We start from the raw sequence: 57,671 nt of genomic DNA, 5'->3' as shown, positions 1-57,671 counted from the left end.
CCTACAAATCATTTTTACCGAGATCTAATCATGGCAACAGAAAATACAATCCGTAACAAACTGACCGAATTGGTTTTGAAACATCTGGATCTGGTTTTTTCAATCCTTCGTACGGTCAAGCCAACGGTCGTGATCAAAAAAAATGCGGTGGTGACCCGCTTTGACGATGTCACCGAAGTCCTGGATCGTGATTGGATATTTCAGGTACCATACGCCGAGAAAATGCATAAAGTCACCGGCGGCAGCAATTTTTTTCTGGGCATGCAAAATACTGAACAATATACACGCGATGTATCCAACATGCGTATTGCGGCACGCAGAGAAGATATTGACACAATCGTCAAACCGTTTGTCGACCGAACAAGTCATGAAATTCTAAAAAACACGACAGGTAGAATGGATGTTGTGCAACAATTAACGCGCGTCGTACCGACACGCCTCATAGGTGAATATTTCGGCACGCCCGGTTGGAATGAGTCCGAATTTACCGATGCGGCGACCATTATGTTTCAATATCTGTTTTACCCCGACGACCCGGAAGTTGAAGAAAAAGCGCTGAAGGCTGCCGAGCAAACGCGCAGTTACCTGGATCAGGTCATTGCCGACAGAAAAGCAAATCAAGTTGCAAAAGATGATGTTCTCGGAAGATGCTTGAAACTGCAGGATGCAGGAATGCCCGGCATGCAGGATACGGACATTCGTAACAATCTGATCGGCTTGATTATCGGCGCTATTCCAACGACATCAAAATGTGTCGCCGTTACCCTCAATCATCTGTTTAACAATCCCGAATTAATGGTCCAGGCGCAACAGGCCGCCCGCGTCGACGATGACAAAAAATTGATTCAGTTTGTACAGGAAAGCCTTCGCCTGAATCCGTTTGCAGCGGGTATTCAACGCATCTGTGCGGAAGATTATGTCGTTGCCAGAGGGACACTAAGATCGACAAAAATACCGAAAGGAACGGTAGTTCTGGCCGCAACTCAATCAGCCATGATGGATAAACGCAAGATTCAGAAGCCCAAGGAATTCCGCCTTGACCGCCCTGCCTATAGCTATATGCATTTCGGCTTTGGTTTGCATACCTGCTTCGGCCAATACATCAATCTCACGCAGATTCCCGGAATTATAAAGGCAGTCTTAAAACAGAATACCTTGCGCCGTGTCTCTGATATGAAAGTCGAAGAACCCTTTCCGGTCAGTCTCGAAATTGAATATGATAATTAAGCTATTAAAAAACAAACGATGCCAAACGATAAAAAATCTGTCACAGTACTTTCATTCTCACCCAGCGCCGATGCCGAATTAAATCGCTGGGTTCTTTTCCACTACGGAATTGATTTCAAAGAAAACAGACATACGGCACCCTTCTATTTTCTGCTCAACAAGCTTTACGGTGGAAAAAGTCTTATATTATGCCGGGTTGGTGAAACAAAGCTGACCAGCGTGCGCGCAGTCATCGATCATTTCAACGCCCAGGCGCTTCCTGAATTTAAATTAATTCCGGATACACTTGCCAGCGACATGGAAATCAGCTGGAAGCGCTATAATTCAGACTTGGGCGGTGCTGTTGTCAAGTGGGCCTACACCAATCTTTTACCGTACAAAGACATCATGATTCGACCGCTTACCCTCGGCAGCCCCTGGTTTGAACGGTTCTTTGTCAAACACTGGTATCGTATTCCCGAAAAGTTAATATGGAAATCGCAAAAACTGGATAAGGCAACTGCCGATGAAGCACTGAAAACCATCCAGACAATCTTTCAGGAAGTGGATCATCTGCTTGCAGATGGTCGAAAATACCTCTATGGTGAAAAGCTCACCGCAGCTGATCTTGCTTTTGCCGTAAGCGGTGCGCCTCTGGTACTGCCTGCAAATTATGGCGGTGATCAATTTGAGCAAGGCCCCATCCCATCTTTTGAGGAATTTCCTCAAGAATTGCAGGAAACAATCAGCGCCATGCGTCAAACGCCAGCCGGCAAATTTATTTTGCGGCTCTATGCAGACGAACGGTACCGTAACATTCGGCATACTGAATAAATGACTGTAACTTCGATCGCAGCAGTTGCATATGCATTGAACTTCCTGTCAATGCACCAAACGAAGCTATTCATTTATACTCAGAAAAGTTACATGCTCGTTTCTTTATTATTCAATAACTCTACATGCATAATGAAAGAACGAAAATCTGTCTGATGCATTTATCATTTACTTTAAACAGGGTATCCGGTTTTCATGGGCTGGCTGACTAGAATTGCAGGAAACTGGATAGCGCAGTACCTGACTTCACCACTCAAAAAAACCACCCACATTGCCACGGCTAGTCAGGAGTTACTTAACGCCACTTTACAGCCTGCTGATGTTTTACTCGTCGACGGGAACACGCGTTTAAGCGTCCCCATCAAATATCTAACCCAATCAACCTGGTCGCATGCAGCAATCTATATAGGCGGTGACGTGCTCCCGGCGCGGGAATCCTGGCAAATGCCGCTTGTATTGGTGGAAGCCGATCTGAAAGAGGGCGTTCGTGCAGTGACGCTGGCACATTACGCACATCTAAATACACGTATCTGTCGTCCAGTCGGTTTAAACATAGAGGACCGGAAACGTGTGGTGAACTATGTCATCAACCGTATCGGTCATCATTATGACTTAAAGAATGTTTTTGATCTGGCGCGCTACCTTTTTCCAGTAGCACCCGTACCGACCCGATTGCGCCGACGCCTGCTGACACTAGGTAGCGGAGACCCCACCCGCGCAATTTGTTCCACACTGATTGCACAGGCATTTCAGTCGGTATCGTATCCAGTATTACCAGAAATAAAACGTGAGTGGCTGAATGATCCAGAATCTGCTGAATGCTATGCGGAAATTTATCATATCCGCCACCACAGCCTGATTACACCACGCGATTTTGACATTTCGCCTTTTTTTGACATTGTCAAGCCGACAATCCAGAATGGCTTTGATTACCGCGCTATCTCATGGAAGGAAACACATGATGATTCATAGAACCTGGATATACTCCGCGTGTGCAATAGTTCAAATCTCATTTTAACAACCATCTTTACGCTTCTTCTCTAGGCACGTGAAATTTTACTGATAGCTTTATCAGACTTCACATACTGTCCCAGTTTTTTGTCAAATTGATTGAGTGACAGACAGTACTGCCCACTTATAATTCCTCATTGGCGAATTTCTATTAGCTTCTTACAAACATAACCTAACCTCACCCATTCATACATACGCTCAGAGTCCTCAGGCAAGCCACTCCCAAAATCTCCAAGATAAAAAACATTTTGTGTCGGAATATATTACACTTACTGGAAAACAAAAATAAATGTCGCCTAACTTCCTAATAGTAATGACATAATGCAAACGGCATGAATATTGCTTTCATACTTATTTATAGGCCTTTTTACATCTTAATTTTAATTAGAGTTTAGTTATGAGCCACGCAACAAAAATTCTGGGATTGTCAGCTTACTACCACGACAGTGCTGCAGCTTTGGTAATTGATGGCAATATTATTGCTGCTGCCCAGGAAGAGCGATTCTCAAGAAAGAAACATGATGCACGCTTTCCTGAAAATGCGATTCGCTACTGTCTTGGTGAAGCAGGCATTACAATGGCCGACATTGATGAAGTTGTGTTTTATGATAAGCCTCTAGTCAAATTTGAGCGCTTGATTGAAACTTATCTTTCCTACGCACCCAATGGCATTCGCTCTTTCATTGCAGCCATGCCGATTTGGCTTAAAGAAAAACTTTACCTTAAAAGTACTTTAAAAAGGGAATTAGCCGCACTCGGTAAGGTTAAAATTACAGAACTTCCCAAATTATTGTTTGCGGAGCATCACCAGTCTCATGCAGCTTCTGCTTTTTTTCCAAGCCCATACAATAAAGCAGCTGTTCTATGCCTGGATGGCGTAGGTGAATGGTCAACGACAACAGTCTGGGTAGGTGACGGAAAAACCCTGGAAGCCAAATGGGAAATTGATTTTCCACACTCCCTGGGCCTGCTTTACTCAGCATTTACTTATTACACCGGCTTCAAGGTCAATTCGGGTGAGTACAAGCTAATGGGCTTGGCACCTTATGGCGAACCAAAATACGTCGATCTTATTCTAGATAATCTGCTTGACCTAAAAGACGATGGCACTTTCCGTCTGAACATGGATTATTTCAATTATTGTACAGGTCTCACCATGACCAACAAAAAGTTTGATAATCTTTTTGGTGCTCCACCGCGTAAATCAGAAAGCGAGATTACCCAGAGAGAAATGGATATCGCTGCTTCTATTCAAAAAGTAACTGAAATGGTTGTGCTTCGCCTGGCTAAAACTATAAGAGCAGAAACCGACTGTCAGTATCTTTGTCTTGCGGGCGGTGTTGCGCTCAACTGTGTGGCAAATGGTGAGCTGTTACGCGCCGGTATATTTGACGATATCTGGATTCAACCTGCAGCAGGTGATGCGGGTGGCGCACTGGGAGCAGCCTTGGCTGTCTGGCATGATTTGCATAACGGCGAGCGTAAGTTAAACAGTTCAGATAGTATGCAAGGCTCATACCTTGGCCCGCATTTTGAACGAGAAGAAATTCACGCGCGTCTCGACAAAGTTGGGGCAGTCTACAAGATACTCGAAGATAAAGCGCTGATGCCTCAATTAGCAGAAATACTTGATAATGATAATGTAGTAGGCTGGTTTCAAGGACGAATGGAGTTTGGTCCACGCGCACTGGGTGGCCGTTCAATTATAGGTAATCCACGTTCGACCAAAATGCAATCACAAATGAATCTTAAAATAAAATACCGCGAATCTTTCAGGCCATTTGCACCTTCTGTATTGATCGAAGATGTTAACAAGTATTTTAAGCATGATCGGCCGAGTCCATACATGTTGCTAGTGGCACCTGTTACAGAAGAAATCAGAACACCGATGACTAAAGAACAAGAAAAGTTGTTTGGCATCGAAAAACTCAATATCCCGCGTTCAGAACTTCCAGCGATTACACATGTTGATTACTCGGCCAGAATTCAAACTATTCATCCTGAAACAAACCCACGCTACTATCAACTGGTTTCAGCATTCAAAGCACAGTCAGGCTGCAGTGTTTTGGTCAATACTTCTTTTAATGTACGAGGCGAACCCATTGTATGCACACCCGAAGACGCCTATCGTTGCTTTATGCGCACAGAAATGGATTACCTTGTAATCGAAAATTTTTTAATGGCGAAATCAGATCAACCAAAAATTGAAAAAGATAAATCCTGGATGGACGAATTTGAGTTGGATTAAAAATGAGGGAAGCACAATGTCATTAATAAATCATCAAATAACCCCTGCAGAATTACGCAAATTCGGATTTGTTACTGCTGGTATGTTGGTACTTTTTTTTGGATTGCTTATTCCGTGGATCTGGGGTTTTGCCTGGCCAACATGGCCGTTGATTGCAGCCGCCATTCTCACTACTATGGCCCTGATCGCGCCAGCTTCACTTCGTCCAGTATACAAAATCTGGATGCGATTTGCGGAGATGCTCGGCTGGATAAATACACGCATCATTCTCGGTTTGATTTTCTTTCTACTATTCCTGCCAGTTGGCCTGATTATGCGCATCTTTAATGATCCGATGCGGCGCAAGCTGGATCAAACAGTTGGGACATACCGCGTTCCATCAAAATCACCCAAACATGAAAATATGGAGAAACTTTTCTGATGTTAGATCTAATTAAAGACCTGTGGGCATTCATGAAGGAGCGGAAAAAATTCTGGCTGCTACCAATTTTTGTAATTCTTGTACTGCTTGGTGGGTTATTGGTTCTTGCCCAGGGTTCAGCAGTTGCTCCGTTTATTTATACCCTTTTCTAATCAGCTAGACGATGATACTGAACAATAGAAGCAAGACAGTACTCAGCTTTATTTTAGTGTTAGTTGTCATACTCACACTGATTTTAGCTGCTGAAGGAATAGTCAGGGTCCGTCAGTATATCAAGTACGGTACTTTTCACGGCGTAACGGATCTCCATTTCGACAAGCACAGTGGGTTATATACACCGTTACCGAGTATGAAAACAGCATCCATCAGTATCAACAGCATGGGTTTTCGTGGTCCTGAAATTGAAATGCCCAAACCCGATAATCGGTTACGGATCGGTTTTATTGGCGCTTCGACAACATATTGTGCTGAAGTTAGTAATAATGATATGGTCTGGTCAGATATAACCAGTCACAGACTTAAATCCAGTATACCTGGGTTATCTGTAGACTATATCAATGCTGGGGTGCCGGGTTATACAACGGACACATCGCTGATTAATCTGGAAAAGCGGGTAGTACCGCTACAGCCTGATATAGTAATAATCTATCATGCCACCAATGATTTATCGAGTGAAACACGGGCCTTGGCAGAAGCCGCAGGTATTGAGCGTACTAATTTGGCTGCAGAGGAAAGCTGGCTTGGGCGTTACTCTCTACTCTGGCATCTTGTTCAAAAAAATGTAACCCTATTGATGTTACAGGCACCTTCTGAAACTGAACTATTAAAGGTGGACCCACAATCGATTGGCGATGAATTCCGTCAAAATTTAGAAAAACTAGTGTATGTTGCATATAAGAATGGTGCTAATTTGGTGGCATTGATGACTTTTTCTATCCACCTTCGAGATGGGATGACAATAGAGCAACAAGAAGACGCCATGATATCTGCACGCTATTACATGCCTTATCTGTCTGCGGATGATCTGTTGGCTGGTTTTAAGCAATATAATCAGATTATCCGTGAAGTTGCAGAAAAAACCGGCGCACTGCTCATTGAACGCGAACACGATATTCCGGGTGATCCGATTCATTTTAACGACTCAGTACATTTTACCGATAAGGGCAGCCAGAAACAGGCTGAACGTGTTGTGACCGCTTTAGTGAATTCTAGCAAATTTCAAGAAATTGTATCCGCAAAGAAAAATGAATTATAGTTTGATCACACATAGAGGGCGCCTGATCTCATATAGCTGACCTTACCAGCAACATAACACACTTCGCCACAAGCCAAAGCCAAGATCATTGCTCAAATCCATTCGTAATTGGATGCCGCCAGGTCGTACCAAAATCACATTGCGTAATGCGGATACCGGGCGGCGCCTGACGACGCTTATACTCATTCAGTTTGATAAGCTGGATAATGCGCTGAACATCGGTTTCGTTGAAGCCTTTTTCGATAATTTCCGCAGGCGAGAGATTATTTTCAACATAAGCCTCCATGACCGCATCAAGTACTTCATAAGGCGGCAAACTGTCCTGATCTGTCTGGTTATAACGTAACTCAGCTGAGGGATCACGTTCAATAATTCGTTTCGGGATTATTTCTGTAATTTGATTACGATATTCACAAAGCTGATAAACCATGGTCTTGCTGATATCTTTCAAGACTGCAATACCACCCACCATATCACCGTATAACGTGCAGTAACCGACGGCTAATTCCGATTTATTTCCCGTCGTCAGCACAATTGATCCTGTATGATTGGATAGCGCCATTAGCAAAACACCCCGTATACGGGCCTGCAGATTTTCAGGTACGGTGCTGATATAGGTACTTTCAGGTAGAATCTGGAAGTCATTTTCGAGCGTCAATAAAAAATGGTCCAGTAATGGCTTAATCAGGCTTTGATTATGCTTAACACCAAGTTTTTCAGCCATATTGCCGGCATCTTCCAGACTAATGCCGGATGTATATTGTGTGGGCATCATGACCGTTTGTACTTTATCAGCACCCAACGCATCCACCGCAATGGCTAATGTCAACGCTGAATCGATACCGCCCGACAAACCAATAAGCACCCCCGGAAAATTGTTCTTTTCAATATAGTCCCTGACACCCATGCATAATGCCTGATAAATGCTGGCTTCTCTCGACAAATGCGGTTCAATATAACCGTTTACTGGCGCTTTATCTTCAGTTTCCACCACACCCAGCTCTTCTCTGAATTCTGTAAACTGATGCGTCAATATCCCTTCACTATCCATGACAAAAGATGCACCATCAAAAACCAATTCATCCTGCCCACCCACCAGATTGGCATGAATCACACTGACGCCTGTTTTCTGGATAAACTGCTGGGTTAACTGGTAACGGGAAACCTGTTTGTCTATATGATAAGCAGAAGCGCTCAGTACCAGCAAATGATCAATCTCAGCGTCAATCAATGTCACATCATCAGCCACTGTGCGCGATTGCCAAAAATCCGCACAAATCAGAATACCGAATTTTACGCCGGCTACTTCAAACCGACAGGATGTGGTGCCTTTATCAAAGTAATAATACTCATTAAAGAAAGGTGCTCTATTCAGAATATGCTTATGATAATTTGCAATTATCTGTCCATCTTGAATGACCGAAGCTGAATTATATAATTTGCCATCCTGAAAATCCGGGTGTCCGATAACCAATGTAATTCCGGATATTTTCTGCACCAGGTCACTTAAGGCTTCGGCACAGGCCACATAGAATGTCTCGCGCAGCAACAGATCGGCCGGTGGATAGCCCGACAAGGCCAATTCAGGTGTAACAATCAATTCAGCGCCGGCTTTTATTGCCTGCTCAGTCGCATTGATTATTTTTGCAACATTACCGTCAATATCACCGACGGTAAAATTGCTCTGTGCAATGGCAATTTTCATCAATACTCAAACAATCACAATCTGCTAAAAGGGTAAAACCATGTCCGGTTTTATTCGTTGAATATTGTCACGAAAATCCTGCTGGATTCGCTTGAGCGCGAGTTCATTTTCTGCTTCAAAGCGCAGCACGACGACGGGCGTAGTATTTGATGCCCGTGCCAGACCAAATCCGTCCTCATATTCAACCCGTAGTCCATCAATGGTAATGATCTGCTGCGCATCATCAAAACTGGCATTTTGCTGTAGCGCGGCAATTAATACATGGTTTTCGCCTTCTTCGACCTTGATTTGCAATTCAGGCGTATTGATCGAATCTGGAAGATCGTGCAGTATTGCGTCAATATTTTCGGCATGGCTGAGCAACTCGAGCAGACGCGCGCCCGCGTACAAGCCATCATCAAAACCATACCACCGCTCTTTGATAAAGAAGTGCCCACTCATCTCACCCGCCAGTAATGCATTTGTTTCTCTTAATTTTGCTTTAATAAAAGAATGTCCGGTTTTCCACATGATGGGCACACCGTTATGCTGCTTGATCCAAGGTGCCAGATTACGCGTGCATTTCACATCAAAAATAATCTGACCACCAGGGTTTCTTGACAACACATCGGCTGCAAATAACATCAACTGACGATCCGGATAAATAATATTTCCCGCTTTGGTAACAATACCAAGTCTGTCACCGTCGCCGTCAAAAGCAAGCCCGATTTCAGCATCTGTCGTAGCCAGTGCATGGATTACATCACGCAGATTATCCGGTACCGATGGATCGGGGTGGTGATTGGGGAATGTACCGTCAACATCACAAAACAATTCAATTACTTCACAACCCAGCATGCGATAAAGTGTGGGAGCAAATGCGCCGGCGACCCCGTTTCCGCAATCAACCACAATGTTCATTGGGCGATCAAGTTTGACATCATCAACGATACGCTTAAGATAAGTTTCCTGGATGTCATGTCTGGAATAATGACCGTCACCCTGCTTCAAATCGTTATTTTCAATGCGCAGCCGCAGCGCCTGTATGGTCTCCGCCGCCAATGTCTCGCCACCCAGCACAATTTTAAAACCGTTGTATTCCGGTGGATTATGACTACCGGTCACCATCACGCCGGAATAACCACACAACTCATGCGCTGCAAAATAAAGCATGGGTGTAGCCACCATACCGACATCGACAACATTGATACCGCTCTTCAGTATACCTTTCGTAAGCGCTTCTGAAAGTGACACTCCAGAAAGTCGGCCATCACGCCCCACGGCAATGGATGTCAATTGTCGTGTGCGCGCTTCAGAACCGATGGCGTGCCCGATTTTTTCAACATGCGCGATTGTCAAAGTCTTATCGACGATGCCACGAATATCGTAGGCTTTGAAAATTTCATGTGGCACAGATTGTATCAGATCATCATTCATATTAATAAGTCCAACTGATCAATGGGTTAACAATGTTGAACTAGTGATGCCCGGCAAGCGCACCGCCCTTGAGGGTATAATGTGTGCCACAATAAGGACACAAGGCCTCACCTGTTTTTTCTATTGGCAGATAAACCCGCGGATGCGTATTCCAGAGTTTCATTGCAGGTGTTGGACAATGCAGTGGCAAATCGTCAGTTGTAATTTCAATTTCTCTTTCTTTACTATCAGTTTGTTGATTCATAACAGTACGCTCCAATACGGCTTATTTTACATAAGTAAGCCAATCACTATGGTTATTATTCTTGCCCTTTACGCAATCGAAGAACAACATTTGCAGCTGGGTGGTAATCGGCCCGCGTTTACCGCTGCCGATCAATCGGTTATCAAGTTCCCGAACGGGTGTGACTTCAGCTGCAGTGCCGGTAAAAAATGCTTCATCCGCACAATAAACTTCATCTCGCGTAATACGCTTTTCAATTACAGGAATACCTAATTCCGTTGCCAGTTCAATGACCGAGGCACGGGTAATGCCTTCCAGGCAGGAGGTCAGGTCTGGCGTAAAAATTTTTCCATTTTTAACAATAAATATATTTTCCCCGGGTCCCTCTGCGACATAGCCCTCCACATCCAGCAGCAGTGCTTCGTTATAGCCATTCTGTGCCACTTCCTGATGGGCGAGTATTGAATTGGCATAGGTGGCTACCGATTTCGCACGGCACATATTAATGTTGACATGATGTCGCGTAAATGAAGATGTTTTGACACGAATACCGTTTTCCAGACTATCAGCGCCCAGATAAGTACCCCATGACCACGCAGCCACTGCGACATGTACAGACAGCGTCGTCGCCGAAAGCCCCATGGCTTCAGAACCAAAAAAAACAATCGGACGAATATAACCGGAAGCCAGATTGTTCTGCTTGACGACTTCACATTGCGCCTGCAATAAAGTTGCTTTGTCGTACGGCATCTTCATCATAAAGACATGCGCCGAATTGAAAAGCCGGTCTGTATGTTCTTGTAGCCGAAAGATCGCCGGTCCTTGCGCAGTCTCGTAGGCACGCACCCCTTCAAATACCCCCATTCCATAATGAAGCGTATGGGTCAGCACATGCGTATTGGCATCCCGCCAGGGAACCATTTCGCCGTCATACCAAATAACGCCATCACGATCAGCCATTGACATCCAGAGACTCCCGAAAAAAAATCAATAAAAAATCGTATTCTAACTGATTTTTTTATTAAACGTTGAACTCCCGATGCTCACAATAACGTATACAGGTCGCCGTAAATTTCATTTACGTAGGAAATTATAAAATCAAAAAAGCACGTTATCACTAACAGAACGTTGAAAAATATTTTCGAGACAGACGATGAGAGACAAAAACAAGTGAGAAAGTGGAGCTTATGCATAATACATGAGCACTTTGAGCCTGTTTTTAACGCCAGAGCGGCCACGCAGATAGTTTTTCAATAACCTGCTAAATATTCCTGCTGTCATAGGCCCAGTTAAGTAAAGCCTGTCTTTGCCTTGAGCGACAATTCAGGTCACCCTTCAGGCAATGCTTCCTGATCTGAGCGGCGTGCCGCTTCATCGCCTTCCACCTCTTAATTTGACGCATATCATCGGAACACCTTCTACCCATGAAGTATCTACAATACCACTGAAACCAGCCCCTTGGATCTTCCGCGAAAATCCAGCCTTTTTCCCGCCAGATTGCTAAAGATTGCGAAGCGTTAACACCAAAAAAATTAAATTCGGGATTATGATATTGATGACAAAGCCGGACATCCGCAAACCAATCCTCTGGGTACTCCCGCTTACAGTCTGTCATATATTTCCCACCGAAAACGCCCATTTTCAGCATTTGTTTGGGAGTTAGCTCGGGCAGGAATTCCGCGCGAAAGTTTTTCCCTATCGGTTCGGTCAGATAATAAACATAATTCTTCTGCATCAAATCATTGACGATTATTTTATTTTTTTTCATGGCATTATACAGGCACAAGCTGACCGATATCCGCCGTCCAGGGAGACAGGTATTACAAGACCAGACTGCATCGCTCTCAATGCGTCAATGAATCGTTGGTCCGGCCTCACGAAAAATGGCATCAATAGCGAAAGCATCAAAACGATACTCCCGATTACAGATATCATCATGCACAACCACTTCGCCACATTCACGCAAAATGGCATTGACTTCTTCACGACCCAGTGATTGCAACATGTCATAGATTTTCGTCGGATCTTCATGACATCCATAACTAACTGACTGCGCATCAAAAATTCGAATAGTTTCTTCAACAAACAAGCGGGTGAGAATTTCTTCAGCAGTCAGCTCAAACATGGCACGACTCTGAGCAGTTGCAGTCAGCGCTTCCACGCGCGTCCAGCCATCGGGGTCCAGTTGGTCGGCATCAGGTAGCTTTTGCAACAAGATTCCAAAAATAGCGTGATCTGAAGTTGTCAGAAAAAGCCGTGAGGGCAACTGCTCGGATTGTTTGAAGTAATGTTCAAAGATTTCGGCAATTGTATCGCCATTGAGCGGTACAATACTCTGATAGGCCTCGCGCATGGACAGCATATCCAAAGTCAATACCAACTGACCATGTCCCAATAAATCAGGTACAGGTTGCGCTGTCACGTCTGCTGCATATTTCGCCATACCGCGCAAATGCAGGCTGTCATCGCAATCGATAACCAGCATGGAAATCGGTCCATCACCTTTCAACTGCACAGTCAATCGGCCTGTTTGTTTGAGTTGATCGCCCAACAGCAATGTTGTGGCACTCATCTCACCGAGTAATTGCATAACCGGATCAGGATATCTTCGGTCTTTCAGCATTTTCTGCCAAACACTGTCCAGATGCACCACCGCACCCCGGATATCCAGATTTTCAAGTAAAAAGCGTTGTACGTAGTTATTCATTGATTCCTATTATTCCTTAATCGTTGTATTGCGACCCACGCCTGCCCCAAGGCAATAGCACCATCATCCGGTGGCAATTTTTGCGCGGCAAAAAGCGTTACGGAGCTGCCGTCGAATTTATCCATGAGCCCTTGCAACAAAACTGTATTATGAAAGCAACCACCTCCCAGGGCAAGCCGGGTAATATCATTTCGCCGTGCGGCCAGTTTCACCCATTCAGACAATCCAGCGCTCAGTGTCGCATGAAACACTGCCGCAGCCCCGGTCACATCGTGTTCCAAATTTCCATAGTCCGCCAATACCGTTAGCAATGGCGAAAAATCCAGTAAATTCTCTTCGGTTATCCAATAACCATTCGCAAGCGCCTTTACCGGGCCATTTTGCTCAGCCAATTGCTGCAGACAAGTAGCGGCCTGCGCTTCATAGGATTGAATCAGATTCACACCGAACAAACCAGCCGCCGCATCAAATAGTCGCCCCATACTGGAGGTTTGCGGACAGTTCATATTCTTTTGCAGCATAGTGGCAACAGCCGCCGCTGCAGGCTGTCCGGAAAAACGTTGTGTGATTTCATGGCCGCGGCCCAGCTTTGCTAGCACAGCCGCTGCGACACGCCAGGGTTCTTGCGCCGCACGGTCGCCACCCGGCAGCGCAATTGGCGCCAGATGGCCAATGCGGTAAAAATGGGCGCCGTCGACCAATAATAATTCTCCACCCCAGGATGTATGATCGGTTCCAAGTCCGAAACCATCCAGCGCCAATCCCAGCACCGGATCAGTGATTTGATGTTCAGCGCAGATCGCTGCGATATGCGCGTGATGATGTTGCACGGCAAGCGCTGGAATCTGGTACCGTTCAGCAAATGTACAAGCAAATTCGGTACTGTAAAAGTCAGGATGCAGATCATGCACAGTCATTTCAGGTGCGACTCCCAGCATGCAGCACATTTTCCCGGCAATTTCATTTAGCTTGTGCCGGGCTTGCGCGCTGCTCAGATCGCCAATGACAGGCGAAAGATACGCCTCATTGCCGCGGGTAAGACACAGCCGGTTTTTCAACCATGCACCACAAGCCAGAACAGGTGGCGCGCTTATTGGCAGTTGAATAACAGTGGTGAACAATGGCGCTACATCAGTCACTGGAATGCAGTGGCAGTGCTGCCACTCTTTCCGTCTTATCGGTTCTAACGGAAAGCTGACCGGCTTTAATCCACTCTATCCATCCATGCATACCGGTTCCCTGGGCAGCGGATATTTGAATGATTTGTAGTGCTGGGTTGATGCGGCGTGCATATTCGATTACCCGTTCGACGTCAAATGACAGATATGGCAGCAAATCGCATTTGTTCAGCAACATGAGATCGGCCGCATGAAATATGTCAGGATACTTGAGCGGTTTATCTTCGCCTTCGGTGACTGACAGGATAACAACTTTATGCGCCTCACCGAGGTCAAAACCGGCAGGACAAACCAGATTGCCTACATTTTCAACAAACAGCAGGCTGTTGTTCTGTAAATTCAGTTGCTGCATGGCATGTCTCACCATATGTGCATCGAGGTGACAACCCTTACCGGTATTGATCTGCAGCGCAGGCACACCTGTAGCACGGATGCGTGCCGCATCCTGGTCCGTCTGCTGGTCGCCTTCAATCACCGCGATTGACAAGCTGTGTTGCAATGCCTTAATGGTTTCAATCAGTAATGTGGTTTTTCCCGAGCCCGGACTCGACACCAGATTCAGCATAAAAATCGCGTTCTTAGCCAAATACTCGCGATTATCATTCGCATACCGGTTATTCTTAGACAGAATATCGCGTTCAATTCGGACCATACGCGATGTACTCGCACCGGGTCCATGCGCATGATAATGATGCTCACCGGTATTATCGCGTTCATGGCAATGCAGGTTTTCTCCATTCAACTGCACCTGATCCGTACCACAGCCACACGTTGTGCACATCTTATGTCCTCCTCATTCCACTTCCAACTCCTTGATCCGTATTTCTTCACCGCGAATTACTTTAGTTGTATAAGCGCCGCACTCAGGACATGTATCATAACGTGCGCTTATTGCCACCTCACAATGACAATGTTCGCACCAGGCGCTTCCGGCAACGTCGATGATTTCAAGCTTTGCATGTTGCACTATTGTGCCGTCAACAACCACGGAAAAACAAAAACGTAGTGCATTCTTCTCCACACAAGACAATTGCCCAACCTCCATCCATATCGTTTTTACCTGGGCAAACCCCTGTTCGGCAGCCGCATCCTCGATAATCTGCAGCATATTTTCCACAAGCGACAATTCATGCATGCATCAAAGCTCGTTAATCTATTGCAATCTCAACCATTATGCAAAACATTACCAATAAACATTTGCGCAGTCGAAATGAACAACAGCACATGTATATTGAGAAAATACCTTGCAAAGTCTCATAAATTTTTCATGGACGTAACATATGCCGCTGACAAAAAAATTGAATAGCAACGTTCAAATTATCCGCTGCTTTATTACTGAGCTTGTTTCCCAAGGCAAAACGATAACCGCGAATTCGCAACAGGAAAGCCTCAGGTGCACCACGCCTATAAACCTGTTGATAAGCGTATAGCAGTGCCTCGGGCGTCAGCGCATGGCTGGTGTAACTCGCATCTTTTTGCGCTTTGATTGTAGAAAACTCAAATGGCTCTTTGCAAATCATGTCCGCATCGACAAATAATATCTGATCATGTTCATCCAGATCTGTTACATGCTCAACCAATAATTGCATATCATGCTGACAGCTCATGCCCGTTAACTTTAATTGAGAAACTTTTTCCACAAAAATCGGACCCAAAACGTCATCGCCCCGGCCCGGGTTGCCATAGCCAAACAACAACAGCCTCGCTATCGGTTTGGAAATCGACTTTGCCATCAGTTGAGTATACAAGAACCGTTTGATAGTATGAGCATCTGTTTATATCATAACAACACTATGCAACGACTGTTCATTACACTGGGAATTATTTTACTCATTGTGGGCATAGCATGGCCATTGCTGTCCAAGCTGCCGTTCGGCCGTCTGCCGGGTGATATCTACATTGAAAAGGAAAATTTTACATTTTATTTTCCATTGACGACAGGCATATTAATTTCAATTGTGTTGTCTTTAATAGTATGGCTCTGGATGCGAAAATGAACCGGCCTGCGCATTATTTCTGCTCTACACGCAATTAAGGCGCAACCAGTCTTACTTGTCAATTTAAAGGACAGTCAGCTGACTTAATTTAAAAATTTGTTGACGATAATTTGACCACCTGAAATGACAAGATCAGGGTATTCCAGTTTTTTTATGTCAAGCGCAAGATCGCCTTTCACTGCAACAATATCTGCCGGCGCACCCAGTTGAATAGTACCTAACTTTGGGAACAGGCCTATATGTTCACCAGCCAGAGATGTCGCAGTTCGCAAGGTATCGACAAGTTGCATGCCTGTGAATTGCATCATATACATAAGCTCCTGTGTGTTAATGCCCCATGGAATTTCAGGATGAGCAATTTCCGCTCCGTACAATATTTCTCCGCCCAATGCTGACCATGTTCTTGTATTACGCTCAATTCCGGTACATTTGGATAACGTATCGATTGTGGTCACGATTTTCACATTTTGTGACACCGCCTGTTTAAGTAATGCTTCAGGAATTACGTCACAAGGCATGTGAGCCCATTCATCCACGCCAGCATTTAATGCAATTCGTGCCCCCTTTTCTTCCGCAATATGCGCGCTTACCCTGCGATTATTATGGTGCGCCTCACTGACGATCGCTGTTACAATTTTTTCCGACAGTAATGGCCATGCCTGTCTTGATTTGGGAGAATGATGGATATCACTAGAATGTTGGTGATGTTTTACTTGCTTGCCAGGTGCATGGGCATGCTGTTCATCATCATGAGCATGTTTTCCATGACCATGATGCACAGACCACGGCGCACCCACTTCTCCTCCAGGCTCAAGTGCAACCTTAATGACGACGGCACCAGCGCTGACAAGATCACGGACAGTTTTCCGCGCTTCTTCTTCAGAGGAAACAGCCCGAGCAATATTGGTAGCACCAAGATTCGAAATAGGATAACCATCGGGCGCTGTAATAATAGGCCCGGATGTCAAAACGCGCAAACTGCCATTGCCGCCATAAGGTGCATGCACGGGCCCACCCAGATCCCGTATTGTTGTAATTCCATGTTCCAGAACAATCTCAGGCGGAACCTTCCGATAGGCCAAATGCGCGTGCAGTTCAATCAAGCCAGGAAGTATGGTTGCGTCACCCAGTTCGATAATTTTCACGTCCTCGTCAACTAACAGCAGCTCGCGTCTCTCGATTTGTGAAACTTGTCCGTTTTTGATAAGTATAGATAGATTGGTTCTGATCTGATTACCATCAAAAACACGTGATGCATGCAGCAACAAAGGTTTCTGATGCATATCAGCCGCAGTTACGAGAGACGGCGCAATGCCTGAAACCAAGAGAACCAAGCCCAGCTGAATCTGCCCGATTAACAATAATAAATTACCTACCATATTATTTTTCACCATTTGATTTTCCATACGTTATAAAAAAGATAAAAAAATGTAAATTTTCAGTTCTTATGTCGGGTTTAAAGATAGAAAATACTCCAGCTTACAGGATCAAACTTTGTCAAGACCAGGATGCTTAAACATCCTCCGGTTTAATAATCCGAGCAAGTGCGCAGAGCGCAGCCATCAGAAAAAAACTACCCCAAGGTGTTTCTACCAGTTCTTCTTTACCTGGACTCGTTCTGTAACAGCATCCCTGGAATATTCCAGAATCCGTATTCTGTTTTTCTCCTTGAACTTCATTACCCTGAAAGCCGGTAAAATATTGACTATAAATAACATCAGTGATTAATTTATGAGCATTCATAAACCACTGATCACCTTCCTGTATCTGATCGGCAAGTGAAATCATTGCCAACGAGGCAATCACAGCTGATGAGGGGTCCAAAAGTTTATCTGAACCGTTCAGATAATTTGACGGTAACGAATCGGTCCGTGAATTTTTCCAGTATTCACAAGCAGTCTGAGCATACGTTACATAAGGCTCTCCCCACCTAGCTGCTGCCCGGCTTAGACCCAGCATGGCCCATGCCTGGCCACGTGACCACACACCTGCATTATCCAATGGTGTAAATTTTCTTCGGCTGTAAGAAGCCAAAGCGTGAAATGCACCTTGATTTTGTGTATCGCAACAGTATCCCAGAATGGTATCTACGTGACGGCGTAACATAGTCTGAATTTCATGCTGTTCATCTGCACCGCTGCCAAGCAGTTGAATAAGCGCCGCCAGACTATCTATTGAAATAGATCGCTCACCCTTTTCCCCTCCCCCCATCGCCGCCCCCAGCGGAAAACATTCCAGCTCTGGGTTGTAAGTCGCTGCGATGGCAGTAATTGCGCTTTTTACCTGCGTTTGTGCATTCATATCACCAAACCAGTTGCTTCCTAACGCAGATCCATACCAGAAAACAAAGCTTCGATTGATTGAATCAACATCCAACTTGGGTGATAAGCGCCGGCAGATCTCGCCAGCTTTAACAAGATCAGACCTTGATTTTGTGACATGCGCACGCAACCACCACCAACCACTCCAGAATCCGCCAATCCATGAACCTCCTTGGGAGGTCACCCAATGACCGGCCGCGTCAGGCGAGAAGAGTGGAAAATTATTGTCACAAATGGAATCAATGTGGTCCATGCGATTAATCAGCATCTCAATCGCCAGTTCTATTTCCTTTAGACTGAGGAGTGGATGAGTCATGCTGGAATTAACATAAAGCGGACTATTTTCAGAATGAGAGACTGAAATCCGCCCAGAAAGAATTGGCATTATTTTTTCCTTTAAAATTGTTTTTAATCACACTGCCCCCGAAAGCACGCCCGTAATACAATCTCATCGATATTTGTTTATTGAATGTGTATAGAAAACTGATGTCGACCAATTGGCCAACATCGTTACTCCCACCTGACAACTGGCCTGCATAACCAAATGCACCTGATTTTGTCGATGCACCCAATCCACGATATAACAGATCGTTCGCATTGGTCAGTGTCAGATGATGCAAATTGATATTTACCTGGCTTTTTTCAGTCGGCGTGACAATCATTTCTAAAAATGCATCCCTAATATTCATTTGATCAAAAAACGGAAATTTGGCAAATATTCGACCGCTCGGGACCAAGGAAAAAAAGGTTTTATGTTTATTGTCTCCAGCATTGCCGTCACCCGAACTCTGATAGTAGATGGCACGCAACCATGGTTTATAAGGCAAATGAGTCCATTGATAACCCACCTCTGCGGAAATTGCCCAGGCCTGGTGGTCCTGGTTGGTCCAACGACCAAACTGGTAGGCACCCCACAGCAAGCTATCAATACTGCCCGATCCCAGCTGTTGCAGAGAAAGCAAATGCCCACCTACTGTGTGAAGATCAATTTTTTCCTCACTTAACCGGGGCCTGGCATCCAGTGAACGATTATCAACCACCTGCGTATCGCGATCATCATCATAATTAATATAAAACAAGCGCCCCTCAACCCCCGGAATAAAGGTATCTTTTTTTGCCGTAAACGCTGTATATATCAGATTAATATCATCAATTTGCTTTTGTCCTTCAGCCGAAAGTGCGCCTTGTGTTGGTCTCAAGCCACTTATGGTCCAATTGAATGCGGGTTGATCGTAAACAGCTGAAAAGCCGTCAAAACTGCGTCCCACGTAAATTGCATTAAATCCCCCAATGAGCCGTTGCCCGATTCGCCTGTGTTTTATTGCATCAAATTTGGCAACACCGGATTTGTATTCCAACCCATCGGCAAATGCGAAACGACCTAACTTTATGGACGCCCCATGCAAGCCCGCCGCGTCTAATTTGAAATTAAGAAAGCCTTGTTTCAGAAAAATGTCATGAACATTTGTAGATTGATGATTAGCATGAAAATAACCCGCACCCAGCCCCAAAGGCCCACCCGGCACTGCAACTGAATCATTCGGAAGATCATAAAGACCGATATATTGAGCTTGCGCATACGCATCCACGATGGACGTGGTCAGTAACGCACCCAGTCGGGCTCGCAAAACCCATAAATCATATGAATTATTATTGTTAATTGCCGGCTCGGGTCGGAAAAAATCCCATAGCTCATAACTACCCATAAGCTCACCATCTATTCGAAGGTGTTTGTTAACCTGACCCATGGCTCTTGTATCAGCAGTTGCCAGCACGTTACTCACAAACAAGAAAATGCCAGTTGCACAGATCAGGACCTGAAATTTTGAATTTCTTAATAAATTTGAAACGGCCTTTTTTTGAATACTTATTGTTAAAAAAATCATGAATTTTGTTTTGCTGTATTTCATTTCAAAAGCTGCTTGGCTGTTTATGTCAATTAGCTATATGATTAAGATTGGTACATCAATTTTTTTCAATTGCTGAATATTTCAGATTCAAAGCTGGTTTTCACATTTTATGAAACGCATAACTTCCAAAGACGGCACATCTATCGCATGCTGGCAACAGGGCAAGGGCGATGCGCTCTTACTCATACATGGCACTACCAGCGACCACCTCGCCTGGTCACCTGTATCAGCACTGGCACGACACTTCAGCGTATGGACCATGGATCGGCGTGGCCGCGGCGACAGCGGTGATTCCGGGCATTATGCCTTTGAACGGGAATGCGAAGATGTCGCAGCAGTTATTGACGCCATCGGCACCAACGTTCATCTTCTTGGGCACTCCTTCGGAGGACTTTGTGCATTAGAAGCCACACGTTTAACTGAAAACATTCGTAGTCTGATTCTTTATGAACCATCCATCTCGCTAACCGGCAGTGGTTGGTCAGCCACAGTTGAAACAAACCTGAAAATCCTGCATGAATCAGAAAAATGGGAAGAAGTTCTGCTGCTTTTCTACCGTGACATTCTCAAAACACCTCGCTCCGAGCTTATGGCATTGCAGGCAGGACCCAGCTGGAAAGCACGCACAGCGACATCCCGCACGATATTGCGCGAACTAAGAAGTATCAATCATTATGTTTTTAATCCTCAACGATTCAGTTTTCTTCAGATTCCAGTGTTGCTTTTACTTGGCGGCGACAGTCCGGCTCGCCGTTACGATACAGCCAACCTGCTCTCTCAAAGTCTCCCGAACAGTCGGATTGAAATTCTCCAAGGACAGCAACATAGCGCGATGAGAACAGCACCTGATCTGTTTGCTCACGAAATTGTAAGATTTCTTAAAAATTAACCCTGGTTTTCGATTGCACGCTACAGCTCATATCGTTTTCGCCGTCAATCGTTCCGCGCTTTGCCGTCGGGCAGAATTCAATGCCAACGCCAGAACACAAGCGCAAACCAGTACGACAACCAGCATTTTCCAGCCTAGCAGGAAACCGCCTGAATAATCCGCCAATATGGCGTATAGTGGAGGACCCAGCGCAAAACCGCCAAAGAAAGCGACGGAAATAAAACTGGAAGCAGTGGTTACCGTGCCAAAAGCTGAATCTCTGATCACCATGCTCATAGCTATCGCGTTCGTACCTACCGCACTGAGCCCAACACACGCCGCACCCAGCCACAACCATTCGTGTCTATCAATATCAGCATACATAGTAAACACTATGGCACCCGCTGCGATGGCTGCAAGAATGCATAGCAGCCATGATTCATCCTTGAGTTTTGCACCCACCGGGGTCAGCACAATTCGCGACAGCATGCCCATAACACCAAATACAGCGATTAAGCTATCCGCCATAAAAAGTGTCATACCCTGTTGAATTGCGAAGGTCGGCAAAAAAGTTACATAGGCGGAAAGAGATATTCCCATGCAAAACTGAATACACATTAACCACATCAGCAACGAATTTGGAAAGGTATATGTAAAACCCTTTGTTATTCTGACATGTGCTTTTGGTGTAACGAGAAACGTTGAAAAACAAAATAAGATGGCGACTGGCACAATCGCCCAGAAAGCTGCGCGCCAGCCATACAACAGGGCAATACCCGGCAATAACAAGCCTGCAAAAAGGGCCGCCAGTTGAACACCTGATTGCTTGATGCCCACTATTCTTGCTTTTTTATCCTGAGTAACTTGTTGTGCAATAAGCAAATTTGTAACTGGGTTGGCCAGGGCCTGTGCAATACCACAAATAGCTACAGCCATAATCAGTCCAGCAAAAGTTTGCACGCTGGCAATAAGCATAAATGCTATCGCTATCGTAAAAAAGATCACCAAAAGCATCTTGCGTGTGCCAAAAAAATCAACTATAGCCCCGGACCATAGTGACAAAATAGCAGCCAGACCAAATGAACTCATTACTAGATAACCCAACATAGTGCTATCAAAGACCAAATCCTGGCTCAGCAACGGTCCCAGCGTACTGATTGCATACAACACCAGCATAGGTAAAGCCATGGCAAAAACCAGAACAACAATAAATAAATACCCTGTCAGGGTTGATTTTTCTATTCGCAAAGTACTTGTTTTTCTAATCATGATGGTTATAAAACCAGATATATTGATACAAAGCTCGTTATCTCAGAATTTCCCTGACCATCAACAGCCAAGGATGAGTGTTTTGGAAACAGCGTCTGGAAAATAACAGATACGCAGTTAATTGAAATGATATACACCTTGATGTTTATAGAAATCAATTAACTGACGTCCTACCGAACTGATTAACGATTCATCTGTACCGTCAAGAATGCGTGTAGTCCGCGCAATTCGAATAATGTTTGAAAGAGGAGTCAGTTCACTCACGCCCTCAGCACCAAAAATCTGTACGGCGGAATCGGACGCAGCGCACAGGGCCTGAGATGCCGCCATTTTGGCGATGTTAATTTCGATATTACTTGAGCACTGTGTATCAACACCCCGGGCTGCTACTCTGATCATTTCCCGGGCACTTGCAATTGCATGATAAGCCTTGGCAATATGCTGACGAACGAGTTGTTTATCCTGGAGACGCGCGGTCGAACCACGCGGAGAATGAATTCTGGCCCCCATCATATCCAGGCATCGTTGCGCCAAGCCTACCCAATGCATAGAACGCAATAATCTACCAATACCAAGTCGGTGATTCATCATATTAATGCCATCACCACAAACACCCAGTAAATTCGATTCAGGCACCTGCACCTCATTGAACGATATTTCACTTTGCTTCAACGAGCTATCCATTACTGAAATTTGACGTTCTATTTTGAATCCCTGCGATTCGACAGGAACAATGATCATTGAAAGGGTCTTTCTGATATCGACCTCGTCTTCTGTTGTACGCACCAAAACAGTCACAAATGTTGCATTATTCGCGTTGGACACAAACCATTTTCTACCATTGATATGCCAATTGCCATTCGATAAACAGGCTGATGCTCTAATTAATCCGGGCACTGAACCACTGTGCTCAGGTTCGGTCATGGCATAGCAGGGCCGTGCATTTCCAGATGCCATTGGTCTCAGAAATTTTGTATAGATTGTTTCATTACCAAATTTCTGCAGCATTCGCGCGTCTAATGCGGTATGACTGCCAAAAATCTCATGGGAAAATACAGTGCGACCCTCTTGCTCTGCAACTACCAGATAATCCTCCAGTGAGTCGATTTTCCCACCATACTCATAGGGATAAAATAATCCCCACAATCCTGCTGAACGTGCTTGATCCGTAAGCTCGGAGATCATCCTGGATGCGCGACGCCCTTTACGCGACAACTGCTGTTCATTCGGAATAACCAATTCATCAATAAAATTTCTAACTTCATTTGCAAGTAATTTGGCCAATGCAGCAGGTTCTTTCTTTTTTGTTTCACTGAGCACGCTTAATAACCTCAATTAGATTTGACTTAATTAATCATTGAAAATACAGCTTCTGCTGACAGTTTTTTCTTGTCGACTTTCCCAGCAGGATTGAGTGGCAACTGGCGAAAATAGCGCAAATACTCTGGAAGCTTGTTGGTTTCCAGTCCTTTCTCAAGTAGATAGCTGGCAAATTGGGATAATGATGGACGCACGGCACTTTCCTGCAATACCACGCAAAGACATACTCGATGCCCCAGATCCGGATCAGCAACCGGTACACAAACAGCACTGACAACAGCCGGGTGGGATATCGCGATATTCTCTATCTGTGCAGGACTGATATTGACACCGCCGCGAATTATGATTTCTTTTTTCCGGCCCGACAGTACCAGGTAACCATCGCTGTCAATGTAACCCAGATCTCCTGTGTATACCCACCCTTCATCATCTCTATACAATGCATCAAGATCAGGAGAATTAACATATTGCATCGGACTTATTGGACCTCTAGCTGCAATTTCCCCAATTTCTCCCTGGGTTATTTCCTGTTTCTGATCGTCAACAATTTTGATGGCACAAACCCCAGGATTGGGTCGGCCAGCCTTATGTAATATTGCCTCCAGGTCATCATCAAGTGTAGTATGGCAATTCACACCATCGGCAGACCCATATAGACTGATAAAGCCGCATCGAAATGCATCAGTACAACGGCGGATTGAAATTTCATCAATTTTTGCACCGCCACTGATAATGGCAATCAAACTGGTTGTATCCGCTTTCAATAGTTCAGGATCCGCAGCAATTCTCTGAAACATCGTTGGCACACCGAAAATATAGTTCGGCTTCAACTTTGCAATCGCATCAATGGCCGCAGCGACATCGAACTGGCGTAATAAAATCACGGTTCCGCCAAGCCAGGATAAAATTCCAAATGTAGCGGTTGAACCAAAAGCAGTCCCCAAGGGCATCAGGTATAGACCTCGGAAAGTTTCATCCGACGGATGAATACGCTCCAAAAAACGCCCCCTTCCCCCTATAAGCGCGTTATGGGAATATGCTACCCACTTTGGATCTGATTCTGTTCCGGACGAAATAAGAAAGCGAACCGGAGAATCAGGACAAGTATCCGGAAATTGGTCAGATTCAAGAGGCTCAGACATAAAAAAATCATCCAATGCATACCAGTTATCTCTGGCTTTCCCATTTACAACGAGTATACGAAGTGATAACAAAGTCGGCCGAATTGATTCAATGAGCTCGCAGACATCCACTCCCGCATATTCCTGTTCTACAATAATCACGCGCGCATCACATTTTCTTAGAAGAGATTGAACATCAAGCAGCCCACGTCCGGGTGGGAAAGGCGCCACAATGGCACCCAACGATGATGCAGCCAGATCGATTGCGCAACTTCGCCAATTATTCTGAAGCTGGTAAGCAACTACATCTCCGGTAACAACACCACGCATTTTGAAGGCGGCAGCAAGCCGTTTTACCTTGTCCAGCAACTCGGCATAAGTAATTATTTCGTACAACGTAACCACTGCCGGTTTATCGGGAGTTTGCAAGGCACGCTCCAGAAAAAGCTCATAGACAGATTTATTTGGATAAATTCCATTCTGCATCCACTGACGACGAACCTCAGTGGGTACCAGATCAATAATTCCTGCATGATTCATTTAAAACTCCAGGGAGACATCACTTTGGTATAGGAATCCGAACTTAATTGTTGCTGAAGGCGAATCTGATTTTGCAATACCGTAAGATCTTCAACAACATGAGCCACAGGCACATTCGCTCGTTCAAGAATTAAGCGCCATTCTTCTGCTGTTCTAGAAAGCAGCAAACTCTCCAAATGCTGCTGAAAGCCAGCCACATCAGGCTCGCTCGTCATGCCCAGGGCATCAACCAAACGATATACTGCGTTGCGATCAGGACACTCAATTGCGATTTTTCCATGTTGAGTAGCAAAAACACCATTAATTACGCTTTCTGAATTTACGTGGGTGTTTAACACATCAAAATCAGGAAAATCATCTATACATAATAGCGTTGCTGCGCTCAGCAACGATGAGGTCACCTTGCCACCCACGTTGTCCAGATCTTTTTTAAGTAGCGCTGCGGTAGCGCCTTGAGCGGCAATAACTCCCCCCAACACATCAAGTACTGTAAAAAGAGAACCACCTCGAGTACCGCAGGCTTGAGAAATTTTTCTGGCAACCCCCGAGTAGGCTTGTGTCATAAAATCTGTTCCCGGTATTGAATTCAAGAATGGATCTGCGCTGCCATTTGTCGACCAACCCGCCGCATAGGCATAGATCAATGCAGGATTCAGATCAACGAAATCACTATAATCAAGCCCCAGTTGCGCCGCTTTATTTGGCGCCCAGTTATGCAGAAAAACATCTGCATACCGAACCAGTTCCTTGATTTCCGCCTTTCCCGCTGAAGACTTTATGTCAACCTCTCTGATCGTTTTGAGTCGATTGAGTGCATCAAACCGAACGGAACAACCATCGGCCATGGGAGGCATTCCGCGAAGCGGATCTCCCCCCGGCGGCTCGATCCGTATAACTTCAGCACCCAGAAGCGCAAGCAAATGACCAGCAAGCGGGCCTTGAATCCGGCGGCAGGATTCAATAACTGTTACACCACTTAACGGAAGTTTATTTTCAGCTTTTTTTATAGTATTTCTGCTATTGAAACTTGGTCTAAATTCAAATGCCCATGGCCCCTGCACCCACTCATGCATAAAATGCTCATCCTGCTGTCTTTCTTTTACAGAGCGTAACGGGCAGATGGACATTCCAGTGCGTGCACATATTTCTGATATATGTTGGTACGTATGATTTGTAAGCGCACTGGCCAATTCATCGGGAAGCGGAGATATCGCCTTAGCATAGCGCAACAAAAATGCATTCCATCCCTTTCCTGACACGGCCGAGCTAATACCAAACTGTGCCCAGAATCTTTGCCACGGCTCGACATCAAGCGTTTCAAGCTCAAAACAAAACCCATCCGACGACATGAAAGGAGGCGCCGCTGGATGAGAGATACTTTCGGGCAAAATAGTCTCTGGTGTTTCAGCTGCGGTTGCGCCAGCTATATACTGTGCCATGCTTAGTAATGCAGCGGATGCAACTGAAATATTGCTGCTTGTTACAGACAAGCCCCGCAATTGACCCAGTGCAGCAGCAAAACAGCCCTGAAGCGCAAGTGCTCCCGTCAAAGTTGATACATACTGCAATCCAAGCGGACGCGGTTCGCCACTTACTCTTCCATGTACCGACATGATTCCACAAGCTGCCTGAATAATGTTTTCGGTAATGGAAGTCGGTCTGGCAGCATCACTCCATTTTGCAATATCACAGCTAACCGACCGGGTACGTGTTGTTGTGAATTCAAATGACAACGCTACGCCCATCGCATCGTTATTGTTTGAAATGACGTTTAAACCTAATGCACTGGCCTGATAGCGTAGAGATGCGACAATTGGGGCAAAATCTGTTGCCACATGATCAAAGGAACCCGAAAGGGTGCAGCCGGTTAATGGTCGATTCATTTCCATTTTCTAGTAAAAGATAAAATTAAAATCAATTTATCCTCCGGCTACCGCAGGTAAAATGGTCAGAGAATCTCCGTCTTTCAGATTTGTCGTGAGACCGTCACTAAAGCGAATATCGTTATCATTCACATAAATGTTAATAAAACGATGCGGCTTGCCTTTTGCAATCAACTTTTCTTTTATCCCCGGATATTGCTGATCCATCTGATCAATGACCTCCAGAACGTTTATACCAACTGCTTCAATCTGTTTTTGATCGTTTGTTAAGGGTCTTAATATGGTTGGAATACTAACTTTGACAGACACTTTTCCTCCTTTTTATATTTATTTAAATCTTGCCCATTACGGGGCACGCTTGACAATTAAATTGATAATTTTCCCAGGTATAGCGAGCGTTACTCATTCACAGAGTATGCTGCAGTTCCAGGCTTAAGCCACTTTCAATTGTTCTAGATTAGGTTGATAGGTGTTTACAATTTTGATTCTCTCTTCAATAACTATGCCATCTACAATACGGAAGCTACGTATTTCTTCACCGTACAGACGATTTGATGAAATAATCACATAATGCGCTTTCGGTTCGGCTGCGTACTTAACATCGGTTTTGCTTGGATAAGCGGGCGTTTTAGTATGTGAATGGTAGATAACAACTGGTGCCTCGCCACGTGTTTCCATTTCTCTCCAGACTTTCAAGTGCTGAAGCGAATCAAATTGAAAGAAATCTTCAGATTGCGCGACATTTTGCATAGGAATCAAACGCTGCGGCAAATTGGAGCCAATCGGACCAGCTATTACTCCACAGGTTTCCACAGGATGATCTTTTTGTGCCTGAGCAAGCATGGCTTCGACAAGTTTAATGTGTAGTGTCAGCATAATATTAGTCTCCTAACAATCATTTATTAACAAATTGAAAAATAAAATCGTTTCAATCCCGATTTGTACATTTGTTTTTGCAGATTGAGCAAATTTGCTCGTTTAATTTGATGTATTAATAGCTCGGCAGAGATTGATCAACATCTTTGATCCAAGCCAAAATACCTCCATCCAAGCTCTTGGCGTTTGTAAATCCATGTTTCTGCATTTCAATCAACACATCTTTGGATCGTGCACCCATTTTGCAATGCACTACGATGAAGTCCTTTTTGTTCATTTTGGATAACACATCTTCTGACAGCATCTTATTTTTAGGTATGTGAGTAGCGCCTTCTATTCGCACAATATTCCATTCTTCGATACCGCGAACGTCAATTAACTGTATATCCTCACCTTTTTCCTGCATCTCTCTCAGTTCAAGTGCACTAATCACCGGAATGCTGTTCTGAAGTTTTGTGGTTTGTTTCCCTCCACAAAATTCCTGGTAATCAATCAACTGCGTTATGGGCGTGCGGACTGGCGCTCTTTTAATCGGAATGAATCGATAACTCATATCCAGTGCATCATAAACAGCCAAGCGACCTAATAATGTTTCGCCGATGCCGGTGATCAATTTAATGGCTTCTGTGGCCATCATTGATCCTATCGAAGCACACAAAATTCCGAGCACACCGCCTTCGGCACACGAGGGGGCCATTTCAGGTGGGGGAGGCTCCGGATATAAATCTCGGTAATTCAAACCAACATCACCGGGTGCATTTTCCCAGAAGACTGAGACCTGTCCTTCAAAACGATAGATTGATCCCCACACATAGGGCTTTTTCGACAGCACACAAACATCATTAACGAGATAACGCGTGGCAAAATTGTCTGTACCGTCCACTATCAGGTCATAGCCGGAGATAATGGCCTGAGCATTAGCCGCTTCGAGCCGTTCCTCATGCAAGACTACCTGGACATGGGGATTAATTTCCTTGATTGTGTCTCGAGCGCTTATAGACTTGCGTTTACCGATATTGGATTGTTTATGAATGACTTGCCTTTGCAGGTTGGACTCATCCACTACATCAAAGTCCACAATGCCGAGTGTGCCAACTCCCGCTGCAGCGAGATAAAGAAGCACCGGTGATCCCAGGCCTCCTGCGCCAATAACTAAGACTCTGCAATTTTTAAGGCGTTTTTGCCCTTCCAAACCGACTTCCGGGATCAGTAAGTGACGACTGTATCGCAGAACCTCATTGTTGCTTAATTCTGCATCAGGAGCGACTAAAGGTGGTATATGCATAATTTCTCCGATAATAAATTTAGTTCATCATCCAATTTTTATTTACAGCCTTGTAAATGCAATGTTCTGCAACAACGCTACAAAGTAATTTTTTTAACTAATCGCTGAACACAAGAAACCATAATCAGAATTTCTTGTAATTTGATGGTGCTGCCGACATTCTTTGAGAAGCAAAGAAGCGGTTAAAAATACAGCTAATTGCGATCTAACGTCGAACGGATTAAAAGTTCTTGTTGTGGCCTGCAAACCAACTGCCTTGGTTCCAGTAATATACAAACTGTTACTGACTATTTCGCTTTGAAGCAGGCCAAGATGCCAACCATTTGATCCACTGAGCACGGCGGACAAAGATGACTTGTTGACTGCCACTGCAGTTGACGTCAGTAAAACGACAGCTAGCATTAATTTGTTTGCACTACACATTCTTATTTTTAATCTAAAATTGCATTATCTGTGGTTGGTTTTCAGGATGCTGAATATTAGTTCCATAGTGGAAAACTGCTTCGTCCTGAGCAAAGCAAATTTTTATTGATTTACTTTGTTGGTGTGCAATTTAAAATAAAATTGAATGTTTTGGAATGCGACAAATTGCCGCGCGGCAATTTGTCGCAGGCAAATGCATCTAGCATGCGCTATCATTTAGGGAACTATGGAGCGTCTATGAAAACAACTACTTCGGAGCACATAATTGCTTGTTGAATCTTCTGGTAAGGACTTAAAATGATATAGCGTTGTTGTTCCTCACTGAGAGGATGACACGTTGCGTGTAAACATCTGCCGCCGCAGCGGGCACTGTGTATTTTCTTGCTGCTGTCACGACTGCAGATACTTTTTCTGCTTTTTATTTATTGACATAATGATTGAGCTGAACAATCGACTGAACTACTTCCGGCTGACATCGGCAGATTCCAGAATAGCAGGAAGCCATTGATTCTTATTTGAATACTGCTCAGAGTACCGCAGCAAACACCATCGGTTATGCTAATAACATTTGTTGCGTAAAAATAACTGGCTGTAATTTGAGGGGATTTGTACGAAGATATGAACGTGATTGATATCTATTACTACGCTGCTGATAAACAGGATGGATTGTGCGAATAAAATGAGGAACAGCCCAGTCCCAGGATTTCTAACCGACCAGGAAGCTAATGTTTTGTTTGTAAAAGTGAGAAAATGGCATTATTGCCTTTTTCTTTTGCCATTGAAAAAGCGCTCTGACCGAGCACGTTTCTGACATGTGAATTGGCACCTTTCCTTAATAATGCTTCTATAAGATCTGGCCGGTTTTTCTGGACAGCGAACATAAGCGCATTCCAACCGTTTTTATCTCTTATGTGAATGTCTATTCCCTGATTGAGTAAATCAAAGGCAATATCATATTGTTCAAAGACAATTGCATTCATCAATGCCGTCCGTCCGATGCGATTTTGCATGTTGATATTGGCATGTCTACTCAAAATCAGTTTTACTGTATTCGAATGCCCATAAGTTGCCGCTTTAATCAACGCGGTATCTCCCAAAGCGGCGTCCTGTGCGTCGACGGGCATATTAGCGTCTAAAAATAGCGCAACGAGATCCGCATTGCCGTGCTCAGCATGCGAAAGAAAAATCATTAAATCAAATTCAATTCCTTTCGAATTGAGCTTATAACGTGCATTTGCACGATTTCTCGCTGCCAGCTCCTGTTGATCAACCATACGGTGTTGACTGGTTTTCATTGTACGCGCCTGCACATCAGCCAATAGCGTATCAATTGTATTATTGTCCGGGTCGATCTGCTTTACTTTAAGCAGGTTCGATTGTGCGTTTTTCCATTGTGATTGCGAAGATGCTCGTTTCGCCTGTTGTAAGAATTTTTGTTTAATACGCTCAATTCCCTGGATTGCCTCGACATTTTCTGGCTGAATACCCAATATATGCTGATAAGCTGCAATTGCATTATTGTCTTGGGGCAGCGTTAACCGATTCCTTTGCTCCAGCATTCTGGCTTGAGCAAGCAGCTCCTGAATTTCGTCAATAGAATTGTAGGATTGAGATTCAGCGGATTGCTGCTGAAAAGCTCCGTGATCGTCAGAATCTACAGCATCGGTCGCTATGCGTGCACTTGCTATTTCAAGGTCGGTTTCATGCTTATTCTGCGCAAGGTACTTATCCTGAGAAACTTCGGCAGCATGAAACCCGACATCGGCTCGTTCCAGCATCACGGTTTTTCCAGAATCGTCAACAGGCTGCGATGCTGAATACCATTGAACTGCAATAACCGTGGCGGCAATTATAATGACAGAAGCAGTTCCTAAGTATTTAAATAAATACCGGCCCCTGGTGTTTGTTGTAAAGCCATTATCCTTGTGTTTGGGTGCCGGAACTGATGCCGGGTCAGGTATGCCAGATTTTTCAGTATCTTTTTGTAATGGAAAAAACTCGTTGTCATCATCCAGCAAGCATGATTCACCGGCATCATAAATTATCTTATCTGTCACAATCGAAAGGCGTTTCTTATCCCCCTTAAATAAGCTCATTCCGCAAATGGAATTGATATATCGAGGAATGCCGTTTGAAAGCGTAGCAATCGCGCCGATAGCATCTTCGGTAAACAGAGGGGCACCCGTATAGTGCGCAATATGCATGCGATGGTTGATATAATTTCTCACTTCTACCGTGTTAAAAGAATCGAGGCGGCAGATTTCTATCAACAGATGCTTATCCACACCATGCTGTACGGTATTCAGCAACTGTTCCAGCCGCGGGCGTCCAACCAGAATAAATAAGGTTGGATCCTCGTTTGCATTCCGACCGGCAATGATAGTTAACAGTTTAGTCAACGCATCTTCATTGATGGTATCGGCTGCATCCAATAAATAAACGGATTTGCAGTGGCCATTTTCAGTGGGCAAGCTATCTTCGAGAACGGCCTCAATGACGCCGGAGAAATCATATTCCGATGTTTCAGACCATTCATCACCAGTTATAAAAGCAGACAAATCTTTAAAATAAATATGCTCCTTGTCCTGCAGGAATGCTTCTACCAAGCTGACAATGAGTGTCGACTTGCCTACGCCGGCGGGCCCGAGCAAACTGACCACACCTGTTGATTTTTCGATGCATGCAGTCAACTGATTAAAAACCAGCTGATGACTGTCAGACAGATAGACAGTGCTTTGCTGGACTAATTGGCTAAATGGGTTTTTATGCAACCCGAAGCGCTGGCTATACATATCAAGTAAATTAGTACACTTTTAAATGTCATTTCAAATATTTGTCAGACCGTTTTTTTCATAGCACGTTATGCTAAGGAGGCTGCGCAGCTGTCGATCAGTTTTCATTTCAAAAAATACAAAATAAAATCAATTTGAAGTTTAACAAAATGGTTGAAAGTCATGCAGTTGATTTGTTAGCACCCTTTTAAGTGAGCACTTTCTTTCAAGCCGATTTTCAGTTGTCATCTACAACAGTAATTTCCACTCTTCGATTCTGAGCGCGTCCGTCAAGGGTCGTATTGGACGCAATCGGGTATTTTTCTCCATAACCGCGCCGCGTGATTCTCTGATTACTCACGCCGTTCATCATCAAAGCTTCTGCCACGGCATCAGCGCGATTAAGGGATAGTTTCTCATTATAAGCACTGTTACCTATTGAATCCGTATGTCCTTCAACAAGAATACGCCTGCTTAAAGCTTTGGGATCAGCCAGTATGGTGCCGATATTTGATAGTTTTTCTTGTGCAAGATCGGTTAATTGACTGCTGTCAAATTCGAAATAAACTTCGGGCAAAAACACAACCACACCCTGATCACTCTGACCCGTTTTGAAACCCATATTATTGAGGAGATCAAGCAGCTGCCTGTTGCTATATTGACTTGCGCAACCGCTGATCAGCAACACCAGAAAAATGATTATGTATGTTGTTTTCTTGATCATTTTTTATATTTGCAAACAAAATTTCAGATCCTGAGTTGTAATATTTTTTGACATTTTTCACGCTTCAAAGTACTCAATCGCTCATATGTCATCACAGGTATTGACACCGGTTAATATACCTTAGCAGTATCATAAAAATTAATGCATCTGACAAGTTTATTTTGCAGAAAGACTTGGCCTGATTCCAGTGTCAAAAGGAACATAATGCCACATCGGCCCGACCCACGAAGTAGAATCACTTTTGTTTAACAGTGAGCAAACAAAAACATAAAAAAGGCGGCGCGTAGTTGGCTTCACTGCATGTAATTGTCCGGTGCCGTAAGCTTCTTCATATTTCACTGAAAAAAAATGCCGCCGACATTAAGCAACCAATAAGAACGATGATGCCCCGCAAAACATGTTGAGGGATACGGTATGCGAATGCCGCACCAGCGTACCCACCGAGAACTGCCATAACGCCGAGCAGAAAAAGATGCTCCTCGGAAATAGTACCACCAGCAGCGTAAACGGCCACGGCGACCGCGGTTATTAATGCTGATATGAGATTTTTTACTCCGTTCATGCCAAGCAGGTTAGTCTGACCCGTCAACCCTAAAGCGGCGAGCAATATGATTCCTAACCCGCCATTGAAATAGCCGCCGTACACACAAACAGTAAATAAGGCTAAACAAGTGGTGAAGACTCGCAAGCTGGAAGTTTCGCGGTCACATTCGAATTTTTCCATTGAAGTTTTTTTCTTTTGTAGCAGCCGTGGCCCAACGATAAACGCAGCAGTAGCAAGCATAATAAGCCACGGAATGAGTACTGAAAACAACTGCTCACTTGTCATCAGTAAAATAGCAGCGCCGAGGCAACCGCCCGAGACCGATATCAGCATGATGACTGGAAAATTCAAACTTGCAGGAAATTCAATATCGTGTCTAAATCGCCATGCGCTTACAATGTAGCCAGGAAGAAGTGCCGCGGCACCTGTCGCATTGGCTGATACGGGCGACACCCCGACAAAAATCAGAGCCGGCAGTGTAATGAAGCTGCCACCACCGGCTACAGCATTCAACATTCCGCCAAGGAAACCAGCGATACCGATTATCATCCATTCCATTCTAAAAAATTCCTTTTAGCAGGCGCGATCCCTGGCCATTACAAATCGCAAACACTGCACTCGGCGGCCATCAAAACGCATACCGGTTCAGCGCTCCGGCCTCAGCGTCTTGTTATGTACCCATTACATCTGTAAATATCAAACGATTACCGAAAGGATCAATAGCTGACATATCACGGGTACCCCAAGGCATATCCTGAATGCCCTGTCTTGAATATTTATATTCCTTTCCTGACAATTCTTTTTGAAAAGAATCCAAGCTATCCGTTTCAATTCTCAAGGCTGCACCAGGACTGCAATCCCCGTGATGCTCCGAAAGATGAATAATACAATTGTCCTTTGAAACTTGCATATACACAGGCAAACCTACTTCGAACCGATGCTTCCAGTCAATCTTGAAACCCAAAAAATCAACATAAAACTCAAGGGCTTTGACTTCATCAAAAATTCGTAAGATCGGTGTTGTATCTTTTAGCGTCATGTTCTATTTTCCCCACACCTTCCTGACACAGAATGCGCAAGCTCAGTACGCGCAACAACCCGCCGACTGCAACACCCTGTAACATGATTATTATCCCACTGTTGTCTGGTGCTTCTCCATTTGGTCTGGATGCTTTTATGGTAGCTGGTACCCGACGACTCAGCCAAGTGGCGCCGAAGCTCCCTGCCCGGGCGATTTTACGGGCTTTTGAACAATAACGTAAAGATGTGACTCCGGATATTGATCGTACTCCAGATGCCTGAGCAAGCAACCTGAATCGGCTATCACCTTAAGAAATCCGGAAACACCTAAAGAAGAATAATAGACTTCTGGCCCCATAGCGTTGTCCTTGTGTTCGGCCGCCTCATCGACACCACCACACGAAAAAATACATACACCACCATGATCGAGGCTAGACAGCAATTTTTTTGTCACGTTTTCCTGCTGATTAAGCGGCACATGCCAAATGCTATCCCAGGCCGTAATAAAGTCATATTTCTTTGGCAATTGCCATTCACATATGTCTTCATGATAAAACTGAACTCCGGGATGCTTTCTTCGCGCCAACTTGACCATCTCAACTGAAAAATCAATGCCTTCCGGCTGGAATCCGTGCTTAAGTAATAAATCGATGAACCGGCCGGTACACCCGCACCCGACATCAAGCGCATATTCTTTCTTTTTCGCAAAAGCAATAGCGCGCTCATGTTGGTCTATTCCATTATTCCTGTCGAATTCATCATTCTCCCACAGGCTGGTGATCTGGTCGTAAGCTTTGGCAATTTCTACAGGTTTCATCATTCAACAAGCATAACATCTTGCACCAGCAACCAACATGAGGCGCAACGGTTTGTTGATCCGGCTGCATACGCTTATTACGCTTAACCCTGCATATACTATATTGTTACACTGTTTACCACCAACTTTATCATTCGGGATGATTGAGTGTTTTATAAAATATTGTATTAAAATGGTTCCAAGCTTGATTCGTTTATTTTGTTCAATCGGTTATTTGAGAAATCAAAAGCACATTGAGGGTTGAACCCGGCTAAAGTATTTTTCTTTAACTAGGCGGTGTAAACAAAAATATTCAATAATCATGGAGGCAGCTCATGTCCAGTCCAGTAAAATATAAAGTCGGGCTTTATAGCCAAAACGCATGGAACGAACCAAACAAAAAGACAAAAACCGGGCTTTGTCTCTCCGGGGGTGGCTCCCGGGCCTTATCGGCTGGACTGGGTCAATTGATTGGTTTGAAAAGCCTCAGCAATAACAATGGCGGAACGGTACTGGACTCGATCAATTATATTTCGTCGGTATCCGGGGGCACGTGGTTAACATCCATTTTCAGTTTTTCTATCAATCAGAACTTTGACGATCTGCTTGGCGTGTACGCACCGCCCGATACGCTGACAGAATCAAACATTGGCGATCTGCCAGCAGGGTCTATCGGTCATGCGCCCGGCAATCTTTCGTATACCGGTATGCTTGATGCATTACATCACAATATCGGCTTAGAGAACATTTATAACCATCCCGAAGTGCGTAAATGGGCATGGCCGGTGATCGTCGGTGAATTGATACTAAAACCTTACGGTCTCTATAACGGGACTATGGAAGGCAGTAAACAAAATATCACGCCCATGCCAAAGCGTTTCTTCAGCCTTGATCAAACCTATATGGAAAACAACATCAAGACGCTGACCGGTGATGGTGTTGCCATTGGTTCACTGACGGGAGACGATTTTTATTTCCACCAGAGTGGCCGTCCGTTTCCCATAATGAACACCAACATCAAGTTCAATTATCAACAGGATAATTCCGCTTTGCTCCCGGTTCAGGGCACACCTGTGGCTGTGGGGGCTACCGGCGAGATCACCGAGTCCGGCGTCAGTCTTACTGCCGATGGCGGTGTCGAGTCCTTTGCATTTACATCAGACTGGCGGTCGCAAACCGGTGATGGCGCTGTCGTCGATATTAGCCGCCGTTATTCACTCATCGACCTGGTGGCATGCTCTTCGGCATTTTTTGCAAATGCTGTCGGTAAGAAAATCGCTGCTTCCGCTGCGGCATTTGCAGCAGGAACCCATCATCAAACAGCGGCAGAAAAAAAAGATTCCATCAAACAGGCTGAAACGGCAATTCTAAAAAATCTCGCGAGCTTTGTTCCTCAGTACAATTACTGGCCGGCAGGGCCATCTTCGCCCAACAATCAGAATACCGGGTTTTCCGATGGCGGCAGTCTGGATAATACCGGTTTACAGGGCATGCTCGCCCGATCCGACGCCACCCGTATTATCGCCTGTTACAATGCAGAAATACCGCTCGGCGGTCGTGAAGATATTGCAGTATCCGGTTACGGTAAGAAAGTCGCAGCCATCTCGACCGATATTCCAATACTGTTTGGATACCAGCCAAAACCGGTCAATGGGACATATGTCCTGTTCAGCGACAAGACACCGGCCGATCTGAAATTTCTTGAAGCGGCGCAAGTGTTTGAATCATCAGCATTCGGACCGCTGGTCAGCCAGTTATTTGCCGCCAGCAACGGACAACAATCACCGGCTGTGACATTTACTTGCTCACTCAAAGTATGCGACAATCCGTATGCCGGAATCTGCAAGCGAGGCACTGTCGATGTACTGTGGATTTACAATAATTATGCAGATACGTGGGTAAAAAAGATAAACAGCTGGATGCTGGCTGACAATATCCGTTATGGCCGATATGATCCCTTATCTGATTTTTATAACTTCCCAAACTACGATACCGCGCTCCAGATCGACCTCAATTCGACCCAGGTCAATGCCCTTGCGCAGTATCAGGCATGGATAATCAATCAGCTGAGTGAACAGATAAAGCAATTATTTGGACTGTAGTGGTTGTGATAATGCCGAAGTCATTGTTGAACAGTAATCTAAAATTCAGTATAGCCAATAACAACGGGCACACAAGCGTTCTAACAAAACACCATAATTCCTGAGTTTTAACGCCAAAACCGATTATTTGTTGCCTAAAGTTTATGGACGAGTGCTTTTATAACGCTTTAGCACGGGCTAAGTCTTCGATCAGGGCCATAGATGCAATCTTGTTAGCCTAGCGCGCCCGACTCACCGGAAAATTAGGAGCGTAACGAGTAATTATTCCGTATGCAGCGCTTTGTTAACTTTTAGTATGCGCCCCGCGAATAAGTAAGTTCATAACTGTGAGAGTAGACCTCAAATATGAGACCGAATGGATCTTCGACGTAACACATTTTGTAGGGTTTCTCTCCAGGGTAATATTCGCGGATAGGCATGCGCTGTTTTCCTCCATGATCTATGATCTATGATCTTTTTAACTAAACCTTCAATATCAGGATCCTGTACGCAAAAATGGAATGTGCTTGTTTTCCAGTATTCGAAATCCGCTGGTTTTTCGTTGTTTATAAACTCGAACACTTCTATCCCAATTTTGTCACCTGTTGACATATGAGCAATTTTGAAAGACCCCCAACCACTACCAAATACATCAATACACATTTGTCCTATCGGTGTTTCCGACTCCTCGGTGATTACGGTTGGTTTCATGATTAGATACCAGCCCATGACCTTGCTATAAAAATCAACAGCCTTTTCAACATCAGAAACAGAAATTCCAATATGTGAGAATGTTCTTGGATAGTTATTCATGGCATTTTTCCTGTGTTTTTGTCATTCGTAGCGCTCAATGTTAGGTTACGCAATATATACGATATTTTGTCCAATAATCATTCTCCAATACCGCATAATCAAAACCATTTTTAGGCTTTAGCCCAACATAGTCACGTTTTAAATTGACCATCACTGTGTTTGACCAACCGATGAATCAACGCACCTTCCGCATCAATTAATTCCACCTGTAACGGCATTTTACCCAATGCATGCGTGGCGCACGACAGGCATGGATCATACGCGCGCACGGCGACTTCCAGATGGTTCAGCAGTCCTTCGGTGATTTCTTTTCCATCCAGGTACTGGTTGGCTACAAGCCGCACGGATTCGTTCATTGCCTGATTATTGCTGGTGGTCGAAACGATTAAATTCGCTTTGGTGACGATGCCTTCGTTGTTGACCTGGTAATGATGAAACAACGTGCCTCTGGGTGCTTCTATAACGCCAATGCCTTCATTGCGCCGGTCGCCTTTTTCGACAACCAGATCGGTGCCGGTAATATCCGGGTCATGCAATAAATGCTGAATTGATTCGGCGCAATGCAAGGCTTCAATCATGCGCGCCCAGTGATAGGCCAACGTGTTGTGCACCAGACCACCTCCGCCGAATGCCATGAAACGTCTGCGCGCTGCTTCTGCCAGCGACGTGGATATCACATCGCAATTGTTAATACGCGCCAGCGGCCCGACCCGATACCAGCCCTGCTTGATCCCCAGTTGCTGCAGGTACGGGAATTTCATGTAACTCCAGGCGCGCACTTCCTCACGCAAAATCTGTTGGTAGTCAACATAATCGCATTGATCGAAAATCATCACACCATCCGGGTAGCGCGCGCGTAGTCCACCATGATAAAACTCGAGTTCGCCCTTTCCGCCCGTCAAACTGAGATAATTGGAAGGCAGTGTGGCAAAATCCGCATGTTCGGAATGCGCGGTATGTATCCGCTCATTCAATTGAACAGCCTGTTCGCTCCATTGAAGAATATCAGCAATGTCGGCAAGTAAAGCATCGCGCCAGCTTGTCGTGAGCGGTTTATTCATGCCGCCGGGTATCGTACCCGTTCCATGGACACGTTTACCTGTGATGGCTTCAATAACCTGTTGACCGTACTTACGCAGCTTGATGCCCTGCATTGCAATATCGGGATGTTTTTCCAGCACCCCTGCGATATTGCGCTGCATGGGGTCACTGCCAAAGCCAAACAGGAAGTCCGGCGAAGTCAGATGAAAAAAATGCAGTGCATGCGATTGCAGCATTTGTCCGAAATGCAGCAATCGGCGTAATTGTGTTGCCGTTGGTGTCAGTTGATCAACACCGGCCAGTTGATCGACTGCCTTGGCGGCAGCCAGTTGATGACTGACCGGGCAAATGCCGCACAAACGCTGCACAAAAAACGGCACATCCCAATATGGCCGTCCCTGAATAAATTTCTCAAAACCGCGGAATTCGACAATATGTAAACGCGCTTCGTGAATATGATTGTCGCTATCGAGTAGCAACGTGATTTTGCCATGCCCCTCAATACGCGAAATGGGATCGATTGCGATGCGGCGCAAATTTGTTTTCGAAGATGCCCCAGGAGATTGACCGGCTTTCATAAACGTTATTAATCGTAGTGTAACTGGTTATTCGCTATGTGCGGCGCTTTGCCGTCGAGCAAAGGCATTAACATTTGCAAGAACGCGTCAGCCGGCGGTGGACAGCCGGGCAGAAAATAATCGATGCGCACCACTTCCTGGACTGGATAGACTTTATCCAGCAACAAGGGCAATTCAGCGTCATCAGGAATTTGAGGATTTGTAACTCCTGTCCCGTGCAGATATACTTCTTCCAGACATTCGCGCAAATCAAAATAGTTACGCATTGCCGGTACACCGCCGTTAATAGCGCACGCACCGACAGCAATCAATACTTTGCAGTTCGCCCGGAACTCACGCAGAACGCGGACATTGTCTGCATTGCAGACACCCCCTTCAATCAAACCGATATCGCTTGGCCCGCAGTGTTTGATGTCCGTCAGAGGTGATCGATTAAATTCAATCCGCTCATTTAATTGCACCAGTTTCTCATCAATATCAAGAAAAGACATATGACAGCCAAAACATCCAGCCAGTGAAGCCGTGGCAATTCTGATTTTTTGGTCAGTCATGGTCGCGTTCCTTATGCTCAGGAACATGCTCACCCAAAGCAATCTCATTGATTGGCTGCTGATCATAGATACGTTGCCCGATGGGTGAAACATAACCCCGTTCTTTATGCATAATGGCGCCTACAGGACAAATATTCGCCGCCAGATCATTGCGGTCAAGATTACTGTCACCCAGTTTTCCACTGTCGGTATTGACAATCAAATGCGCATCGGCGCCGCGTCCGGCGATGGCAAAAACATTTTTACCGTCCACATCACGGCTGGCACGCACGCATAAATCACAGAGGATGCAGCGGCTGCGATCCAGGAAAATAGCCGGATGCGATGCATCCAGTGCCCGCCGCGGATTGAAATGATGAAAATGCTCTTCGTGCATACCCAGGTAATAACCCATCGCCTGCAGTTTGCAATTACCCGATTTTTCACAGGCCGGGCAAATGTGGTTACCCTCGACAAATAGCATTTGCGTAATCATCTTGCGTACAACGTTCAGTTCCGGGGTGTTACTGTGTATTCGTTGTCCGGCTTGCGCCTGCGTTATACAGGCGGCCACACTTTTACCGTTCGTTTCAACCACGCACAATCGACAGTTGCCTGAAGGTGGCAATCCCGGATAATGACACAGGTACGGAATATAAATTTTTGCAGCCAAGGCCGCATCCATAATCGTCTGCCCCTGCTCAAAATGAACGTCTTTACCGTCAATCGTTAATGTATTCTGATTGATCGCCATAGCATGATACCCCATTACTCCAGGTGCGCATCCGCGTCATCGCGCCTAGTGATTTGCCGCGCATCCTCCAACGCCGCATCCAGATTGATCGATGGTGTAAAAGATGTTTGCACTAATTTTTCATCAAAAGCTTCAGAAAAATCCTGCAGGCTGTCCAGAATATGATTGGCTGCTGTATGGCCCAACCCACAGTGTGAATAGCGTCTCACGAACGCGCTCAATTGTTTGATTTCCTGAATGTCCTGCCGTGTTGCACGGCCATCGGCTATTTTCTGGAAGCTGCTCTCCAGCAGCCTTGTACCAACCCGGCAAGGCGTACAGAAACCGCAACTCTCATGCGCGAAAAAACGGGCGAAATTCTGATTGACCGACAGCAGATCCCGGTGCGCGCCAAATATCAGAAAGGAACCACCGGTCAATAAATCTTCAAAACTGATTTGCCGGGAGAAATCTTTTTTTGCCACCAGTGTTCCGGCCGGACCACCAATCTGCACAGCCTGCGCGTTTTTTGCACCACAATCGCTCAACACCTGTTGTACGCTGATACCGTAAGTATACTCATAAATGCCCGGCGTACGGCAGTCACCACTGACGCTCAAAATTTTACTGCCAGTAGACTGTTCCGTGCCCATTGCTTTAAACCAGTCACTGCCATGATATGCAACATAGGCTGCAGCAATCAATGTTTCGACATTATTCACCGCCGTGGGTTGCCCCAGATAACCATGCGTTACCGGGAAAGGTGGTCGAATACGTGGAATACCGGGTCTGCCTTCCATTGATTCGATCAATGCAGATTCTTCACCACAAATATATGCACCAGCGCCCACCACAATTTCTATATCAAAACTGAATTCGGCTTTTCCCAGTATCGATGGCCCTAAAAGGCTTTGTTCGTATCGCCGTTTCAGGATATTCTGTAAGTGGTTCAGCAGATACCGGTATTCACCGCGCAAATAAACAAAGCCTTTCCTGGCGCCAATCACATATGCACATAGGGCCATGCCTTCAAATAAAGCATCGGCATAGCTTTGTAGTAAAACGCGATCCTTGAATGTACCGGGTTCGCCTTCATCTGCATTGCAAACAACATAATGCGCCTTACCCTCAGCTTCCCGGCAAAGCTGCCATTTTCTCCCTGTATCAAAACCCGCGCCACCACGTCCACGCAAGCCGGAATGTAAAATAATATCAAGTAGTCGTTGCGCATCACCGGCCAAAGCTTTTTTCAGACTACTGCCAGGCTGGATATGTTCATTCAATAGCACATCTTGTTTATGAATGTTATTTTCAACTCGAAACCATTCCATTGGCCAGCAAGAAAGCGGTTGATTCTCAGAAATTAAATGCGTTATGTGTGCTAATTTTTCTGCATTGAGTCCAACGAGCGGCACTCCATTAATGAGCATGGCGGCGCCATGATCGCACATGCCGATACAGGAAGTTTCACCTACACTCACGCGGCCATCCGGACGTGTTATTTCTGGTTTTACGTTCAATAACCGACAAATTATCTCTAACAGATTGTGCTGATCTGTCTGATACCCGCAACTCGTACAATTACTCAATAACATATGGTAGCGACCTACAGGCTTCTGATAGAAAAATGCGTAAAAGTCGACTACTGAAGCAACCTGACTGACAGGCAACTCAAACTCCTCAGCGACTTGCGCCATTGATTCGGTTGAGATGTGAAGATATGTCTGCTGCAGTACATATAACTTGTGCAGCAGATGTCCGGCGCTAAATTCGACACAATTTTGCGGATATTGACTAAGCATAAGATTCAGTATAGCGACATTCTGTTTATAATTACATAAGTGATAGTTATATATCTCTCAGGTTAACAATGCCGCCACAATACCAGTAATAAAAATACCGTCAAAAGTGCCTGCTCCGCCAATGGAAGCATGCGGCGCACCCAACCGGGGGATTGATTTTAAATTCAGCAAATCAGCACCGATCAATACGCCAAGCGTACCGCTGATATAAGCTAAAGGCGCACTTTGCTCCGGACTCAAATACAATCCTACTAAGGCCGCACTGATGGGTGCAATTAAAATGGGCATGCCAATGCCGAGTCCAGGGATAGGCCGGCTGAAGTAATAGCTGATCGCAACAATAATCGCAACCCCCAGCAGCGTGACGGGCATGTTTAAGCCACTGGTCATAAAAAGATAAGCAGATAATGCAATAGGTATCAGACAACCACCCAGATTAACCGAAACCAGCGTTTCATTATGAAATGGCTGCATGGGTATCCTGATGATGCCTCTGTATTCCTGTCGTAATAACTGCGACACAGAGATATCCGCTTTGATACGGAAGAGGGGTAGATTAATGGCACTGCCAAATAGCGATGACATCAAAATTATCATGCCCAATCCAGGTGACAAATTTAATTTCTCAAAAGCAAAAACAAGTAATTCCAACTGAATTAGTATCAGCAGAAAAACAAGCAGCAAAAGAAAAAAAATCAAATGCACAGGTGAGTAATGACTTTTCATCTTCTCGACCTGAATGAAGTTATTAAGAAAAGGATAATCATCATGAAACTATTTTGTGCGAATCAGCTGTTTCAGCAGACTACCAGATTGATCAAAAACAGCAACCAAGCTGTTTACAGGCTTCAATCGGCATAAAAGAATATTGAAGACTAAAACGCTTATGCCGTTATAGATTAATCTTATCAACTTGTATATGAATGTATCAATGAACCCAAAAACTATCGCTGAAAATGTTAAAGACATTTATTCATTGCCTGAAGTTGCCCTAGAAATCAATCAATTAATCAATTCAGAAAGTACCAGCAACTCAGAATTAGAAACGTTGATTTTTTGTGACCCTGCTCTAACAGCACAAATTATGCGATTAGCCAATAGCGCTTATTTTGGTTTTTCAAAAGAAATTGATACTTTGTCACAGGCAATTTCAATAATTGGTCGACTAGAATTACGTAATCTGGTTTTGGCCACATCAGTTATTTCTACTTTCCCGGGTATTTCTCCAAAGCTTGTAAATATGGAAACGTTCTGGTTTCACAGTGTAGCATGTGGTGTTATGGCGCGATTATTTGCCGTCAAGACTAACAGCACACAAAAAGAACGCTTTTTTATTGCCGGTTTGCTTCAGGCTATCGGCAAATTGGTGTTATTCATGCAATACCCGAATGAATCCACGGAAGTATTATGTTTTACCAATATGGGTGAAGATGCGGAAATAGCGGCCGAACGCCGAATATTCGGTTTCACCCACGCAGAATTAAGCGCTGAACTCCTGAAGCAATGGCAATTACCCGCGAGCATTTGGCAACCGATTGAATTCAAACTGGACCCGCTAAACGTGAACGCACCCAGAAAAGACGCCTGCCTGCTTCATGTTGCAGTTAATATTGCAAGTAAGATGGAACCATGTTCCTGTCAACCCATGGATGTTCATGAAATAAAACCGACATACCATACAGAAGCCTGGAATCAATTGGGATTAAATCCGGAGATGATCCGTCCCGCTGTGACCGAAACAAGCTTACAGATACTCGACATCTTGAGTATCATCAAACCGGAAGCTGCTGCAATCTATTAACTTCTTGGCGCATTACAGGAAACGCCAGGTTGAAAAAGTTGCGCCTTGACCAAGTACATTGCCATCTGGTTTATGTATATTCCAGATTGTAGTCTGATCTACAAAAAATCGTTTTCCAGTATGTGAAATTCTAACGCCGTGATAATCTGAGATATAGCCTTGCTCCTTAGCTAGCGACAACATTCTTGACCGCTCTTGTCGGTTAACGGACTCAGCAGTTAAGCGAGACGGAGTCTTTGTAAACTGGCGCCAGTTCATTTCCCATAAATTTAATGCCGCCTGATTTCCATAATTGAGAATGGGGTCATCTTGTATTACATGAGAAACAACTACAAAAGCGCTATTGAATAAATATTCAGCCTGATCAAATGGCGTGCCCTCACGTGGGATTAATTCATGTTTAATCCAATGCGCATAGCTATCCAGCAGGTATTGACACCATTGCAGCATGAAAGGACTTTCCCAACCAGTTTGTTTTAGCATTTTTCCCCAGCAGAAACCAAGCAAGCAGTGTACCGTAACAATTCAAGCCATGACAAACATATAACCCTGTTTTTATGCGTTGAACTACCAAGCTATCCGAAGCAGTGAATTCTTTTGCAATGGCCTGCCTATGCTTATGTTTATTCAGATAGTTAACATTCAGGTCATATCAACTTTTTCGCTACCAAAAAAATTGAACTGCTCCAACGCAATTATGCTGACAGGGCACAGAAGACTGAGCATGGTGCTTTTAAATGAGTGGAACCAGCCGCCATATCTGTCAAATTATTGAAATCCGACTCATTGATCAACGTCGCGTGGTTTACATCCAAGGTAGATGACTTGCTTTTGTAAGCGAAACTAGAAACTGAGGAGAAGTGTAAGGCAGATATTTGGAGCCAGAGGGTCTTAATCTGATATTTTAAATAGATAACTGCGTTAAAAACGAATTCCAAACCAAACGCATTGACATGCAGTTACATGGTGAGCGCACAGACATTTATTTAAGCATTTAAATCAATGTCTGTGTGCTTTTCCGAGTCAATCAATTACATGTTGTAAATGATTAGACCGATAACTATAAACGCAACGGTAGTAATACCGATCAGTTTCAGTGTTTGTGCATCTGTTCCTCTGTTTGAATCATCGCTCATCACTCAATCTCCTTATTAAATTATTGACTATTTTGTCTTAACTTCACCTACTAAACAAAAGTCGATATAAAAACCGACTCTCCTACTTTAACATCCACATAAATGTGGGGTTATGTTAAAAGATACGACAGATTCCTCTGCTCCCCAGTATTTTTAGTAGTTTCGACAACCATAATGTGGCTCCCTATTTCTAGCGCAACCTACTGGGTTATTATTCTTATTATTATAATAGTCTTTATCATTATTCACTACCTGACTATTACGTTTGTAAATTCTAACCTACATTTTCCGACAATGAAAGTTTAGTTTTGGATTTAACCCTAAAATTTTTACGGTTTTAGATTTAACACCCTAATTTTTAATTAATTTATAGCAACTCACCATCTTTCGTATATATAAAAATCAGATATTACATAAGCGCAATATAGCACATACACCCTGAAAACAAGTACTCACCAGAGCTCAGTGTTAGTCCGAAAACAGTCCAGCTTCAGCAATTCTTTCAGGCAAAATGCAACTAACAGGGAAAATAGAGGCAAACAATTGCCTGCGAAATGATTTCAATTGATCAAGTTCAAGTCACTGTATTCCAGAGCATATGACTCAGTCTCTTCAGATCGCATAACAAACAAATATGGATACATTACTGCATCTTTAAGCTGTTCGCCAAAAGAAATCTACAGCCATGAAATTCCCATGCCGTTATTTAAAAGAAACTTACACAGTCATTGCCTGCGATCTACCCATAAGCTTGACAATCACACACTCTGAAGAGGAAAAACAACGATGCGATTTGATGCAAAAAGAATCACAATGGCTGTCTGCGGTGTTGCCATACTTGGCTGTAGCGGATGGGTTACCTGGCAAATTTTATCGAATGGACAATTAACGTTGCCAATATCGCATGCCGAGGCAGCCATTAAACCCGCGCCTCTCCAGCTTGTGGCATCGTCACCGGACGAACTGATCGGCAAGATTATTATCCTTTCAGGCTTACAAAAACAGATTGAAGAGATTGGCGATAAGTTATTGGAATCCATTCGCCAGTCACCGGACAAACCGGATGACCCGGTTATAGTCAAGGAGATTGAAAAAATTGCAGCGGAATCATACAAACCTGAACATTTTCATCAACGGCTCCATGAAGCACTTAAGGCAGATTTTAATCGTGAACGAATTGAAAAACTACTAAAAGCACTCAACACACCGCTAATGAGAAGAATCACGGAAATAGAAGGACGAGAATTCGATCTCCATTTGCTCGAGGTTTTTATTGAAGGGGTGATTCGGGAGCCTTTACCGACTAATCGCCTGCGCCTGTTGCAGGCACTGGAGTCAGTCACCCACACAACAAAATTTGCCATTGAACTGATGGTGGGTATGAAACGGGCGATGCTGATGGGCGCTGTCAATGGGGATGCTGAAACAATGGCCATCTTTGATACAAAGCTGAACGAACAAAAAAAAGAACTGACTGAAAACATGTACCCTGCCATGATGTTAACGATGGCGTATGCTTATCAAGAATTGAATGATATGGAACTCGATGAGTACGTTCAGTTTTATCTGACCGAAGAAGGTAATTGGTTTATTACGCAAACAGTTAATGTACTGACTGCAGCGTTTCGAGCCAGTTCACTGCAGACCGGCAAACGGATCGCGGAATTGGCCATAATCAAGAAAACCAGGTAATCATGCATCGACACTGAAATTAACAACCGCAGCCAGTTCCGCAGATTTTTGTAAGAATATTAATGCAATCAGTGCGCATTCTCGTACAATCGGACATTACTTCTACTCATTCAGTACTGTTTGTCCAGGAAACAACACATCGACGAACCCAAATGTACGAAAATCCCTGATACGCATAGGATAAAGAATACCTTGCAAATGGTCGCACTCATGTTGCGCAACACGCGCATGAAATCCATCCACTTGGCGGTCAATGACACGGCCATATTGATCAAAACCCTGATACCGTAAGTGGGTATAGCGAGGTACTTTACCGCGCATGCCTGGAACACTTAAACAGCCCTCCCAGTCTTCTTCCATTCCATCGGACAAAGGGGTGAGCTGTGGATTGATCAGTACGGTAAAAGGCACTTCATCTGCATCCGGATAGCGCTGATTTTCTTTAAAGCCGAAAATGACCACCTGCAGGCCGACTCCAATCTGTGGCGCTGCAAGGCCGGCACCATCAAGAGAAGCCATTGTATCCTGCATATCCTGAATCAATTCATTGAGTTCGGGCGTGTTGAATTGCTCTACCTGACTCGCCACTTCCAGCAGCAGTGGCTCACCCATTTTAAGTACCGGTTTAATCGCCATCACAATGCACCAATTGTTCTATTATATTCCTAACATGCACCATCGCCTGCTCCAGAATCGCATAGATTTCGTTTAATGGAATAGCCGTGACATTGATACCACGCCCAGCAGCGTGGTTTGCGACAACGGCAAGTGTCGCATAATTCAGACCCAGTTCCCTCGCCAGCGCTGTTTCCGGCATTCCAGTCATACCAACCATATCGGCCCCATCGCGCTCCAAGCGGTTTATTTCAGCGGCTGTTTCCAGCCGCGGCCCTTGTATGGCGGCATAAACACCGCCATTGGCGACGGGTTCCCCGGCCAGCTTAGCCGCTTGCAAAAGCTTTGCGCGTGTAGCGGAACAATACGGATGCGTAAAATCGATATGGGTCACTGGCTGGTCGGTGCTGTCAAAATAAGTGAAATCACGACCATAGGTATAATCGATAATTTGATCTGGTATAACCAGATTGCCTGGCGCCAGGTTTTCTCGAATTCCGCCCACCGCGGCAACGGCAACGACATGTCGCGGTCGCAGTGTATTCAGGGCCCATAAGTTGGCGCGATAATTAATCTGATGCGGCGGAATCGTATGGCCATGTCCGTGTCGCGCCAGAAAAACAATCTCCCGATTGTTTACTTTGCCGAAAGTAAACGGCCCGGAAGGTTCGCCATAAGGTGTTCGTATGATTTGTCGATGTGATATTTCCAGGCAGGATAGCTGTGTCATACCACTGCCGCCAATAATAGCCAGCATAGTTTATTTTCCCGGTTCTGAAGGTAATGCGTAAATCGCCGGCAGGTTTCGCCAGGCACCGTGTATATCCATACCAAAACCAAATACATAACGGTCTGGCAAAGTCAATCCGACAAAATCAGCCTGAAAAGATTTCACTTTTCCCGTATCCTTATCAATCAGTACCGCACTATAAAACGACCGCGCGCCACAATCGAGCACTTTTTTGCGAATTTCCGCCAAAGTAATGCCCTCATCCAGAATATCATCGATCACTAGCACAACCTGATCTTTTAATTCATCTTGAGGAAACATCAGCCAGTCTATTTTTCCACCGCTTATTTTATTATGGTAGCGCGATACCTGTACGTAATCAAAATTCAACGGAAACGTCAATTTTGGTAACAAATGACCCGCAAATACAATACTGCCTTTCATGACGCACAACACCAGCGGGCATTGTGTTGACAATTTATCTGTGATTTCATCGGCCAGACGCTGTATCGTTGCTTCAATCGTTTCGAATGAATACATTAAATCAGCGGTTCGTAAAATTTGTTCGGTCTTTTCTCGGGTCAACATAAATATATTATTGCAGTAATTTTCTGAGATCAGCTTCATCCAGCAGGGTAATACCGAGATTGACGGCTTTCTCATATTTACCGCCTGGGTCTTCTCCAACCACAACGTAGTCCGTTTTTTTGGAAACGCTGCCGGTCACTTTTCCACCCTGCATTTCAATTTTCTCTTTGGCCTCCTCCCGAGTCATGTTTAACAAGGCACCGGTCAGCACAAATGTCTTGCCGCTAATAACATTATCCCCGGGCGGATTGTTGATGGAGCCATCATTTTCCTCCCAACACACACCGCTTGCGCGCAATCGTTCAATCACCTCACGATTATGCGCTTCGGCAAAAAAATTCAGAATACTCTGCGCCACAACGGGGCCAACGTCCGGTACTTGCAGTAAAGTTTCCATATCCGTGTCAATCAGACAGCTCAGACTTCCAAAATATCTCGCGAGGTCTTTCGCGGTTGCTTCACCCACGTTACGGATGCCCAGCGCATAGATGAAACGTGTGAGCGTGGTTTGTTTACTCTTCTCAATCGCCGCCAGAATATTACCGGCCGATTTCTCAGCCATACGTTCCAGATTAGCAAGTGCCAGGATCCCCAGTTGATAGAGATCGGCAGGATTTCTGACAACGGCGTTATCGACAAGCTGGTTAACGAGCTTCTCGCCAAGCCCTTCGATATCCATTGCACGGCGTGAAGCAAAATGCAAGATGGCCTGTTTGCGCTGCGCAGGGCAAAAAAGACCGCCCGTACAACGTGAAACCGCTTCACTCTCCAGACGAACCGCTTTTGCGCCACAAACCGGGCAATGCTGCGGCATCACAAATGCTTGCGTGTTTTCCGGTCGCTGCGCCGGAACGACTGACACGATTTCAGGAATGACATCACCCGCACGTCGCACAATGACGGTGTCGCCAATGCGTACATCTTTGCGCTTGACTTCGTCGGCGTTATGCAAAGTGGCATTGGTCACGGTTACCCCGCCGACAATTACAGGCTCTAATCGTGCAACCGGCGTCAACGCACCTGTCCTGCCGACCTGAATATCGATACCCAGCAACCGTGTCGTGGCTTCCTGTGCCGGAAATTTGTGCGCGAGCGCAAAACGGGGAGCACGTGCCACAAACCCGAGTTTACTCTGCTGCGATAAGGAATTGACTTTGTACACAACACCATCGATATCATAAGAAAGATATTCACGCTGCGCGGCAATTTTTCGATAATAGGCAAGCAATGCATCACAACCTGTAACCACTGCACATTCCCGGGCAACCGGAAAATACAGACTGCCGAGAAACTGCACGATGTCGCTGTGCGTGCTTTGCGGTACGCGGGTATCCTCATTCGGACCAATGCCATAAGCAAAAAACATCAGGCGACGTGCGGCGGTAATTGCGGAATCAAGCTGGCGTAAAGAACCTGCTGCAGCATTCCGCGGATTCGCGAAAATTTTTTCGCCTTTTTCGAGATGCTGTTGATTCAATCGAATAAAATCGGCCTTAAGCATGAGCACTTCACCACGTACTTCTAATAATCCGGGCACCTTGCTGACAGGCAAGGCAAGCGGTATGGCTTTAATGGTGCGCAGATTGAGCGTAATATCCTCGCCTGTATAGCCGTCACCACGGGTAGCGCCTGTTTTGAACATACCTTTTTCATATCGCAGACTGACAGCCAGACCATCAAACTTGGGCTCCACTGCATATTCTACCTGATCAACCGCCAACCCTTCGCGAATCCGCCGATCAAATGCTTTGACTGCCACCTCTTCAAAAGCATTGTTCAACGACAACATGGGCGTGTCATGCGTTACCTGTGAAAATACTTTAAGCGGCGCAGCACCAACACGTCGCGTTGGCGAATCCGGAGCAACCAGCTCCGGATAATCCCGCTCTATTTGCTGTAATCTACTGAATAGTCGATCGTATTCAGCATCTGAAACAGTCGGATCATCCAGCACATAATATTGATAATTGTGTTGTTCAATTTGCTGTCGCAACATCTCCAGCTGTTGCTGGACGGTTTCAATCGTATAATTCATTATATGCTTGTGCTTTCGTCCGCTTGCATTATATTTATTCGCACTAACCACCTTTTACATCAGCAATCTGATGTACTGTAGAATATAAAAAAGATGCTGTCTAAAATAACAACACCAGACAATCATCGCGGCAATTATGCATGACCACATTACATGACTATTATACCAATCCTATTAACACCGGGTATTGAGTCGGCTTTCTGATCATGAGCTCATGTGTTCTCGTGCATAATTTCAGTATAAAATAAGTTTTCAAGCTTGGGTCTAAGTCTAATATGTCCGATAATAAACTGAAAATTCGTATACAAATACAGCAACCTAAAGCACCTGAGGCGGCTGAAGTGTCAGAGGCAACCACAGTAGCGGAAGCGCCGGTTTCCGATAATGACCTGCAAAATTCGCAACACATATTCGAAAAACCGCCCCTCGACTGGCGTAAGATTGTGTTGGCGCTGCTCCTATTAGTCGTCATATCAGGCACAATCGGATATCTGTTCTTTGGCCGAAGCGACAGTGCGACAGATACTGACGAATTCTTTGCAGACGCAAAAAATACCACTGATATAACGACAAACTTCAATCAGTTTGATGACGGCAACACTGTTAAATCCACACCTGATTTACAATCCGAGTCTGATAACGTGGCGTTTGATGAGCCTATACAAAAAAGCGTACAGCCCAATACGCTCATAGCCAAGCCAAAGCCGGGGCAAGCCATAAAAGCAGCGCCGATGCCGCCGCTACCGAATGTGAAACCGGATTATAAAGCAGACAATGCACAACAAACACTACTGCACAATAACAACAGTACGACAACGCCTGCAGCAAATGAACCGAATCCAGCAAATCACCCCCAGGTTGCGCGCGTGCAGCTCACGCATGCTATTCGAAATCGCGAACCGGCAGATGAAACCAACCATATTCAGCTTGAGCAAGATACCGACGCCACAAGTATTTATTTTTTCGTCGAGCTACATGATTTTGCAGGTCAACAGGTTACAGTAAACTGGTATTTTGAAGATGAACTGGTTTCGGAAACCCAACTTCAGATAGCAGGTAATAACTGGCGCACTTACGCGAACAAATTGTTAAATAAAGAAAGTATTGGGTCCTGGCGGACAGTGCTGACCGATCAGGAAGGTAATCAACTGGCTGAAAAACACTTTGTGGTCAGCAACGGCATATGACGTAAAAGTTGATATGACGTGATTTTTATCATCATGAATATTCAATATTCATAAAGCAGATACAAGCTATTTCATGAAATTCTGTAGTCTATGCAGCGCAAATGTTGTATTTCGTATACCGGAAGGTGACACATTACCCCGTTATATCTGTACGGCATGTCACGAAATCCATTATCAGAATCCCAAAATGGTAGTCGGATGCATACCGGAATGGGAAGATAAAATCCTGCTCTGTCGCCGCGCGATTGAGCCGCGCAGCGGCTGGTGGACGCTGCCGGCCGGATTTATGGAGAACAATGAAACCCTGGCTGAAGCCGCTGCGCGGGAAACACTGGAAGAGGCCAATGCACGGGTTGCAATCGGCGACCTCTACGCGATATACAGCCTTCCTCATATCAGCCAGGTTTATGCATTGTTTCGCGCGCGTCTGCTTGATCTGGATTTTAGCCCGGGTATCGAAAGCAGTGAGGTTAAATTATTGTCCGAACATGAAATACCGTGGAATGAAATGGCTTTTCGCGTAATTCACGACCCATTGAAACGCTATATGGCAGAACGCAGGCAGGGAAAACTTGCATTCCATACCGGTATTATCGAGCGTTCTCAAAAACCAGGATGACAGCTGATACAAACCATTTCTCAAGGTTAAAATTCACTTCCCTGTTTCGATCATTTAGCGGATAACGAGTAACCTGAATAGCTTGTATCATCCGAAAAAAAAGCCGAATATCCCCGCTATCACCGATTCATAAAATCCAGCGCAGCAAAGAGTAACAAGACAATTGTCATGTGCAATACCCTATTTCATCGTGCATTTGATCTGCGACCCGAATCGTCTCCATCGATTGCTACCCAATCAAAATGCTATCCCGACTGCCAACGGCGCAGATTACCCCGGAACATGCATGACCCGACAGTACCAAAAAAATAATTGAACGTATTTGTGCGATTTCTCACTTTATCGATTTTGAACTGCTATTAATCTGATACTCCATGAAAATGGATGAAGAGAAAGATTACCCAACACTTATTTCATTATAGGAGAATTAATCATGAGCGCAAAAATGATTATTGTTCACTGGTTAGCTTTGGCTGTCATAGCGTTATTCATTATGTCGCCAGTCATGGCAAAAGAAAAGGTTACTGACGCCAAAAACAAAGCCTTCTATAGCCAATTATCCTGCAAAGCATCAACAAGAGCGGTTGTGGCGCTTGCCGCATCACTGGAGGCTAAAGGTGTATCTCAACTGGACATTAACAAAGCCATTATCGAAGTATTACAAGGCACTTCACTGAGTCCGAATGGACCCCGCTGGACCTGTTGCAGGGCATGCGTAGAAAACGATCTTCCAAATGATTCCGCAGCCTGTCAATGTTGCGACGGATTAGGCGACCAAATAATTGACATATCGGATGTTGATTGATGAAGGAAGATACTGCAAGCATACAGCACACGGGCACACCCTCAACCGGGTAATGGCGGTGTACCGGCCTGAATATCGCAACAGCACGTTAAATTCCGGGCTGCGATCCTTTTACCTGATGACCTTTAGGGAATTGGGTAAAAGAACTGGTGCGATATTCAGGCTAGACCAGGCGTGGAGACTTCAGACCAAGCGATATGCCCGCCGCAATAAGACAGGCTATTCCCGATGGAACAAAAGCCCACAGGTAACTGCCTGTCAGGTCGAAAACACCTCCAGCGAGTATTGGCCCGGCGATGCCGGCAACACCGTATGCAGTGAACATGAAGCCGTAGTTGATGCCAACGTGTGTGGTTCCGAAAAAATCCGCTGTTGTCGTAGGAAACAAAGCAAGATTCCCGCCGAAATTGAATCCAACCCACGCAGCGGCAACGGACAGTGTCAGTTCGGTCGAACCCATCTCTATAAGCGCAAACATCATGACACCCTGTAGCAGAAACATGAGCGTCATGGCGTTTTTTCTGCCAATCTTATCTGATACCGTGCCCCAGACAATGCGACCAGCGCCGTTGAACAATGCCAGAACGCCGACAGCATTAGCTGCTGCTGCGGCACTCAGACCGCTGTGCACACCATAAGGCTTGAGTATGCCGATTACAAGCAAACCCGCTGCCGCACCAAACACAAACATGATCCAGAGCATCCAGAACTGCCTGAGCCTGACCATATCCCGCCATTCGAAATCCTTCACAGAAGCCGTACTGGATATGGATTCAGGCGGATTCCATCCTGCCGGACGCCATCCGGCGGGTGGGTTTCTAAGGAGTTGCGCGCCCAAAACAACCGATACCATGAATATGACGCCAAGGTACATGAAAGATGTCAAAATCCCGTATGTATCGATAAAACCCGAGGCAACTTTTGCAAATATCCACGCCCCGGCACCAAATCCTGCCACAGCCAGACCGGTAACCATGCCCCGCTTGTCCGGAAACCATTTCACACACGCAGCAATGGGGCAGACATAACCCAGCCCGATACCTGCGCCGCCGATAATACCCACCGTCAAGGCAATCAGCAGAAAACTGCCGCCAGTCAACGAAGCAAGCAGGTATCCAGTACCCAATACGATACCGCCCAATGTCGCCACAATGCGCGGCCCCTTCTTGTCCTGCAGCCTGCCTGCAAATATCATGACCAGTGCAAATGTAGCCAGCGCCAGAGAAAAAATCATCTGCGTCTGCGTTGTCGTGTAAAAAAAGACCTCTTTAAGCGGAATGACAAAAACGCTCCAACTATAGATGGCGCCCAGACAGACCTGTATGATTAACGCACCTGCAACGACCAGCCAGCGATTCCCGGTAGATTCCATTTTAAGGATAAAAACCTGAATTATATTTCAGTTCGCAGTATTTGAACTTAGGAATTTACTGATTGCCCATCCCTTTCTGGATGGCCTGTTAAGGTTGTCTTGAGCATGCACCGTTTTATGACATAAAAAACTAGGGATTCCGTCTCAGTTTTTACTTACGCAATACTTTTACGGACGTTACCCACAACGAGCAAGTTTGTAAGCATAAACTAGTTAATAGCCTGAAGAATAAGGGTTAAATATTTGTTACTCTGACCCCAAATATTGTTAGTGGCTCAAACAAAACAATCTCAGGAAAAGTCGGGTCGATTCAGTTTTGTTTGGCTACCCGACAATATCGGCTATATTTCATACTTTACTTATTCAAGAAAGGGTCAAAAGCTATGATTGTCCAACGAACAATTCGACTTAGCGACCATATTAAAGTTGATGGTGCAAATGTTTTATTTTTCATTGCATATGGATGCCTTGTTTGTGTCTTATATTTAACGTTTGCCATAGAGTTCCTGGTATTTCCTATTTCCGAAATTAATGTTCTGGGAATTGCTGTGGCTATATTGCTGGGTTTTCGTAACAATGAGGCATATAATCGGTACTGGGAAGCTCGGATGGCCTGGGGAGATTTGACAAATGCTTCTCGCAATTTCGCCGCTCAAATAACTGGATATGTTCAACCTCCGCAAAAGCAGGAACAAGCATCGTCAGATGTGACAGGTATTCACAGCGAACTCATTTATCGACATCTGGCATTTCTCAATGCCCTTCGCTTGCAATTGCGGCAGGAAGTATCCTGGGAAGAGCTAACACCGTTCTTATCCGACCAAGAATTTCAGGCTTTGAGCAAGGCAGCAAACAAAGCGACACTGTTGAATCAGTGGCAATCTCGACGATTACAGGAATTGTATCGGTCTGGGTGGATTGAACGGCAAGCCTATATCTTTGGACTCATGGAGTCGATTAAAGCGTTTTTTGCAGCTCAAGGTGTTTGCGAACGAATTAAAACCACACCATTACCTCGGCAATACGGTTTGTTTACTAAAGCTTTTTTATGGATATTTGTTTTATTACTTCCACTTGGGCTTGTTCAACAACTCGGGTGGGTAACGCTTCCGATTTCTGTTATCTTGTCTACAATTTTTACAGTAACAGAGCATATTGGAAGCCGAACAGAAGAACCGTTCTCGCGGGAACCTGAAGATGTTGCGATGTCGTCCATTTGCCGCAATATTGAGATTGACTTGCGACAACAACTGGGAGAATCCTCAATTCCCACGCCTCTGGAGGTCAAAGATGGTGTATTAATGTGAGTTTGCTCTTGTTATGTTATATACGATTTTAGGCTCTGTTGGCCCAGTGCCCACGAAGCTGTGTGTAAATCAGCTTCCAATATTTTCCAGTATCAGCATCAGTTCTTCCAGTCGCTAGTCCATATACTGATTGAAACTTTATCTCTATCCCTATGTGTCAGTGTTATGGTCAAATAAAACCGGACACTTCGCCAAGTGAGACTGCAAATTTAACCGTGTCACTGACTGAGCTGTAAAAGTGTGATTACCAAGGGAAACTGTCGGTCTAATTACCGAGCGACTTTGTCATAATCACTTTAGCAAGTCGTGCCTCATTCCACAATTACTTTTTTAT

At 44.9% G+C, this 57,671-nt stretch carries 54 protein-coding genes; 17 read left to right on the top strand and 37 right to left on the bottom strand.

Annotated features, from left to right (window positions below):
- Positions 1 to 30 precede the first annotated feature (30 nt).
- The 7 genes from C8R11_RS11045 to C8R11_RS11020 all read left to right on the top strand — a co-directional run bounded on the left by C8R11_RS11045 (position 31) and on the right by C8R11_RS11020 (position 6,975).
- The gene (locus C8R11_RS11045) at positions 31 to 1,227 is read left to right on the top strand and encodes a cytochrome P450 (protein WP_107795742.1); all 1,197 of its coding nucleotides are present in this window, start codon (positions 31 to 33) and stop codon (positions 1,225 to 1,227) included.
- Between the two features lie 18 nt (positions 1,228 to 1,245).
- Positions 1,246 to 2,040, top strand: a complete 795-nt coding sequence (locus C8R11_RS11040) for a glutathione S-transferase family protein (RefSeq protein WP_107795741.1) — start codon at positions 1,246 to 1,248, stop codon at positions 2,038 to 2,040.
- A 195-nt stretch (positions 2,041 to 2,235) separates the two neighbouring features.
- On the top strand, positions 2,236 to 3,012 hold the full coding sequence (locus C8R11_RS11035) for a YiiX/YebB-like N1pC/P60 family cysteine hydrolase (RefSeq protein WP_107795740.1): 777 nt from the start codon (positions 2,236 to 2,238) through the stop codon (positions 3,010 to 3,012).
- Positions 3,013 to 3,448: 436 nt separating this feature from the next.
- On the top strand, positions 3,449 to 5,299 hold the full coding sequence (locus C8R11_RS11030; protein ID WP_107795739.1) for a carbamoyltransferase family protein: 1,851 nt from the start codon (positions 3,449 to 3,451) through the stop codon (positions 5,297 to 5,299).
- A gap of 16 nt (positions 5,300 to 5,315) precedes the next feature.
- A complete protein-coding gene (locus C8R11_RS11025) occupies positions 5,316 to 5,720 on the top strand; it encodes an SxtJ family membrane protein (protein WP_107795738.1) in 405 nt (134 codons plus the stop codon).
- Positions 5,720 to 5,872, top strand: coding sequence for a DUF5989 family protein (locus C8R11_RS16475; protein WP_219908586.1), 153 nt, complete (start codon positions 5,720 to 5,722; stop codon positions 5,870 to 5,872). The genes C8R11_RS11025 and C8R11_RS16475 overlap by 1 nt, the downstream gene beginning before the upstream one ends.
- A gap of 11 nt (positions 5,873 to 5,883) precedes the next feature.
- A complete protein-coding gene (locus C8R11_RS11020) occupies positions 5,884 to 6,975 on the top strand; it encodes an SGNH/GDSL hydrolase family protein (RefSeq protein ID WP_107795737.1) in 1,092 nt (363 codons plus the stop codon).
- Positions 6,976 to 7,060: 85 nt separating this feature from the next.
- Here C8R11_RS11020 and C8R11_RS11015 read toward each other — a convergent pair whose 3' ends face one another.
- The 10 genes from C8R11_RS11015 to C8R11_RS10970 all read right to left on the bottom strand — a co-directional run bounded on the left by C8R11_RS11015 (position 7,061) and on the right by C8R11_RS10970 (position 15,937).
- Complete coding sequence (locus C8R11_RS11015; protein ID WP_107795736.1) at positions 7,061 to 8,680, bottom strand: NAD+ synthase; 1,620 nt, start codon at positions 8,678 to 8,680, stop codon at positions 7,061 to 7,063.
- A gap of 24 nt (positions 8,681 to 8,704) precedes the next feature.
- Entirely contained in the window at positions 8,705 to 10,096 is a 1,392-nt protein-coding gene (locus tag C8R11_RS11010; RefSeq protein ID WP_107795735.1) for a phosphomannomutase/phosphoglucomutase, read from the bottom strand.
- A gap of 40 nt (positions 10,097 to 10,136) precedes the next feature.
- Positions 10,137 to 10,340 carry a zinc-finger domain-containing protein gene (locus C8R11_RS11005; RefSeq protein WP_090698185.1) on the bottom strand — a complete coding sequence of 68 codons (204 nt, stop codon included), beginning with the start codon at positions 10,338 to 10,340 and terminating at the stop codon, positions 10,137 to 10,139.
- Between the two features lie 21 nt (positions 10,341 to 10,361).
- The gene (locus tag C8R11_RS11000; protein ID WP_107795734.1) at positions 10,362 to 11,285 is read right to left on the bottom strand and encodes a branched-chain amino acid transaminase; all 924 of its coding nucleotides are present in this window, start codon (positions 11,283 to 11,285) and stop codon (positions 10,362 to 10,364) included.
- Positions 11,286 to 11,580: 295 nt separating this feature from the next.
- Complete coding sequence (locus C8R11_RS10995; RefSeq protein WP_107795733.1) at positions 11,581 to 12,087, bottom strand: hypothetical protein; 507 nt, start codon at positions 12,085 to 12,087, stop codon at positions 11,581 to 11,583.
- Between the two features lie 84 nt (positions 12,088 to 12,171).
- Positions 12,172 to 13,026, bottom strand: coding sequence for an Hsp33 family molecular chaperone HslO (gene hslO / locus C8R11_RS10990; protein ID WP_090698178.1), 855 nt, complete (start codon positions 13,024 to 13,026; stop codon positions 12,172 to 12,174).
- Positions 13,023 to 14,165, bottom strand: coding sequence for a Kae1-like domain-containing protein (locus C8R11_RS10985; RefSeq protein ID WP_107795732.1), 1,143 nt, complete (start codon positions 14,163 to 14,165; stop codon positions 13,023 to 13,025). Before C8R11_RS10985 ends, hslO begins: the two co-directional genes overlap by 4 nt.
- Positions 14,158 to 14,985 (bottom strand): hydrogenase nickel incorporation protein HypB, encoded by an 828-nt coding sequence (hypB, locus tag C8R11_RS10980; protein WP_107795731.1) that lies wholly within the window; start codon positions 14,983 to 14,985, stop codon positions 14,158 to 14,160. Before hypB ends, C8R11_RS10985 begins: the two co-directional genes overlap by 8 nt.
- A 12-nt stretch (positions 14,986 to 14,997) precedes the next feature.
- Positions 14,998 to 15,339: a hydrogenase maturation nickel metallochaperone HypA gene (hypA, locus tag C8R11_RS10975; protein WP_107795730.1), complete on the bottom strand. Its 342-nt coding sequence runs from the start codon at positions 15,337 to 15,339 to the stop codon at positions 14,998 to 15,000.
- A 130-nt stretch (positions 15,340 to 15,469) separates the two neighbouring features.
- The gene (locus C8R11_RS10970) at positions 15,470 to 15,937 is read right to left on the bottom strand and encodes a hydrogenase maturation protease (protein WP_244531810.1); all 468 of its coding nucleotides are present in this window, start codon (positions 15,935 to 15,937) and stop codon (positions 15,470 to 15,472) included.
- Positions 15,938 to 15,997: 60 nt separating this feature from the next.
- Here C8R11_RS10970 and C8R11_RS10965 point away from each other — a divergent pair, with 60 nt between their 5' ends.
- Complete coding sequence (locus C8R11_RS10965; RefSeq protein ID WP_107795729.1) at positions 15,998 to 16,201, top strand: DUF2905 domain-containing protein; 204 nt, start codon at positions 15,998 to 16,000, stop codon at positions 16,199 to 16,201.
- 83 nt (positions 16,202 to 16,284) lie between these two features.
- Here C8R11_RS10965 and C8R11_RS10960 read toward each other — a convergent pair whose 3' ends face one another.
- The 3 genes from C8R11_RS10960 to C8R11_RS10950 form a co-directional block, all read right to left on the bottom strand.
- Positions 16,285 to 17,595 carry an amidohydrolase family protein gene (locus C8R11_RS10960; RefSeq protein WP_244907640.1) on the bottom strand — a complete coding sequence of 437 codons (1,311 nt, stop codon included), beginning with the start codon at positions 17,593 to 17,595 and terminating at the stop codon, positions 16,285 to 16,287.
- 118 nt (positions 17,596 to 17,713) lie between these two features.
- Positions 17,714 to 18,907, bottom strand: a complete 1,194-nt coding sequence (locus C8R11_RS10955) for a glucuronyl hydrolase (protein WP_244907639.1) — start codon at positions 18,905 to 18,907, stop codon at positions 17,714 to 17,716.
- Positions 18,867 to 20,432, bottom strand: a complete 1,566-nt coding sequence (locus tag C8R11_RS10950) for an alginate export family protein (protein WP_244907638.1) — start codon at positions 20,430 to 20,432, stop codon at positions 18,867 to 18,869. The genes C8R11_RS10955 and C8R11_RS10950 overlap by 41 nt, the downstream gene beginning before the upstream one ends.
- A 109-nt stretch (positions 20,433 to 20,541) precedes the next feature.
- Here C8R11_RS10950 and C8R11_RS10945 point away from each other — a divergent pair, with 109 nt between their 5' ends.
- Positions 20,542 to 21,321: an alpha/beta fold hydrolase gene (locus C8R11_RS10945; RefSeq protein ID WP_107795728.1), complete on the top strand. Its 780-nt coding sequence runs from the start codon at positions 20,542 to 20,544 to the stop codon at positions 21,319 to 21,321.
- Positions 21,322 to 21,348: 27 nt separating this feature from the next.
- Here C8R11_RS10945 and C8R11_RS10940 read toward each other — a convergent pair whose 3' ends face one another.
- The 12 genes from C8R11_RS10940 to C8R11_RS10880 form a co-directional block, all read right to left on the bottom strand.
- Positions 21,349 to 22,569 carry an MFS transporter gene (locus tag C8R11_RS10940; RefSeq protein WP_107795727.1) on the bottom strand — a complete coding sequence of 407 codons (1,221 nt, stop codon included), beginning with the start codon at positions 22,567 to 22,569 and terminating at the stop codon, positions 21,349 to 21,351.
- A gap of 117 nt (positions 22,570 to 22,686) precedes the next feature.
- Positions 22,687 to 23,889 carry an acyl-CoA dehydrogenase family protein gene (locus tag C8R11_RS10935; RefSeq protein WP_107795726.1) on the bottom strand — a complete coding sequence of 401 codons (1,203 nt, stop codon included), beginning with the start codon at positions 23,887 to 23,889 and terminating at the stop codon, positions 22,687 to 22,689.
- Between the two features lie 26 nt (positions 23,890 to 23,915).
- Entirely contained in the window at positions 23,916 to 25,550 is a 1,635-nt protein-coding gene (locus C8R11_RS10930) for a class I adenylate-forming enzyme family protein (protein ID WP_107795725.1), read from the bottom strand.
- Positions 25,547 to 27,433, bottom strand: a complete 1,887-nt coding sequence (locus tag C8R11_RS10925) for a CoA transferase (protein ID WP_107795783.1) — start codon at positions 27,431 to 27,433, stop codon at positions 25,547 to 25,549. Before C8R11_RS10925 ends, C8R11_RS10930 begins: the two co-directional genes overlap by 4 nt.
- A 36-nt stretch (positions 27,434 to 27,469) precedes the next feature.
- Positions 27,470 to 27,742 carry a MoaD family protein gene (locus tag C8R11_RS10920; protein ID WP_090698154.1) on the bottom strand — a complete coding sequence of 91 codons (273 nt, stop codon included), beginning with the start codon at positions 27,740 to 27,742 and terminating at the stop codon, positions 27,470 to 27,472.
- A 123-nt stretch (positions 27,743 to 27,865) separates the two neighbouring features.
- Entirely contained in the window at positions 27,866 to 28,309 is a 444-nt protein-coding gene (locus C8R11_RS10915; protein ID WP_090698152.1) for a M67 family metallopeptidase, read from the bottom strand.
- A gap of 115 nt (positions 28,310 to 28,424) precedes the next feature.
- Positions 28,425 to 29,594, bottom strand: coding sequence for a molybdopterin-synthase adenylyltransferase MoeB (gene moeB / locus C8R11_RS10910; RefSeq protein WP_107795724.1), 1,170 nt, complete (start codon positions 29,592 to 29,594; stop codon positions 28,425 to 28,427).
- A gap of 1,145 nt (positions 29,595 to 30,739) precedes the next feature.
- On the bottom strand, positions 30,740 to 32,809 hold the full coding sequence (locus C8R11_RS10900) for an ankyrin repeat domain-containing protein (RefSeq protein WP_107795722.1): 2,070 nt from the start codon (positions 32,807 to 32,809) through the stop codon (positions 30,740 to 30,742).
- Positions 32,810 to 33,026: 217 nt separating this feature from the next.
- Positions 33,027 to 33,512 (bottom strand): OmpA family protein, encoded by a 486-nt coding sequence (locus C8R11_RS10895; RefSeq protein ID WP_107795721.1) that lies wholly within the window; start codon positions 33,510 to 33,512, stop codon positions 33,027 to 33,029.
- 328 nt (positions 33,513 to 33,840) lie between these two features.
- Positions 33,841 to 34,614 (bottom strand): sulfite exporter TauE/SafE family protein, encoded by a 774-nt coding sequence (locus tag C8R11_RS10890; protein ID WP_107795720.1) that lies wholly within the window; start codon positions 34,612 to 34,614, stop codon positions 33,841 to 33,843.
- A 112-nt stretch (positions 34,615 to 34,726) separates the two neighbouring features.
- Positions 34,727 to 35,095, bottom strand: a complete 369-nt coding sequence (locus C8R11_RS10885) for a glyoxalase superfamily protein (protein WP_107795719.1) — start codon at positions 35,093 to 35,095, stop codon at positions 34,727 to 34,729.
- A gap of 159 nt (positions 35,096 to 35,254) precedes the next feature.
- Positions 35,255 to 35,896 (bottom strand): class I SAM-dependent methyltransferase, encoded by a 642-nt coding sequence (locus C8R11_RS10880; protein ID WP_244907637.1) that lies wholly within the window; start codon positions 35,894 to 35,896, stop codon positions 35,255 to 35,257.
- A gap of 311 nt (positions 35,897 to 36,207) precedes the next feature.
- Here C8R11_RS10880 and C8R11_RS10875 point away from each other — a divergent pair, with 311 nt between their 5' ends.
- Positions 36,208 to 37,974: a hypothetical protein gene (locus C8R11_RS10875; RefSeq protein WP_107795718.1), complete on the top strand. Its 1,767-nt coding sequence runs from the start codon at positions 36,208 to 36,210 to the stop codon at positions 37,972 to 37,974.
- A 339-nt stretch (positions 37,975 to 38,313) separates the two neighbouring features.
- Here the strand turns inward: C8R11_RS10875 and C8R11_RS10870 are convergent, their stop codons facing one another.
- The 6 genes from C8R11_RS10870 to C8R11_RS10845 form a co-directional block, all read right to left on the bottom strand.
- On the bottom strand, positions 38,314 to 38,766 hold the full coding sequence (locus C8R11_RS10870) for a VOC family protein (RefSeq protein WP_219908585.1): 453 nt from the start codon (positions 38,764 to 38,766) through the stop codon (positions 38,314 to 38,316).
- 131 nt (positions 38,767 to 38,897) lie between these two features.
- Positions 38,898 to 40,385 (bottom strand): Ni/Fe hydrogenase subunit alpha, encoded by a 1,488-nt coding sequence (locus C8R11_RS10865; protein WP_107795717.1) that lies wholly within the window; start codon positions 40,383 to 40,385, stop codon positions 38,898 to 38,900.
- A gap of 8 nt (positions 40,386 to 40,393) precedes the next feature.
- Positions 40,394 to 40,936 (bottom strand): NADH-quinone oxidoreductase subunit B family protein, encoded by a 543-nt coding sequence (locus C8R11_RS10860; protein ID WP_107795716.1) that lies wholly within the window; start codon positions 40,934 to 40,936, stop codon positions 40,394 to 40,396.
- Positions 40,929 to 41,684, bottom strand: coding sequence for a 2Fe-2S iron-sulfur cluster-binding protein (locus tag C8R11_RS10855; protein WP_244907636.1), 756 nt, complete (start codon positions 41,682 to 41,684; stop codon positions 40,929 to 40,931). The genes C8R11_RS10860 and C8R11_RS10855 overlap by 8 nt, the downstream gene beginning before the upstream one ends.
- Positions 41,684 to 43,450 carry an NAD(P)H-dependent oxidoreductase subunit E gene (locus C8R11_RS10850; RefSeq protein ID WP_107795715.1) on the bottom strand — a complete coding sequence of 589 codons (1,767 nt, stop codon included), beginning with the start codon at positions 43,448 to 43,450 and terminating at the stop codon, positions 41,684 to 41,686. Before C8R11_RS10850 ends, C8R11_RS10855 begins: the two co-directional genes overlap by 1 nt.
- A gap of 57 nt (positions 43,451 to 43,507) precedes the next feature.
- Complete coding sequence (locus C8R11_RS10845) at positions 43,508 to 44,035, bottom strand: DUF1614 domain-containing protein (protein ID WP_244907635.1); 528 nt, start codon at positions 44,033 to 44,035, stop codon at positions 43,508 to 43,510.
- A gap of 23 nt (positions 44,036 to 44,058) precedes the next feature.
- On the opposite strand from C8R11_RS10845, the gene C8R11_RS17005 reads away from it, so the two are divergent.
- Entirely contained in the window at positions 44,059 to 44,193 is a 135-nt protein-coding gene (locus C8R11_RS17005) for a hypothetical protein (protein ID WP_280523896.1), read from the top strand.
- A gap of 188 nt (positions 44,194 to 44,381) precedes the next feature.
- Positions 44,382 to 45,251, top strand: coding sequence for an HDOD domain-containing protein (locus C8R11_RS10840; protein WP_107795713.1), 870 nt, complete (start codon positions 44,382 to 44,384; stop codon positions 45,249 to 45,251).
- A gap of 12 nt (positions 45,252 to 45,263) precedes the next feature.
- On the opposite strand, the gene C8R11_RS10835 is transcribed toward C8R11_RS10840, so the two are convergent.
- Complete coding sequence (locus tag C8R11_RS10835; protein ID WP_107795712.1) at positions 45,264 to 45,734, bottom strand: MEKHLA domain-containing protein; 471 nt, start codon at positions 45,732 to 45,734, stop codon at positions 45,264 to 45,266.
- A gap of 1,439 nt (positions 45,735 to 47,173) precedes the next feature.
- Between C8R11_RS10835 and C8R11_RS10830 the strand changes: the two genes are divergently transcribed.
- Positions 47,174 to 48,079, top strand: coding sequence for a hypothetical protein (locus C8R11_RS10830; protein WP_107795711.1), 906 nt, complete (start codon positions 47,174 to 47,176; stop codon positions 48,077 to 48,079).
- 102 nt (positions 48,080 to 48,181) lie between these two features.
- Here C8R11_RS10830 and def read toward each other — a convergent pair whose 3' ends face one another.
- From def to ligA, 4 genes are read right to left on the bottom strand one after another with little or no spacing between them, the layout of a single operon-like run.
- Positions 48,182 to 48,715, bottom strand: coding sequence for a peptide deformylase (gene def, locus C8R11_RS10825; RefSeq protein ID WP_090698112.1), 534 nt, complete (start codon positions 48,713 to 48,715; stop codon positions 48,182 to 48,184).
- Positions 48,705 to 49,451, bottom strand: coding sequence for an S-methyl-5'-thioinosine phosphorylase (locus C8R11_RS10820; RefSeq protein WP_107795710.1), 747 nt, complete (start codon positions 49,449 to 49,451; stop codon positions 48,705 to 48,707). Before C8R11_RS10820 ends, def begins: the two co-directional genes overlap by 11 nt.
- A gap of 3 nt (positions 49,452 to 49,454) precedes the next feature.
- On the bottom strand, positions 49,455 to 50,012 hold the full coding sequence (locus C8R11_RS10815; protein WP_107795780.1) for a hypoxanthine-guanine phosphoribosyltransferase: 558 nt from the start codon (positions 50,010 to 50,012) through the stop codon (positions 49,455 to 49,457).
- A 7-nt stretch (positions 50,013 to 50,019) separates the two neighbouring features.
- Positions 50,020 to 52,047, bottom strand: coding sequence for an NAD-dependent DNA ligase LigA (ligA, locus tag C8R11_RS10810; RefSeq protein WP_107795709.1), 2,028 nt, complete (start codon positions 52,045 to 52,047; stop codon positions 50,020 to 50,022).
- A gap of 275 nt (positions 52,048 to 52,322) precedes the next feature.
- On the opposite strand from ligA, the gene C8R11_RS10805 reads away from it, so the two are divergent.
- The 3 genes from C8R11_RS10805 (at position 52,323) to C8R11_RS10795 (ending at position 54,658) form a co-directional block, all read left to right on the top strand.
- Complete coding sequence (locus C8R11_RS10805; RefSeq protein ID WP_107795708.1) at positions 52,323 to 53,234, top strand: DUF2914 domain-containing protein; 912 nt, start codon at positions 52,323 to 52,325, stop codon at positions 53,232 to 53,234.
- A gap of 73 nt (positions 53,235 to 53,307) precedes the next feature.
- Positions 53,308 to 53,853: an NUDIX hydrolase gene (locus C8R11_RS10800; RefSeq protein WP_107795707.1), complete on the top strand. Its 546-nt coding sequence runs from the start codon at positions 53,308 to 53,310 to the stop codon at positions 53,851 to 53,853.
- A 433-nt stretch (positions 53,854 to 54,286) separates the two neighbouring features.
- Complete coding sequence (locus C8R11_RS10795; RefSeq protein ID WP_107795706.1) at positions 54,287 to 54,658, top strand: hypothetical protein; 372 nt, start codon at positions 54,287 to 54,289, stop codon at positions 54,656 to 54,658.
- A gap of 163 nt (positions 54,659 to 54,821) precedes the next feature.
- Here the strand turns inward: C8R11_RS10795 and C8R11_RS10790 are convergent, their stop codons facing one another.
- Positions 54,822 to 56,030 (bottom strand): L-lactate MFS transporter, encoded by a 1,209-nt coding sequence (locus C8R11_RS10790; protein WP_107795705.1) that lies wholly within the window; start codon positions 56,028 to 56,030, stop codon positions 54,822 to 54,824.
- A 383-nt stretch (positions 56,031 to 56,413) separates the two neighbouring features.
- Here C8R11_RS10790 and C8R11_RS10785 point away from each other — a divergent pair, with 383 nt between their 5' ends.
- On the top strand, positions 56,414 to 57,337 hold the full coding sequence (locus C8R11_RS10785) for a bestrophin family protein (RefSeq protein ID WP_107795704.1): 924 nt from the start codon (positions 56,414 to 56,416) through the stop codon (positions 57,335 to 57,337).
- Positions 57,338 to 57,671 lie beyond the last annotated feature (334 nt).

The organism is Nitrosomonas aestuarii (assembly GCF_003046585.1).
Lineage (GTDB): Bacteria > Pseudomonadota > Gammaproteobacteria > Burkholderiales > Nitrosomonadaceae > Nitrosomonas > Nitrosomonas aestuarii.
The sequence above is the reverse complement of the archived record's forward strand: the minus strand, read 5'-3'. Positions and strand labels throughout refer to the sequence as shown.

Excerpts from the sequence above, each read along its gene's own strand:
- C8R11_RS11005 (WP_090698185.1), bottom strand. The coding sequence starts at position 10,340 with ATGAATCAACAAACTGATAGTAAAGAAAGAGAAATTGAAATTACAACT.
- moeB (WP_107795724.1), bottom strand. The coding sequence starts at position 29,594 with ATGCATATACCACCTTTAGTCGCTCCTGATGCAGAATTAAGCAACAAT.
- C8R11_RS11010 (WP_107795735.1), bottom strand. The coding sequence starts at position 10,096 with ATGAATGATGATCTGATACAATCTGTGCCACATGAAATTTTCAAAGCC.
- C8R11_RS11020 (WP_107795737.1), top strand. The coding sequence starts at position 5,884 with ATGATACTGAACAATAGAAGCAAGACAGTACTCAGCTTTATTTTAGTG.
- C8R11_RS10875 (WP_107795718.1), top strand. The coding sequence starts at position 36,208 with ATGTCCAGTCCAGTAAAATATAAAGTCGGGCTTTATAGCCAAAACGCA.
- def (WP_090698112.1), bottom strand. The coding sequence starts at position 48,715 with ATGGCGATTAAACCGGTACTTAAAATGGGTGAGCCACTGCTGCTGGAA.
- C8R11_RS10945 (WP_107795728.1), top strand. The coding sequence starts at position 20,542 with ATGAAACGCATAACTTCCAAAGACGGCACATCTATCGCATGCTGGCAA.
- C8R11_RS10885 (WP_107795719.1), bottom strand. The coding sequence starts at position 35,095 with ATGACGCTAAAAGATACAACACCGATCTTACGAATTTTTGATGAAGTC.
- C8R11_RS10915 (WP_090698152.1), bottom strand. The coding sequence starts at position 28,309 with ATGCTGACACTACACATTAAACTTGTCGAAGCCATGCTTGCTCAGGCA.
- C8R11_RS11040 (WP_107795741.1), top strand. The coding sequence starts at position 1,246 with ATGCCAAACGATAAAAAATCTGTCACAGTACTTTCATTCTCACCCAGC.
- C8R11_RS10865 (WP_107795717.1), bottom strand. The coding sequence starts at position 40,385 with ATGAAAGCCGGTCAATCTCCTGGGGCATCTTCGAAAACAAATTTGCGC.
- C8R11_RS10805 (WP_107795708.1), top strand. The coding sequence starts at position 52,323 with ATGTCCGATAATAAACTGAAAATTCGTATACAAATACAGCAACCTAAA.
- C8R11_RS10925 (WP_107795783.1), bottom strand. The coding sequence starts at position 27,433 with ATGAATCGACCATTAACCGGCTGCACCCTTTCGGGTTCCTTTGATCAT.
- C8R11_RS10800 (WP_107795707.1), top strand. The coding sequence starts at position 53,308 with ATGAAATTCTGTAGTCTATGCAGCGCAAATGTTGTATTTCGTATACCG.
- C8R11_RS10940 (WP_107795727.1), bottom strand. The coding sequence starts at position 22,569 with ATGATTAGAAAAACAAGTACTTTGCGAATAGAAAAATCAACCCTGACA.
- C8R11_RS10855 (WP_244907636.1), bottom strand. The coding sequence starts at position 41,684 with ATGGGGTATCATGCTATGGCGATCAATCAGAATACATTAACGATTGAC.
- C8R11_RS10870 (WP_219908585.1), bottom strand. The coding sequence starts at position 38,766 with ATGAATAACTATCCAAGAACATTCTCACATATTGGAATTTCTGTTTCT.
- C8R11_RS10820 (WP_107795710.1), bottom strand. The coding sequence starts at position 49,451 with ATGCTGGCTATTATTGGCGGCAGTGGTATGACACAGCTATCCTGCCTG.
- C8R11_RS10785 (WP_107795704.1), top strand. The coding sequence starts at position 56,414 with ATGATTGTCCAACGAACAATTCGACTTAGCGACCATATTAAAGTTGAT.
- C8R11_RS10790 (WP_107795705.1), bottom strand. The coding sequence starts at position 56,030 with ATGGAATCTACCGGGAATCGCTGGCTGGTCGTTGCAGGTGCGTTAATC.
- C8R11_RS10835 (WP_107795712.1), bottom strand. The coding sequence starts at position 45,734 with ATGCTAAAACAAACTGGTTGGGAAAGTCCTTTCATGCTGCAATGGTGT.
- C8R11_RS10930 (WP_107795725.1), bottom strand. The coding sequence starts at position 25,550 with ATGAATCATGCAGGAATTATTGATCTGGTACCCACTGAGGTTCGTCGT.
- C8R11_RS11035 (WP_107795740.1), top strand. The coding sequence starts at position 2,236 with ATGGGCTGGCTGACTAGAATTGCAGGAAACTGGATAGCGCAGTACCTG.
- C8R11_RS10950 (WP_244907638.1), bottom strand. The coding sequence starts at position 20,432 with ATGAAATACAGCAAAACAAAATTCATGATTTTTTTAACAATAAGTATT.
- C8R11_RS11030 (WP_107795739.1), top strand. The coding sequence starts at position 3,449 with ATGAGCCACGCAACAAAAATTCTGGGATTGTCAGCTTACTACCACGAC.
- C8R11_RS11045 (WP_107795742.1), top strand. The coding sequence starts at position 31 with ATGGCAACAGAAAATACAATCCGTAACAAACTGACCGAATTGGTTTTG.
- C8R11_RS10970 (WP_244531810.1), bottom strand. The coding sequence starts at position 15,937 with ATGGCAAAGTCGATTTCCAAACCGATAGCGAGGCTGTTGTTGTTTGGC.
- C8R11_RS10860 (WP_107795716.1), bottom strand. The coding sequence starts at position 40,936 with ATGACTGACCAAAAAATCAGAATTGCCACGGCTTCACTGGCTGGATGT.
- C8R11_RS10795 (WP_107795706.1), top strand. The coding sequence starts at position 54,287 with ATGAGCGCAAAAATGATTATTGTTCACTGGTTAGCTTTGGCTGTCATA.
- C8R11_RS10850 (WP_107795715.1), bottom strand. The coding sequence starts at position 43,450 with ATGCTTAGTCAATATCCGCAAAATTGTGTCGAATTTAGCGCCGGACAT.
- C8R11_RS10955 (WP_244907639.1), bottom strand. The coding sequence starts at position 18,907 with ATGCCAATTCTTTCTGGGCGGATTTCAGTCTCTCATTCTGAAAATAGT.
- ligA (WP_107795709.1), bottom strand. The coding sequence starts at position 52,047 with ATGAATTATACGATTGAAACCGTCCAGCAACAGCTGGAGATGTTGCGA.
- C8R11_RS10890 (WP_107795720.1), bottom strand. The coding sequence starts at position 34,614 with ATGGAATGGATGATAATCGGTATCGCTGGTTTCCTTGGCGGAATGTTG.
- C8R11_RS11025 (WP_107795738.1), top strand. The coding sequence starts at position 5,316 with ATGTCATTAATAAATCATCAAATAACCCCTGCAGAATTACGCAAATTC.
- C8R11_RS10840 (WP_107795713.1), top strand. The coding sequence starts at position 44,382 with ATGAACCCAAAAACTATCGCTGAAAATGTTAAAGACATTTATTCATTG.
- C8R11_RS10830 (WP_107795711.1), top strand. The coding sequence starts at position 47,174 with ATGCGATTTGATGCAAAAAGAATCACAATGGCTGTCTGCGGTGTTGCC.
- C8R11_RS10880 (WP_244907637.1), bottom strand. The coding sequence starts at position 35,896 with ATGATGAAACCTGTAGAAATTGCCAAAGCTTACGACCAGATCACCAGC.
- C8R11_RS11015 (WP_107795736.1), bottom strand. The coding sequence starts at position 8,680 with ATGAAAATTGCCATTGCACAGAGCAATTTTACCGTCGGTGATATTGAC.
- C8R11_RS10815 (WP_107795780.1), bottom strand. The coding sequence starts at position 50,012 with ATGTTGACCCGAGAAAAGACCGAACAAATTTTACGAACCGCTGATTTA.
- C8R11_RS10965 (WP_107795729.1), top strand. The coding sequence starts at position 15,998 with ATGCAACGACTGTTCATTACACTGGGAATTATTTTACTCATTGTGGGC.
- C8R11_RS10895 (WP_107795721.1), bottom strand. The coding sequence starts at position 33,512 with ATGATCAAGAAAACAACATACATAATCATTTTTCTGGTGTTGCTGATC.
- hypA (WP_107795730.1), bottom strand. The coding sequence starts at position 15,339 with ATGCATGAATTGTCGCTTGTGGAAAATATGCTGCAGATTATCGAGGAT.
- C8R11_RS10845 (WP_244907635.1), bottom strand. The coding sequence starts at position 44,035 with ATGTCATCGCTATTTGGCAGTGCCATTAATCTACCCCTCTTCCGTATC.
- C8R11_RS16475 (WP_219908586.1), top strand. The coding sequence starts at position 5,720 with ATGTTAGATCTAATTAAAGACCTGTGGGCATTCATGAAGGAGCGGAAA.
- hslO (WP_090698178.1), bottom strand. The coding sequence starts at position 13,026 with ATGAATAACTACGTACAACGCTTTTTACTTGAAAATCTGGATATCCGG.
- C8R11_RS10995 (WP_107795733.1), bottom strand. The coding sequence starts at position 12,087 with ATGAAAAAAAATAAAATAATCGTCAATGATTTGATGCAGAAGAATTAT.
- hypB (WP_107795731.1), bottom strand. The coding sequence starts at position 14,985 with ATGTGCACAACGTGTGGCTGTGGTACGGATCAGGTGCAGTTGAATGGA.
- C8R11_RS10900 (WP_107795722.1), bottom strand. The coding sequence starts at position 32,809 with ATGTATAGCCAGCGCTTCGGGTTGCATAAAAACCCATTTAGCCAATTA.
- C8R11_RS10960 (WP_244907640.1), bottom strand. The coding sequence starts at position 17,595 with ATGGTGAAAAATAATATGGTAGGTAATTTATTATTGTTAATCGGGCAG.
- C8R11_RS11000 (WP_107795734.1), bottom strand. The coding sequence starts at position 11,285 with ATGTCAATGGCTGATCGTGATGGCGTTATTTGGTATGACGGCGAAATG.